Below are 46,934 nucleotides of genomic sequence, written 5' to 3' on the forward strand. Positions count from 1 at the left end.
TCCGGTCACGGACGAGAGCGCGAACACTTGGTACGCCGTCATGGCATCGCCAACGGTGCTGCTGCGTCAGGTTGCTGCCGAGTCGGCACAGCGGGCCGACGCTCCAGAAGCCGGCTGATCACGATCTGAGCCGAAGACGGATCGACGCGACGGTGACCGCGCCGTGGAAGACGTAGGCGCGCTTGTCATAGCGCGTGGCCAGGCTCGGACGCCTGGCACGCGCACGCAGACCAGTACGCCACCCGGCGCCCGGCCCAGCCCTTCCTGCGCTGGTGCATGGACAACGACCATGCCCCGAGTCTTCACGGCGGCCGTCCCCTTGACCACCGCTCAGCTGATCGAGACCGCGGAGGAAGCGGATCGACTGAGCGCGCGTGAGGACCACGGCGTGTGGCAGCCCGTTTCGCAGGGCTTTGCCGAGGAGTGCCCGGACTTCCCCTGACAGCGAGGGCTTCCTTGGTGCCTTCTGACATGGTTGGGCGCCTTCGCACGTTGTCCGCGCCAGACAGCGATAGCCATGGCGATCGACGTCCGCCGAGCTCGCGTTGATCACTCAGCGCGAGCTCCATTCGGACTCGGCTGCGAACAGACGACGCCTGAACAAGCGAGCTCACCAGTCTCAACCCCCGGTTCCGTGGACCACCGCGGACGACGGCCACCGGGCCCGGAGCACGGGCACCCGGGTCACCCCGCCCGGCCCACGCCCGTCACCCGCGCGATGGCCCCGGACGCCGCTGTGCCGCGCGCGGGCGGGCGGGCCCGTGCGGTGGGGATCGGAAATTCGTTCGGACTTTCTGTTATCGGCGCGCCGCCGGGAGGTCTCCCAGGTGTCGGCACCCGTACCCGCCGACCCGAACAGGAAGCGTGCTCAGGTGAACAGCGAAGACAGGACGACGATTCTCCCGGCGGCCGGGCGCCCCGGTGGCCGGGCCGAGCGGCGCGCCGCCGCCGTGCGGCGGGGGCGTGGGCGGCGGGCCCGTCGGCGGAGCGGGGTCGGTCCGGTGGTGGCCGTGATCGCCGCCGTGGCCGGTACCGGGGTGATCGCCGCGCTCGCCGGCGCCGGGTACGCGGCGTACGACGGGGCGGACGGCGACCGGGACGGCCGGCGGGCGGTGGCGCTCGACCCGCAGATCGCGGCGGAGGCGGGGAACCACGACGGCGTCCAGGTGCCCGGCGCGGGCGGCGTCGACTCCGCTCTCCTCGCCGGCCCGGCCGGCTCCCCGTCCGCCGCCGACCCGGCGCAGGCCGCGTCCGCGTCCCCTGCGACCACCGGCCCCGCGACCACCGGCCCCGCGGCCCCTACTGGCGTGACTCCGCCGTCCACCCCTGCCGCACCGGCCGTGCCGACCCCGTCCGCGCCCGTCAAGTCCGGCCCGGGCGCCACCGCCAGGCCGACCGCGGACACCGCGGCCACCGGGGCCGCCTCCGCCGCGGCGACGTCCGCGGCCCCGAAGAACGCCGGGGCGCCCGCGAGCGGTACCTCGGCGCAGTTCGCCCAGCAGGTGGTGGACCTGGTCAACGCCCAGCGCGCCCAGCAGGGTTGCGGTCCGCTCACCGCCGAACCCCGGCTGGCCGCGGCCGCGCAGGGGCACAGCGAGGACATGGCGGCGCGTAACTTCTTCGACCACGCCAGCCCCGAGGGCTACCACGCGGACCACCGGATAGACGCGACCGGCTACCGCTGGAGCACCTGGGGCGAGAACATAGCGCGCGGTCAGAAGGACCCGGCCGCCGTGATGGAGTCCTGGATGAACAGCCCGGGCCACCGCGCCAACATCCTCAACTGCGCGTTCAAGCAGATCGGCGTCGGCGTGCGGACCGGCTCCGGCGGCCCCTGGTGGACGCAGGTCTTCGCGGCTCCGTCCTGACCGGCCGGCCTCACGCGAGCGCCCGCTCCAGTGCACCGTGCAGGGTCCCCGTTTTCCGAATCCGCGTAAATTGTTGTTATCTGATCACTCCCCAGAGGTCTCCGAGGAGGCAGCGGCGGACGGAAGAACGGCAAGACGGAGTGCGGACCCATGAACGTTGACGTGCAGAACAGGACCGGGACGACCCTGGTGCTCGCGGCCCAGGCGGGCGACCCGCAGGCCCGGGAGGCGCTGGTTGCCACCTGGCTGCCGTTGGTCTACAACGTCGCCGGGCGCGCGCTGAACGGCCACGCCGACGTCGACGACATCGCGCAGGAGACCATGATCCGCGCGCTGGACGGCCTGGACGGGCTGCGCGACCCGGAGTCCTTCCGTTCCTGGCTGGTCGCGATCACCATGAACCAGGTCCGCCGCCGGTCCGCGAGCCAGCAGCAGACGGCCGTCGGCGGCCTTGACGAGACCTGGGAACTGCCCGACCCCGAAGGCGACTTCACCGACCTCACCATCCTGCGCCTGGGCCTGTCCGGCCAGCGCAGGGAGGTCGCCGAGGCCACCCGATGGCTGGACCCGGACGACCGCGAACTGCTCGCCCTGTGGTGGCTGGAGGCCTGCGGCGAACTCACCCGCGCCGAACTCACCGAGGCGCTCGACCTGACGCCGCAGCACACGGCCGTCCGGATCCAGCGGATGAAGAAGCAGCTGGAGGCGGGGCGCCTGGTGGTCCGGGCGCTCACCGCCTACCCGCGCTGCCCGGAGCTGGCCGACCTCACCGCGGGCTGGGACGGCGCCCCGGGTTCGGTGTGGCGCAAGCGCATCGTCCGGCACATCCGGGCCTGCCCCGCCTGCGACCGGCTGGGGCGCGACCTCTTCCCGGCCGAGGGGCTGCTGGCCGGCCTGGTCCTGGTGCCCTTCCCGTCGGGTTCGCCGACCGCCCTTCCGGTGCAGCCCACCGCGGCCGCGGGCCTGGCCGACCCGAGCGGGGGGCCCGGTGGCCGGGGCGGTCCCACCCGGCGGAGGGCGGCTGTCGCGGGCGGCGCGGCCGCGGTGCTGGCGGTGACGACCCTCGCGCTGGTCTGGCCGCACCACGCCGCCCCCGAGTCGCCCGCGACCGAACCGACCACCCCGGCGGGCGCACCGGACACACTGGTGGCGGCGATACCGACCCCGCCCACGACGACGCCCCCGACCCCGCCGACGACGGCCGAGCCGGTGACGGCCCCGGCCGCTCCGCTGCCCACCCGGGCGCCCGAGCCCGCGCCGACGACGCCAACGCCCGTCAGTGCCAGGCCGACCGCCCCGCCGAGCCCGGAGCGCCAGCTCGTCGACCTGGTCAACGCCGAGCGCGCCAGGGCCGGTTGCGGCCCGCTGCGGATCGACCCCAAGCTGCACGCGGCCGCCCAGAAGCACGCCGAGGACATGGTGACCCGCGCCTTCTTCGACCACGTCAACCCGGACGGCGCGCGGGCGGACGCGCGGCTCGCCGCCGCCGGTTACCGCTGGTCCCAGTGGGGCGAGAACCTCGACCGGGGACCGGGATCGGCCGCCGCCGTCTTCTCCCGCTGGATGGACGGCGGAATTCACCAGTCCAACATGCTGGACTGCGGCTTCAAGGACGTCGGCGTCGGCGTCGCGACCGGCCCCGGTGGCCCCTACTGGACCCAGGACCTCGGTACCGCGCTCGGCTGAGGGTGCGGCCGGACCTGCCGCGCGGGGGCCGGCGTCAGGCGGGAATCAGCCGGATCAGACCGGGCGCCTGCCCGGTCACATAGCCCGTCCCCTCGCCGACCACACCGCCGGCGTCCCCGACCGGGCCCTGGAGGCCGTCCGGTACCGCGTCGAGCGCTCCGCCGTGCTGGAGCGGGCCGGTCAGATTCCCCTGGCCGCCGATCGCGCTGGCGTGTGCGCTGGGAGCGGTCAGGGAGGCCACGACGCCCACGGCGAGCGAGGCGACGGCGAGCATGCTGCGCTTCTTCATGCCCCGCCCAACGATGCTCCGCCACCCGGGTTACGGGTGCCGGCGGGAGTCCACTCGTTCTTGTCCGGCCACCCCGGCGCGAGCGGCCCGCGGGCACCTTTCCGGTGGCGCGGAGCACAGGACGGCGGTGGGATGGGGAAGGGTCGGAGATTAAACCCGACAAAACAGCACATTGACTGACCAAGTCGAGGCAACCGCGACAAGAAGGGCACCTGATGTACGCAGCCGAGCTCACGCCAGCCGTCCTCGCCGAGCTGCGCCGCCCCCGGCGCTACCCGGCCGTCTCCGTTCTGCTGCCCACCCACCGCAGCGAGCCGGACAACGCCCAGGACCCGGTGCGCCTGCGCAATCTGATCGCCGAGGCGAAGAACCGGCTGCACGCCGACGAGGCGGTCTCCCGGGCCGACCGGATCGACGTGGTCGAGCAGTTGGACCGGGCCCTGACCGAGGTCGACCTGGTGCACGCCGAGGACGGCCTGGTGATCTTCGCAGCGCCCGGTGAGCACCAGGTGTGGTCGCTGCCGCGCACCGTGCCCGCCCGCGTGGTGCTCTCCGAGACCTTCCTGACCCGCAACCTGGTCTCCGCCTACACGGCCGGCGCCCCGTACTGGGTGCTGACCGTCGCCGCCGACCGGGTCGCCCTGTTCAGCGGGGCCGGGCCGCGGCTGGTCGAGCACGCCGCGGACGGCTTCCCGCTGGACCAGGTCCCGCCGGACTGGGACGTGGAGCGGAAGGAGCGGATCGGCGACGTGCCCAGCACCTTCCGCGACGAGGAGACCCGCCGGTTCCTGCGTGAGGCCGACACGGCGCTCGCCACCCTGCTGGAGGCCGACCCGCGCCCGCTGTACGTGCTCGGCGAGGCCGCCGCGCTCGCCCTGCTGGACGAGGTGGGCGCCGCCGCCAAGCGCGCCGCCGCCCAGGTGCCCAGGGGCGGCCTCGGCCACGCCCAGCCCGCCGCCGTCGCCGAGGCCGTCCGGGCCACCGTCGCCCAGCAGGAGCAGAAGGCCGTCGCCGAACTGCACAAGCGCCTCGACCAGGCCCAGAGCGACAAGGGACTGGCCGCCGGGATCGACGAGGTCTGGCAGAGCGTCGCCGAGGGCCGGGCCGCCGTGGTGGCGGTCGAGGAGGACTACTGGGAGCCGGTCAGGGTGACCGACAACCACCTGGTGCCCGCCCCCGCCGGCGAGCCCGACGTCCGCGAGGACATGGTCGACGAGATCGTCGAACGGGCGCTGGACACGGGGGCCAAGGTCCTCTTCGTCCCCGCCGACGAACTCGCCGGCCGAGGCCGGATCGCCGCCGCCCTGCGGTACTGACCGACGCCCCGCCCGCCCCGCCCTTCGGCCCCGGCCTTGCCAGACCGGGGCCGACGGCATGTCCGCCGTCGTGGGGCCGGGGTCGGTGTGGCCGGCGCCGGTGCCGCTGACCGTCGGTGATTGCGGTGGACCGGCTGCCGGGCGTGCGCGGCGACGCTAGGGTGCTGCACGGATCGGGGCGCGGAGAGGGTGGGGGCGGCATGCGATTCCTGTTCGTGCACGGCACCGGGGTACGGCGCGAGGGGTACGACCCGCTGTTCGAGCTGGTCGCCCGCGAGCTGGGTGCCCGGTTCCCGGACGCCGGGGTGGAGCCCTGCTACTGGGGGGACGAGTACGGCGCGACGCTGAGCGCGGGCGGCGCCTCGATCCCGGGCTTCGCCGGCCTGTCCGGCGGCGGCCGGCCGGAGCCCGTCGAGCCCGCGGGGCTGGTCGGCCGGGCGGACGGCGGCTGGACGCTGCTGTTCGTCGATCCGCTCTGCGAGCTGCGTGTCCTGGCCGAACCGCCCGGCGAGGACGACGGGTTCGGCGCGCCCGGCACTCGGACGCCCGGGCAGGCCGTCGGCGAGCACCTGGCCGCGCTCGCCGCCGACACCGTCGATGCCGACGCCGTTTCCGCCGCCGCCGACCAGCTGACCGCCGTCCTGGCCGCCACCGGTCTGGCCCGGCACCTCCCCGGCGCCCTCCAACGGCTCGCCGCCGCCGAGGAGTTCACCGGGGCCTGCGAACAGGCCGCCGACCCGGCGGCGGCCGCCGAACTCACCGCCGTCACCGCCCGCGCGCTCACGGCCGAACTGCTCACCGCCGCCGGCTCCGAGGCGCTCTGCACCGCCGAGGAGCGCGACCGGCTGGTCGAACTCCTCGCCGACCGCCTCGGCGGCGCCGCCCGCGGACCGCTCGGCCGGACGGCGGGCGTCCTCGGCAAGCTCGGGATGCGCCTCGGCGGCCAGCGGCTGCTGGACCGTCATCGCGGCGCCCTGACCGTCGGCGCCACCCCCGCGCTCGGCGACATCCTGCGCTACCAGGCGCGCGGCGGCCCGCTGCGCGCCTACCTGGCGGAGCGGATCGCCGCCGCCCCGGGCCCGACCGTCGTCATCGGGCACAGCCTCGGCGGCATCGCCCTGGTGGACTCGCTGGCCCTCGCCGCCGCCCGCCGGGAGGCACCGGAGGGGCTGCGCCTGCTGGTCACCGTCGGCTCGCAGGCCCCCTTCCTGCACGAACTCGGCGCGCTCAACGGCCTTGAGCCCGGCGCCGCCCTGCCGCCCGGCTTCCCCGCCTGGCTGAACGTCTACGACCCCGCGGACCTCCTCGGCTACCGGGCCGCCCCGGTCTTCCCCGGCGATGCCAGGGTCACCGACCACGAGGTGACCAGTCGGCAGCCGTTCCCGTACTGCCACAGCGCCTACTTCAAGCTCCCCGCCCTGTACGACCGGATCGCCGCCGCCGTGGCCGGCGCCGCTTCCTGAGCCGGGGTCGCTCCGTCGGCCGGCACGTCGCCTGACACGTCGTCCGCCGGAGTCGCCGGGTGCCCCTCGCCGCCGACGTCCCCCGTCCGCTGCCCGACCGGGTGTTCGCCGTCGGCACCGAGGCGTGCCGGGCGGGCTCCGAGCCCCCTTACCGACCCGCTCACGAGCGGCAGCACCGGCCCCGGCGAGGGCATGACGGGGTGGGGCATGGCGGTACCGCCTCGGTGAAGAGCGTGGCGGGGGAGCGGGTCAGCCGCGGCGGCTGCCCGGGGCGGCGGGGGCGTTCCCGGTGACGCGGACCGAGCTGAGGATCTGCTGCACCGACTGCAGGGTCCGCTCGGACGGCTTGTTCAGACAGGCCTTCAGTTCGACCACCGTCACCTGGTCGGCCTCGGCGACCGTCCGGTGGCCGAGGAGGGCGAGGGTGCCGCCGAGGCCGAAGCAGTCCTTGTCGAGCCCGGCTTCGGCCGCCGGCTCGCTGGTTCCGGACAGCTTGGCGGCGAGGGTCTGGTCGTCGATCAGTCCGATGGCGATCAGCGCGCCGTCTTCGCCCAGTTCGTCGGCCGGTGCCGTGGCGCACGCGCTCTGCTTCGCCGTGCAGGACGGCCTCACCGTGAGCGGCTGGGAGGCCAGGTAGCCGGTGCTCCGGCGCGGGTCGGCGGACGGGATGAGCAGGGTGGACCAGCCGATCGGCATGTAGACGACCAGTCCGCCGAGCTCCGGGAAGCCGACGGGCCGCACGGGGTATCCGAAGGCGCCGCCGGGCCCGGCGGAGGTCGGGGCCGGCGAAGCGGTGACGGTCGGGGAAGCGGCGGCGGTCGGCGCCGGCGGCGTGGCCGCCGGACGGATGACCCCGGCCGGCGGCGCGGGCGCGATGGCCGGGGCGGCGGCCAGTGCGGCGGCGACCAGACCGGTGGTCAGCCCGGCCGCGAGCCCGGCGGTCCGCCTGCGGCGACGGGTCCGGGCGGCGCGTTCGAGGACCCGGTCCAGCAGGTCGGCCGGAGGCGGGAGGTGGGGAGCGGCCTGCCGCAGCAGGTACCGCAGCTCCTGCTCCTCCTCCGTGTCGGCGGCCGAAGACCCGCCGGAGCGGCCGGAGCCGGGCCGCTCGAAGCCCGAGCGGTCGAACTCCGAGCGGTCGAACTCCAGGGGGCCGGACTCCGGATGGGTGCCATCAGATCCCGTCACGGAGTCCCCCGTCCAGCATCAGTTCCCGGGAGGGCAGCTTGCCGCGCAGCGCCTGCAAGGCGCGATGGGTCTGGCTCTTGACCGTCCCCGGATTGCAGCCCAGCGCCTCGGCCGTGTCCTCGACGCTGAGGTCCTCGAAGTACCGCAGCACCACCACGGCCCGCTGGCGCGGTGGCAGCGCCCGCACGGCCGCGGCCACCACCTGGCCGACCACCACGTCCTCGAACGGGTCCGTGTGCACCGGGGACTCCGGCAGTTCGCCGTGCGGCAGCTCCCCGTGCCAGCGCCGCCGCCACCAGGAGACGTGCGAGTTCACCAGCACCCGGCGCACGTACGCCTCCGGCCGGTCGATGGAGATCTTCTCCCAGCGGGGCCAGACCTTGGCCAGCGCCGTCTGCAGCAGATCCTCGGCCAGATGCGGATCGCCGGTCAGCAGCCAGGCCATGCGCAGCAGGCGTGGGCTGCGGGCGGCGACGAACTCCTCGAAGTCCGGTGTCGCGTCCCTCATCGTGCCGCCCCCGCCATGGTGTTCCCGTCGTTCCTGTCAGCAGTGCCGGCCGTGCCGGCGGTCGTGGTGTTCGTCTCACGGCTGCATGAACGCGATGGGAGTCCGTACGGGTTGCCTGCCGAAGGCGGCCATTTTTCCGGACGTGTTGGACGGCCCGCGAGCCGGCCGGAACTCGGCCGGGCGGCGGGCGGGCCGTGGGCACCACGATGCGCCCGCCGGTCCCCACCGCACAGGGGCGCGTGGACGGCGCCCTGGCGCACCGCCCCGGCGCGCCGGGGCAGCACGGCGTACCCGCCCACGACGGACGGGCTCGCCAGGGTCAGAGCGTCCCGGTGCCGCGCGGCGTGCCCGCCGGCCCGCGGACGGCGGGTCCGGCCGGATCGACCGGCGTCACCGTCCAGTCCGGGTGGCCCGGCATCGGCGGGGTGCGCCGCCCGTAGAGCCAGTCGGTGAGGAAGCCCGTCAGGTCCTCGCCGGAGACCTCGGAGGCCGTCCGCAGGTAGTCGGCGGTGGTGGCGGTGGCGTACCGGTGCCGTCGGAGGAAGGCCCGCTCGATCCGGTCGAAGGCGGTCGCCCCGACCCGCTCGCGCAGCGCGAACAGCACCAGCGCGCCGCCGGTGTAGCGCTGGCTGTCGAAGAGGTTCACGGCGTTCGGCGCGGCGACCGGCCCGGAGTCGTGGCGCCACTGGTCGCCCCTGGCGTAGAGGTCGCGCATCCGGTCCGTCAGAGCGGTGAAACCGCCCGGGTCCGGCCAGCCGCGCTCGTAGCGGTACATCAGGCCGTAGAAGTCGGCGTGGCCCTCGTTCAGCCAGAGGTCCGCCCAGCTGCGCGGCGAGACGCTGTCACCGAACCACGAGTGGATCAGCTCGTGCATCATGTGCGAGCCGATCGCGGGCTCGGGCCGGCGCAGGAAGTCCGGTTTGTAGAGGGTGAGGGTCTGCGTCTCCAGACCGGTGAAGCCGAAGGCGGCCGGGTCGTCGCTGTTGACGGGCAGCAGCCCGTACGTCTCGAACGGGAAGCGTCCGAGACGCTGTTCGGCCCACTCCAGCTGGGCGGGGGTGAGCGCGAGGGCCGGCTCCAGACCGGCGGCGCGGGCGGTCGGGACGACGTCCCGCAGCGGGAGCCCGTGCGGGCCGGAACGCTCGCGCACGGTGTAGTCGCCGACCGCCACCTGCAGCAGCTCCGTCGCCATCGGCTCACGCGACACGTACCGCCGGGTGGTCCGCCCGTCGCCGGCCGGTTCGGTGGCGGCGAGCCGCCCGTTGGCGACGCCGAGCACGTCGTCCGGCGCGGTGACACTGATCGTGAAGCGGGCCTTGTCGCTCGGGTGGTCGTTGCAGGGGAAGACGGTGTGGGCGCTGTCGGGCTGTCCGGCGACGGCGAAGCCGTCGGGCGTGGGCACCCAGCCGGTGTGCGGCAGCCGGGCCCTCGGGTCGGCCGTGTAGTCGACGGACACCCGCAGCAGGGCGCCCCGCGGCACCGCCCTGGCCGGAACGACGGTCAGCTTCTCGTCGTGCGTGCGGAACGCCGCGGGGTGGCCGTCGACCCGGACGCTTCGGACGTCCAGCCCGAGCGCGTCCAGCTCCAGGCCCGGCAGCGCGGTGAGCGCGCGGGCGGTGAGCACGGTGCGGCCGTCCACGGTGCGGGTGTCGGGCCGGTAGTCGAACGAGAGGTCGTAGGCGAGCGCGTCGTAGCCCGGGTTGCCGAGCGCGGGGAAGACCGGGTCGCCGAGGCCGTCCGCCGCCGCGGCGGACGGCACGGTGGCGCAGAGCACCGCCGAGGCGAGCGCGAGGGCGACGGCGAGGCTGGAACGGGTCCTGGGGATGGTGACCACCGCTTTCGTGTCCTGCTGTTCGGGCCTTGGGCCGGGTCCTGGGCGACCGGCGCCGTTGAGTGACCTTCCGGACACGGATCGTAGTGGAGGGGCTGGGCGGTCCGGGACGCCTCCGAGGCCTGCGGCGTCCCCCGAACGGGTCAGTCCGGTAGCCGGTCGGCAGCGGACTGTCATAACGTTCGAAGTGCTCCGCCCCCTGACGGACGGGGCCACGGCCGTCGGAGAACCTGGCCAGGTCCGGCGGCCGTCCTTCATGTCCGGGCCCGCCTGCCCGTAGGCTGGGCGGCTGCAACCCACGCTGACGTTCCGGACCGGCAGGAGCAGCCTTGACCAGCCCCGCCCCGAGCTTCCTGGTGATCGGTGAGTGCGTCGCCGACATCGTCCGTACGGACGGCGCGCCCGACCGGGTCCACCCCGGCGGCAGCCCCGCCAACGTCGCGTACGGGCTGGCGCGGCTCGGGCTGCCGACCGCGCTGCTCACCCAGCTCGGCGCCGACCCCAACGGCCGGCTGATCCGGGCACACCTGGAGTCCGCGGGTGTCACCGTCCTCGCGGACGCCGAGGAGGGTGCCCGGACGCCGTCCGCGGTGGTCGAGCTGGACGAGCAGGGCCGGGCGCGCTACACCTTCGACATCGGCTGGACGCTGACGCCGCGCGATCTCCCGTACACGCCGGGCCACTTGCACATCGGGTCCATCGCGGCCGTCGGAGAACCCGGGGCGTCGGCCGTGCTCGCCCTGGTGGAACGCTTCCGCTCCCGGGCCACCGTCAGCTACGACCCGAATGTGCGGCCCGCGCTGATGGGCGAACGGGAGCAGGCCGTCCGGCGGGTCGAACGCTGCGTGGCGCTCAGTGACCTGGTCAAGGCCAGCGACGAGGACCTGGCCTGGCTCTACCCGGGGCAGGACCCGGAGCAGGTGGCCCGGCGCTGGCTCGGCCTCGGCCCGGCCGTGGTCGCCGTCACCCGGGGCGGTGACGGCGCCTTCGCCCTCACCGCGGACGGGCGGCGGGTGGAGGCGGCCGCGGTACCCGTGACGGTCGCCGACACGGTGGGCGCCGGTGACGCCTTCATGGCCGCCCTGTTGCGCGCCCGCCACTCCGGTGCCGCCCTCGCCGAGGCGCTCGTCGAGGCGGTCACGGCCGCCGCCCTCACCGTCGCCCGGACCGGCGCCAACCCGCCCGACGCCGGCGAACTGCGCGCCGCTCTGCGCGCCGGTACGCCGGGCGTCGGCTGAGCCGGGCGCCTACTGGTCCGCCGGTGCCGCCGGTGCCGTTCGCGGCTCCGGTGCGCCCAGCCAACGGGACTGCTGCGCCTCGGAGTCGAAACTGCGGGCGGCGGTGAGGACGCCGGTGAGGTCGGGGTGGCGGCCGAGGAGGGCGTGGGCCCGGGTCAGGGCGTCCGGCGTGAGCCGGCGGGTGAGACCGAGGTGCGGGGACCAGCGGCCGGGGACGTAGTGCGGGTCGGGTTCCTCGGCGTCGGCGAGGATCTGCCAGACCCGGTGGTGGAGCAGGATCAGGTCCACGGTGGGCACGACCGACCAGGAGAGCACCCGGCGCCTGCTGCGTGCGGCGAAGGAGAGCAGGCCGGTCAGCCGGACGGTCAACGGCAGTGCGTCGGCGAGGAGTTCGTCGAGGCGCGCCGGGGCGTCGGCCGGCATCCGGGCGCAGGAGGCCAGGGTGAGGTGCGGGCGGTGGTCGGGGTGGGTGTTGTGGGCGAGGCTGTCCACGCCGCCGTCGGCGAGCGTCTGCCAGACCGCGCGTACGGCGCGGTCGAAGGAGGCGTCGCAGACCAGCTCAACGGTCTGCATGGGCGGGCGCCGTGATGTCCTTGCCGTACCAGACCTGGGCGTACGGCCCGCTGCTGTACGCCGGGATCTCGCGGTATCCGTGTCGCGAGTAGAGCGCGCGGGCCTCGACCAGGTCGAGCCGGGTGTCCAGCACGATCCGCTCGGCGCCGAGCGCGCGGGCGGCCTCGTCCACGGCGGCCAGCAGCCGGGCGCCGCCGCCGGTGCCGCGCAGACCGGGCCGGACGAAGACCCTGGTCAGCTCGACCGTGCGGGCGTCCCGCACCCGCAGACCGGCACAGGACTGGGCCTCGCCGCGGTAGCGGCCGAGCAGGAAGAGCCCGGTGGGCCCGGCGAGGTCGTCACTCGGCGAGCCGGCCAGGCCGGCCTCGATCTCCTCGGGCGTGCCCTCGCGGCCGAGGTGCAACCGGTAGTACCGGTTGGCGACATCGGTGTAGTACTCGCGCAGCAGCGCCAGCGCCTCCTCGGAGCCGACATCGGCCCGGGCGACGGCCCAGGGATCGGTGGTACGCGGCGCACTGTTCGTCATGCGCGCATTATCGGTGGCGGCCCACCCCGCCCGCGAACCGTTTTCCCAGGCCGACGGGGGTGCGCCCGACGCCCGGGCTAGGCTGCCGAGCGTGAACCCGAGCCCGGATCCCGGGCGCACCACGCGGGGCCCGCGCTGCTGCACCGGGTGCACCCCGGACGGGGGCTGGTGGACGCGGACTTCGCCGTGCTGGCCGCGTGGGCGGAGGGTCTGCGGGGCGGCTCCCGTGCTTAGCCCGCGGGGGTGACGAGGGGGTTGGCCGAGGGGTGGCACGGGGGAGCAGTGCTGCATGGACAAAATGGCAGATAATCAGATTAATGGGGGATCGAAGGGCCGTCACCGAGCAGGCCGCCGGGCCGGGGCCGGTCTGGTGGCGGCCGTCTGCCTGACGGCCGTGATGGCGGGCTGCGCCGCACCGTCCGGGCAGGGCGGGAGGCCCTCCCGCACCGCCGCGAGCACCGCCGCCGCAGCGGACGAGAGCGAGGCGGCCGACCGCGGCGGGCCCCGGCCCCCGGCCGCGCCGCTGGGGATGCCGGGCCTGGCCCGGCAGGAGGAGGAGCGCGGCGGTGAGGCGCTCGCCCGCCGGGAGGCCGCCGTCCGGGCCAGGCTGGAGGCCGTCCACCGCTGGGGTCTGGAGCGGGTGCCGCTGCCCGCGCCGCAGCGTCCGGCGAGCAGGCCGGAGCTGCGGCCGGCCCAGGGCGTGAAGCTCAGCGACGGGCGGCCACCGGTGGTCTACCGCGTCCCGACCGACGAGAAGATCGTCTTCCTGACCGTCGACGACGGCGCCGAGAAGGATCCCGCCTTCTCCCGGATGGCGAAGGAACTGGGGATCCCGCTCAGCACCTTCGTCGCCGACTACCTGGCCCGCTCCGACTACGGCTACTTCCGCAACCTCGCCGCCCAGGGCGCCGCCGTCAACAACCACACCATCAACCACCGCAACCTCAAGGTGCTCGGCTACGACGTGCAGCACGACGAGATCTGCCGCCAGCAGGACCAGCTGGAGCAGCAGATCGGCGCCCGCCCCCGGCTGTTCCGGCCGCCGTACGGCGAGTACAACGACGACACGCTGCGCGCCGCCGCCTCCTGCGGCATCGAGGCGGTGCCGCTCTGGAACGAGGAGGCCTTCCCCGACCGCATGGAGTACCGCTACGCCGACCAGCGCCTGCACCCGGGCGACATCATCCTCACCCATTTCCGGGGCACCGACCTCTGGCGCGGCACCATGCCCGACCTGCTCCGCAAGGTCGTGAACGACGTCACCGCGCAGGGCTTCGCGCTCGCCCGCCTGGACGACTACCTGTAGGCCCGTCGGCGGGGCGTCACTGGAGCGAGAGGGCGTCGAGGTAGACCCAGGCGCCCTCGTGGCGGACGAAGCGGCTGTGCTCGGTGAGGACGCCCTCCTCGCGGCCCTCGGTGTAGTGGGCGCGGAATGCGACCGTGCCCTCGCTGTGGAAGGGGCCGCCGTCGGTGCTGGAGAGCACCTCCAGCCGGACCCAGCGCAGCGCGGGGTCGAAGTCGACGGTGGCGGGCCGGGTGTCGGGGTGCCAGCTGCGCAGCAGGTACGCCTCGTCCTGGGCGGCGAAGGCGCTGAACCGGGAGCGCATCAGGGCCTCGGCGGTGGCGGCCGCGGCCTGGCCCCGGTGCAGCCGGCCGCAGCACTCGGCGTAGGCGGCGGGCAGCCCGCACGGGCAGGGCGAGGAGGGCAGCAGCCGGGGGGCGGTGGCTCGGGGCGTGGCGCGGGCGGCGGAGCGGCGTCGGGACATGGCGTCCATTCTCGCCCCTCGCCGGAGTGCCCCGCGCCCTGGCCCGCTCACGCCCCGCTCCCCGCCCCGTTCCGGCGGTCAGCGGGCCCGGTCGAGGAAGCGCCGCAGGCGGTCCGCGAGGCCGCCGGACGGGACGGTCGCCGCGAACCAGGCGGCCTCGACGGCCAGGCCCTCGTCGATCGGCAGGCTGATGCCGCGGGTGACGGCGGCCGTGGACCGGCTGACGGTGGGCTGGGAGGAGCACTCCCGCAGGCTCGCGGCCGGCCCGGCCTGAGGCCTGTCCGAAGGAGGCCGACCCGCCGGTCCCGCGCGCCGACACCTGAACCCGGACAGCCCGGGCAGGCCCGCGCGAGGACATGGCAGAGGGAAAAGAGCAGGTCAAGGCGGAGACGCCAAAGACGCCGCGCGACCGAGAGCTGACGCCTCGTCCGTTGCTGCGACGACCGTAGCGTCAGAAGACCCGGATGTCACGGGCACTGACAATCTGTACGAAATCGTCAACGAACCGTCACACCTCGGCACCGTTGAGTGGTGAAGAGAAAGTGATCTTTCCGGCATATCGAACGAGTGACGGAAATGTGCTGGTCATCCGGAGATCTTTACCCCACCATCTCCGAGGGCACACCGCCCATTTCTCGCCGACCACAAGTCGGCGCAGGGCCATCCCTCAGGAGAGTTGATGAGTTCGACGGGACTTCCTCCACTGGACCCGGCAGCCTCGCTGGCCGATCTGGTCGACGCGCAGGTCAGACGGACCCCCGATGCCATCGCCGTGATCGACGGCGAGCGGCGTCTGACCTACCGCGAACTGGCCGCGGCCGTGGACACGGTGGCGGGCCGGCTGGCCGGCGCCGGGGTGGGCGCCGAGACCCTGGTGGGGGTCTGCCTACCGCGAACGGCGGACCTGGTGGTCACGCTGCTGGCGGTGCTGCGCGCGGGCGGCGCCTACGTACCGCTGGACCCGGCGTACCCGCGCGACCGGCTGGAACTGGTGATCGGCGACGCCCAGGCACCCGTCGTGGTCACCGACCGGACGCACGAACACCTGCTGTCCGCCGCCGGTGCCGCGCTGCTCCACGTCGACGGGGACGGCCCCGCCGCGCCCCTCGCGCCGGCGGGCGGCGCCGACGCGCTGGCGTACGTCCTGTACACCTCCGGCTCCACCGGCCGGCCGAAGGGCGTCTCGGTCACCCAGCGCGGCGTCAACGCCATGCTGCGCTGGGCCGCGCGCACCTACACGCCGTCCGACCTGGCCGGGGTGCTGTTCGGCACCTCGGTCTGCTTCGACATCTCGGTGTACGAGTTGTTCCTCCCGCTCGCGGTCGGCGGCACCGTCGTGGTGGCCGAGAACGTCCTTGCGCTGCCGGAGCTGCCCGCCCGCGACGAGGTCACCCTGGTCAACACCGTGCCCAGCGCCATGGCGGCGCTGCTGCGCGGCGGCGGCCTTCCCGGCGGCGGGGGTCTGCCGGGCGGCGTACGGGTCGTCAACCTGGCGGGCGAGGCGCTACCACGCCATCTGGCCGACCAGGTCTACGCCCAGCCCCAGGTCGAACGCCTGTACAACCTCTACGGGCCGACCGAGGACACCGTCTACTCCACCTGGTCGCTGGTCGGCCGGGACGAGCCCGGCGAGCCCCTGATCGGCCGCCCGCTCGACGGCACCACCGGCCATGTGCTCGACGAGCGGCGGACCGCCGTCCCGGACGGCGGGATCGGCGAGCTCTACCTCTCCGGCGAGGGCCTGGCCCGTGGCTACCACGGCCGCCCGGACCTCACCGAGGAGCGCTTCGTCACCGTCGGCGGCGAACGCTGCTACCGCACCGGCGACCTGGTGCGCCGCCTGCCGAACGGCGAGCTGGAGTACCACGGCCGGGTCGACCACCAGGTCAAGGTGCGCGGCTTCCGGGTCGAACTCGGCGAGATCGAGGCCGTGCTCGCCGCCCACCCCGCGGTCGAGGCCGCCGCCGCCGTCGTCCAGCAGGACGAGGCCGGCGACTACCTGGCCGCCTTCGTCCAGCCCGCCCCGGGCACGGCCGAGCCGACCCCCGCCGAGCTGCGGGCCCACTGCGCCGCCGCGCTGCCCGGCTACATGGTGCCGCTGGCCGTCGGCGTGCTGGCGCGGCTGCCCCTCACCCCCAACGGCAAGACCGACCGCAAGGCGCTGCCGCCCGCCGCCCGCAGCCGCGCCGGGCAGGAGCTGTTCGTCGCCCCCCGCACGCCCGTCGAGGAGCGCATCGCCGAACTCTGGCGCGGCGTCCTCGGCGTCCCCCAGGTCGGTGTGCACGACGTCTTCCTCGACCTCGGCGGCCACTCGCTGCTCGCCGCCGGGGTGCTCGCCCGGATCGAGCGCGAGTACGGCACCCGGGTGCCGCTCGGTGAGTTCTTCGCCGCGCCGACCGTCGCCGCGCTCGCCGTCCGGGTCGCGAACGGCGGCGGCGGACGTCCGTCCGTCGCACCCCCCAAGCGTGAGGCCGAACTGCCCGCCCGCGCCACCGGTTTTCAGCGCGAGCTCTGGCTGCACGAGTCCGTCCAGCCCGGCAGCTCGCTCTACAACGTCCCGCTGCGGATCCACGCCGCCGGCGCCCTCGACCGGACCGCCCTCGGCCGCGCGCTGACCGAGGTGGTCCGCCGGCACGAGGTGCTGCGCACCGCGCTGACCGGTCGCGACGGCGACCCGGTCGCCGAGATCCGCCCGCCGTACGCCGTCGAGGTGCCGCTGCTCGACCTCACCGGCGCCGACGAGGAGAAGCTCGACGCCGCGCTGCGCGCCGAGGCCGCCCGGCCGCTGGACCTCACCGGGGGCCGGCTGCTGCGCGCCCTCGCCCTGCGCACCGGTGCGGACGCGCACGAACTGCTGATCACCGTCCACCACGCCGCGATGGACGGCTGGGCCGCCGGCCTGCTGCTCGCCGAGCTCGGCCGCGCCTACCAGGACGGCGAACTCGCCGAGCCCGACCTGCAGTTCTCCGACGTCGCCCGCTGGGAGGAGCGCGCCGACGAGGCCGCCCGCGAGGACGCGCTGCGCTGGGGCGAGCACCTGCTCGGCGTCGAGGTCGAACAGCACCTGCCCGGCGACCGGCCGCACCCCAACCCGCACGACACCGCGGGGCGCCGGATCGCCCGCCGGCTCGACACCGGCCTGGTCCGCTCGGCCGAGCGCTGGGCCGCCCAGGAGGGCGCCAGCCTCTACATGGCGGTGCTGGCCGCCCTCGGCGGGGTGCTGCACCGCTACACCGGCCGCACCGATGTCGCCGTGCTCAGCCCGTTCGCGGTCCGCCCGGTCCCCGAGCTGGAGCAGGTGCTCGGGTCGCTGATCAACACGGTGGCGCTCCGCTTCGGCGTGGCCGGCACCGACACCTTCCGCGACCTGGTCGCCCGGGTCCGCCCGGTGGTGCTGGACGCCGCCGAGCACAGCGGATTCCCGTTCCTGGAGCACGCCCGCCGGGTGGGCACCCCGGCCGGGCTGACCGCCTCGCCGATCGCCCAGGTCATGCTCGCGGTCCAGAACCACCCCGTGGCCGGGGTCGAACTGCCGGGGCTCAGCCTGCGGTTCGTCGCCGAGGTGTGCAACGGCACGGCCAAGACCGACCTCTCGCTGTTCCTGGAGTTCCCGGCCGAGGGCCCGCTGCTCTCGGCCGAGTACCGCACCTCGCGCTACGACGAGCGGTCCGTCCTGGCCGCGCTCGACCACCTGACCGCGCTGCTCGGTGCGGCCGTCGCCGAACCCGACCGCCCGCTCGGCGAGCTGGCGATGCTCACGCCCGCCGAACTGGCCGCCGCCACCGAGCAGGTCAACCGCACCGAGGCGGCGGTGCCCGACGCCGGGCTGCACGAGCTGGTCGCCGCCCAGGCCGCCCGCACCCCGCAGGCCGTCGCCGTCTCCGCCGCCGACGGCACCCTCGACTACGCCGGACTCGACGCCGCCGCGGGCCGGCTGGCCCATCTGCTCGGCGAGCACGGCGCCGGCCCCGGGGCCCTGGTCGCGGTCGCCGTCCGGCGTGGCCGGCTGCTCCCCGCAGCCCTCCTCGGCGTCCTGCGCAGCGGTGCCGCGTACCTGCCGCTCGACATCGACCAGCCGCTCGCCCGCAACCGCGCGGTGCTCGACGACGCCGGGGTCACCCTGCTGGTCGCCGAACAGGCCACCGCAGGCGACGAGCTGTTCGCCGGACGCACCGTCGTCCTGGCCGACGGCCCGGAGGCCGCCGCGGCCCCCGAGGCGCGGTCGGCCGCGGTCGGCCCGGAGGACCCGGCCTACCTGCTCTACACCTCCGGCTCCACCGGCCGCCCCAAGGGCGTCTCCGTGCCGCACCGCGCCATCGTCAACTTCCTCGCCTCGATGGGCCGCGAACCCGGCCTCACCGAGCGGGACGTGATGGCCGCCGTCACCACCGTCACCTTCGACATCGCCGGCCTGGAACTCTGGCTGCCCCTGGTCACCGGCGCCCGGGTCGAGATCGCCGACCGCGCCACCGCCACCGACGGGCACGCGCTCGCCGACTGGCTGGACCGGTGCGGCATCACCCACCTCCAGGCCACCCCCGCCACCTGGCGGATGCTGCTGGAGGCCGGCTGGGCCGGCCGCCCCGCCCTGACCGCCCTGTGCGGCGGCGAGGCGCTCACCGCCGACCTCGCCGAGGCCCTGCTCGGCCGCACCGAAACGCTGTGGAACCTGTACGGGCCGACCGAGACCACCGTCTGGTCCACCGCTCAGCGGGTCACCGCCGAACTCGCCTCCCACGGCGGCGTGGTGGCGCTCGGCAAGCCCATCGCCAACACCCGGCTGCACCTCCTGGACGTCAACGGGCAGCCCGTCCCGGCCAACGGCATCGGCGAACTCTGCATCGCCGGCGCCGGCGTCGCCCTCGGCTACCACGGCCGGCCCGACCTCACCGCCGAACGCTTCGTCCCGGAGCCCGGCGGCCCCGAGGACGCGCTGATGTACCGCACCGGCGACCTCGCCTGCCGCCGCCACGACGGACGGCTGGAGTACCACGGCCGCACCGACGCCCAGGTCAAGCTGCGCGGCTTCCGGATCGAACTCGGCGAGATCGAGGCCGCGCTCACCGCCGTCCCCGGCGTCACCGCGGGTGCGGCCCGGCTGGTCGAGACCCCCGCCGGACCGGCCCTCGCCGGCTACGCCGTCACCGACGGCACCCTCACCGAGGACACGCTGCGCACCGTCCTCACCGACCGGCTGCCCGACTACATGGTGCCCGCCGCGCTCGTCCTGCTCGACGCGCTGCCGGTGACCCCCAGCGGCAAGGTGGACCGGGCGGCCCTGCCCGTCCCGCGGCTCGGCGGCGCCGGCGCACCGCCCGAGGGCGACTGCGAGGAACTGCTCGCCGACATCTGGCAGGAGGTCCTCGGCATCGAACGGGTCTCCCGGCACGACGACTTCTTCTCGGTCGGCGGCCACTCGCTGCTCGCCACCCGGCTGGCCGCCCGGGTCCGTGACACCTTCGACCTCGACCTGCCGCTGCGCACCGTCTTCGAGGCCCGCACCCTGGCCGCGATGGCCCGCCGAATAGAGGACCTCCTGCTCGACCAGATCGACGGCCTGGACGACTTCGACGACGTCGACGATCTCGACGGACTCGACGCACTCGCCAGAGCCCACGGCACCGACGCACCTGAAGACCCGGGCACCGAGCCGAACCCGGCCGTCGGCGCCCTGACGGGGGAGAACGCATGACCGACCAGACCACCAGCGGCGCCCGTCCGGACCCGGACGCCAGACGCCAGGAACTCCTGCGCCGCCGCCTCGCCCAGGCCAAGGCCGCCAAGGCCGCCGCCAGACCCGCCCAGCAGGGCATCGCGCCCCGCCCCGACGGCACCCCGGCACCGCTCTCGTCCGCCCAGCGCCGGATGTGGTTCCTCGCGCAGTACGAACCGGACAGCGCCGCCTACCACATCCCCCTCGCCCTGCACCTCGACGGCGAGCCCGACCCCGCCGCCCTCGGCGCCGCCCTCACGGACGTGCTCGCCCGGCACGAGGTGCTGCGCACCGTCTACCCGACGGTCGACGGCGACGTCCGGCCCGAACTGCTGGACGCCACCCGCTTCACCCTCGCCACCGCCGACGTCCCCGCCGGCCAGGTGGCGGCGCGGCTGGACGAGGAGGCCCGGCGCCCGTTCGACCTCGCCGCCGACCTGCCGCTGCGCGCCGCCCTGCTGCGCACCGGCGACGGCGCTGTGCTCAGCCTGGTGCTGCACCACATCGCCGCCGACGGCTGGTCCATCGGCGTGCTCTTCGACGACCTCGGCACCGCCTACACGGCCCGCCGCGAGGGCCGGGCGCCCGCCTTCGAACCGCTGCCCGTCCAGTACGCCGACGTCGCGCACTGGCAGCAGACCGAACTGGCCGGCGAACTGGCCCGCCAGGAGGCCTGGTGGCAGGAGCGCCTGCGCGGCGCCACCGCCACCGTCACCGTGCCCACCGACCGCCCCCGGCCCGCCGTGGCCGGCACCCGCGGCGAGCGGATCACCGTCGAACTCGGCGCCGACCGCACCCGCCGCATCCGGGCGCTCGCCGAAGGGACCGGCGGCACCGCCTACATGGTGCTGCTCGCCGCGCTGCAGACCGTCCTCGCCCGCTACACCGGCGCGGAGGACGTGGTCGTCGGCACGCCCGTCGCCGGACGCACCCGCAGCGAGACCGAGCCGCTGGTCGGCTGCTTCGTCAACACCCTGGCGATGCGCACCGACCTCTCCGGCGACCCGACCGTCCGGCAGCTGCTGGAGCGCGTCCGGGAGGGCACCCTCGGCGCCTTCGGCCACCAGGACCTGCCGTTCGAGCGCCTGATCGACGCGCTCGGCCTGGACCGCGAACTCGCCCACACCCCGCTGTTCCAGGTCATGCTCAACGTCCACAACCAGGCCGAGGCCAAGCCCACGCTGCCCGGCCTGGAGGTGGACTGGCAGCCCGTCGGCACCGACACCGCCAAGTTCGACCTCTCCGTCGCGGTCGTCGACAACGGCGGCGAACTGGTCGCCGACCTGGTCTGGCGGACCGAGCTGTACGACGAGCCGACCATCCGGCGGGTCTTCGGCCACCTCACCACCGTGCTCGACGCGATGGCCGCCGGCCCGGACCGCCCGGTCGCCGAACTGCCCCTGCTCACCCCCGCCGAAGAGCGCCGGCTCGCCGAGTGGGACGACACCCGGCGCGACTGGGACCTCGGCGGCACCCTGCACGGCCTGGTCGAGGAACAGGTGCGCCGCACCCCCGACGCGCCCGCCGTCCGCGGCGCCGACGGCGTGCTCGGTTACGCCGAACTCGACCACCGGGCCAACGCCCTGGCCCACCGGCTGCGCGAACTCGGGGTCGGCCCGGACCGTCCGGTCGGCCTGCTGGTGGAGCGCTCGGCCGCGCTGGTCGTCGGCATGCTCGGCATCCTCAAGGCCGGCGGCGCCTACCTGCCGCTCGACCCGGTCTACCCGGACGAGCGGATCCGCGCGCTGCTCACCGCCGCGGGGGCCGCCGCCGTCGTCACCACCGACGACCTGCTCGCCCGGCTCGACGGCACGCCCGTACCGGCCGCCGTGCTGGACCCGCTCTCCACCCCCGCCGCCCCCTGCGCGGCACCCGAGGTGGACGTCCGCCCGGACCACCTCTGCTACGTCGTCTTCACCTCCGGCTCCACCGGCGCACCCAAGGGCGTCGCCGTCGAGCACCGCAACTACCGCAACTACCTGCACGGTCTGCGCGAACGCGTCGGCGCCGGCACCGAGGGCTGGAACTGGGCGCTGGTCTCCACCTTCGCCGCCGACCTCGGCACCACCAACGTGTTCGGCGCGCTCACCGGCGGCGGCTGCCTCCACCTGCTCACCCGTGACCAGGCCACCGACCCGGACGCCTTCGCCGCCTACACGGCCGCCCACCGGATCGACGCCATGAAGCTGGTCCCGAGCCACCTGGAGGGCCTGGCCGCGCACGGCGGAGCCCTCGGCGGCATCCTGCCCGCCCGGCTGCTGATCTGCGCGGGCGAGGCGCTGCGGCCCGACCTGGTCGCCCGGATCCGCGCGGCCCGGCCCGACCTGCTGCTGCACAACCACTACGGCCCGACCGAGACCACGGTGTCGATGCTCGGCACCCCCGTCCCGGCGGACCTCGGGGACGCCGTCACCGCACCGCTCGGACTGTCCTTCGGCAATGTCGGCGCCCATCTGCTCGACGCCCGGCAGCGGCCGGTGCCGGTCGGCGTCCCCGGTGAGCTGTACGTCTCCGGCGGCGGCGTCGCCCGCGGCTACCTCGGCCGGGACGACCTCACCGCCGAGCGCTTCGCCGTCGTCGGAGGCCGGCGCACCTACCGCACCGGCGACCTGGTCCGGCGGCGCGCCGACGGCGCCATCGAGTTCCTCGGCCGGGTCGACCACCAGGTCAAGATCCGCGGCTACCGGGTCGAGATCGGCGAGGTCGAGGCCGAACTGACGCTCCGTCCCGAGGTCCGCGAGACCGTGGTGGTCGCCCGCGGCGAGGGCGCCGCCCGGAACCTCGTCGGGTACGTCGTGCCCGCGGACCCGGCCGCCGCCCCCGACCCCGGCGAGCTGCGCGCCGCGCTGCGCACCCGGCTGCCCGACTACATGGTGCCCGCCGCCCTGGTCGTGCTGGACGCCCTGCCGCTGAACGCCAACGGCAAGGTGGACCGGGCCGCCCTGCCGGAGCCGGTCGCGGTCCAGCCGGTCTCCGGTGGAGGCGAGTTGGTGACGGAGAGCGAGCACGAGGTGGCCGCCGCCTACCGTCAGGTGCTGGCCGTCGAGGAGATCGGCGCGGCGGACGACTTCTTCGCGCTCGGCGGTGACTCCTTCTCCGCCGTGCACACCGTCCGCCTGATCGGCCGCGGCCTCTCCGTCATCGACCTGTTCCAGCAGCCCACCGTGCGTGAACTCGCGGCCCTGCTCGACGCCCGGGCCGGCGGCGCGGTGGACCAGGGCCCGCGCAGCCTGCTGCACAAGCTCACCCGGGGCAACGCGCCGGCCGAGGTCAGCGTGGTCTGCGTCCCCTACGGCGGCGGCAGCCCGATCACCTTCCAGCCGCTCGCCGACGCCCTGCCGGCCGGCCACCGGCTGTACGCCGTCGAGCTGCCCGGCCACGATCCGAGCCGCCCCGACGACGAGCTCACCGAACTCGAACTCCTCGCCGACCGGCTGACCGAGCAGATCACCGAGCGGATCGACGGCCCGGTGGTGCTGTACGGCCACTGCCTCGGCGGCGCGCTCGCCACCGCCCTGGGCTCCCGGCTGGAGGCGGCCGGGATGGACCTGCGCGGGGTCGCCCTCGGCGGGACGTTCCCGGCGGCCCGGCTGCCCGGCCGGTTCGCCGAGTGGATGGCCAAGCGGCTGCCGGGCGACCGGATGCTCTCCAACCGTTCCTACCTCGACTACCTGCGCGCCATGGGCGGCTTCACCGACGTCTACGACCAGGCCGAACAGGACTTCCTGGTCCGGGCGTTGCGCCACGACGTCCGGCAGGCCGAGGACTTCTACACCCGGGCGTACGGGGACGGGCGGCCGCCGAAGGTCACGGCGCCGATCCTGTGCGTGGTCGGCGAGAAGGACCGCGCCACCCAGCTGTACCAGGAGCGGTACGCCGAGTGGGAGCACTTCGGCGACACCGTCGACCTGGCCGTCATCCCGCGCGCCGGGCACTACTTCCTCAAGCACCAGGCCGACGACCTCGCCCGGGTGATCTCCGAGTTCACCGCCACCGGCGGGGTGGCCGCGGAGGTCGACGCCAAGCGGCCGCCGGCCAAGGTCGAGCTGGGCACCTTCGCCAAGGTCGCGATCGGGCAGTTCGTCTCGATGGTCGGCACCAGTCTCTCGACCTTCGCCCTCGGTGTCTGGGTCTACCAGCAGACCGGTTCCGCCTTCGACTTCGCGATGATCTCGGTGGTCGCGGTGCTGCCCGCGGTGCTGCTGCTGCCGATCGCGGGCGCGCTCGCCGACCGGGTGGACCGCCGGAAGATCATGATCGTCACGGACACCGTGGCGGCGGCCGGCATGCTCTCCCTCGGGGGGCTGCTCTGGGCCGATCTGCTGGAGGTCTGGCACATCTATCTGGTGGCCTGCACCGGGGCGGTCTGCTCGGCCTTCCAGCGCCCGGCCTATCTGGCCGCGATCACCCAACTGGTGCCCAAGCGCTACCTCGGGCAGGCCAACGGCCTCGCCCAGCTCGGCACCGGTGCGGGCGACATGATGGCCGTTCTGGCCGGTGGTGTGCTGGTCTCGCTGATCGGCCTGCACGGCGTGGTGCTGTTCGACATGGTGACCTTCCTGACCGGTGTCACCTGCCTGCTCATGGTCCGCTTCCCGGACGCGATGTTCGACAAGCAGGAGGAGCCGCTGCTGCGCGAGGTGGTCACCGGCTGGCGCTACATCGTGCGGCGGCACAGCCTGGTCGCCCTGGTGGTCTTCTTCGTGGTGTTCAACTACCTGTTCGCCGTCGCCACCGTGCTGATCACCCCGATGGTCCTGGCCAGCGGCACGGCCGTCCAGCTCGGCGTCATCACGGCCATCGGCGGTGTGGGCGCGCTGACCGGCGGGCTGGTGATGGCCCTGTGGGGCGGTACCCGGCGCCGGGCGATCGGCATGATCGGCTTCACCTCGGTGGTCGGCCTGGCGGCGATCGTGGCCGGCAGCCGCCCGCAGGCCGCGCTGACCGCGTGCGGACTCTTCGTCCTCTGGGCGTCGATGATGATCCTCAACTCGCACTGGATGGCGCTGATCCAGACCAAGGTCGGCATGGAGCTCCAGGGCCGCGTCCTGGCCACCAACCAGATGCTGGCGATGTCGATGATGCCGCTCGGCTTCCTCACCGCCGGGCCGCTCTCCGACCACGTCTTCGAGCCGCTGATGCGGCCCGGCGGCGCGCTCGCCGACTCGGTCGGCATGGTGCTCGGCACCGGTCCCGGCCGCGGCGCCGGACTGCTGCTCGTCCTGGTCGGCGCGGCCCTCGGGCTCTGGGGCCTGGTGGGCCTCGCCTACCGCCCGTTGCGGCTGATCGAGGACCTGCTGCCCGACGCCCTGCCGGACGCCGAGATCGGCGACAAGGACGCCATCCAGGCCGAGGCCGACCGCCAGCTCGCGCTGGCGAAGGCAGGCCGCGCCGGCCGGGCCGGTCGCGCGGGCCGGGCGACGCCGCCCCGTCCGGCCGGTGGTGCCCCCGAGCCGGTGGAGGACGAGTCGGGCGAGGACGAGCCCGGGGACCGCGTCCCCGCCGGAGCCGGCCGCCCCGGCCCCCGGTAGTCCGCGTCCGAAAGCGGAGCCCTGAACGCGGCGCCCCCGCACCCGGCCCGGGTGCGGGGGCGCCGCGTCTCGCGTTCGTCCTGCGCGTTCGTCGTCATCGCGGCACGCTCGGGACGGCGCGTGCCGCGATGACGACGGATCAGCGCGGGCGCCCCGCCCGGGAGGCGGTCACGCGCCCGGGTTGATGCTGAAGACGGCGCCGAGGACGACCAGCAGCGCCGCCGCCGGCGCCAGCGAGACCAGCGCGCGCCCCTGGCGCAGCAGATAGGCGGCCGGCCACTGGAGCAGGATCAGCACCGGGGCGGCGAGCAGGGCGTAGTCGGCCACGGCCAGATGGGTCATCGTCGACGGGCAGGCGCCGGGCCCGTAGCACGGGTCCGTGGACATCTCCGCGAGACCTCGCAGAGCGGTGACGAGCGGCAGGCAGAGCCCGGTCGCCAGAGTGGAGATCAGCGGGCCCTTCCACCAGTTGCCCCGGGCGGGCGCGCTGGAAGGGGCCGACCGGATCGCGGATTCGTTCATGGCCCGATCCTTCCCGCCCCGGCCACCTCGCGGACAGTGGACGGATACTCAACCGTGAGTGTCCGGCGTACTCAGCCCCGGCCGGTGACGTGCGCCGACCGCCGGGAAGCCGTCAGAGCCGGGCGGTCACCGTCTTGGGGCGCTGGTACTCCTGGAGGGCGAGGGCACTGAGGTCGGTGCCGTGGCCGGAGGCGCCGCGACCGCCGTGCGGGAGTTCGGCGGTCTGGGCGAGATGGCAGTTGATCCAGGTCTCACCGGCGTCGAGGCGGGCGGTGAGGTCGAGGGCGGTGCCGAGGTCCCGGGTCCAGACGCTGGCGCCGAGGGCCTGCGGGACGCCGTTGGCGAGGGCGAGCGCCTCGTCGGGGGTGGCGGCGCGCTGGACGGTCAGGAGCGGTCCGAAGACCTCCGCCAGTACGGCGGGGTCGTCCTGCGGCAGGTCGGCGAGCAGGCGGGCGGGGCGCCAGAGGCCGTCGGTGCGGCCGGGGGCGGCGATCGAGCGCCCGGCGGCGGTGGCGGCCAGCAGCCGGTCGTAACGGGCGGCCTGGTCGGGGTTGTTGAGCGGGCCGAAGTCCCGGCCGGACCGGCGCCCGGCCAGGGCGGCGGTGAGCGCGGCGATCACCTGCTCGTGGTTCTCGTCCAGGGTGATCACCCGGGCCGGGGCGGCGCAGCTCTGGCCGGCGTTGTAGGTGCAGGCCTCGGCGAGGGCGGACCAGGTGTGCGCGGGGGCGTCGGGCAGGACGAGGACGGGGCTGTTGCCGCCGAGCTCCAGGCTGATCCGGCGGTGGCCGGCCCGGGCGGCGATGTCGGCGCCGGCGGCCGCGCTGCCGGTGAAGGCGATCATGTCGATGTCGCTGGTGACCAGCAGCCGCCCGGTCTCCCGGTCGCCCGCGAGCGCGGTCAGGACGCCGTCGCCGAGGGCCTGCGCGGCGTGCTCGGCGAGCAGGGCGACGGAGTCGGGGGTGGTCTCGGCGGGCTTGACGACCACGGTGTTCCCGGCGGCCAGGGCCGGGGCGCAGCGCCAGGCGGCCATCAGCAGCGGGTAGTTCCAGGGGACGATCGCGCCCACCACGCCGATCGGCTCCCACCGCACCCAGCTCTCGTGACCGGGCAGGTAGCGGCCGGCGGCGGGTGCGGTGCCCGTCCTGGCGGCGCCGGCGGAGAACCGCAGAAGGTCCGCGACCTGCCGGATCTCCCCGCTGGCCTCGGCGGCCGGCTTGCCGGTGCCGGCCTGTTCCAGCGCGGTGTACTCGGCGAGGTGGTGTTCGACGAGGTCGGCGAGCGCGTCGAGCCGGCGCTCGCGCTCGCGCGGGGTGAGCGCGCGCCAGCGCGTCGCGGCGGCCCGCGCGGTGGCGGCGGCCCCGGCGACGCGTTCGGCGCGGGCGGGGCTCAGCGTGCCGCGGGTGCGGCCGGTCCGGGGGTCGATCAGGTCGAGGCCGGCCGGGGCCGGGTCGAGCGGGTCCATGGGGGGCCTTTCACGAGGGGCTCAGAGGTCGTAGGAGCGCAGCCAGAGTTCGAGGGTGAGGACGAGCCAGAGCTTGCCGCCCTGGCGCGGCAGCAGGGTGCCCTCGCGGCGCATCCAGGTACGGACGGTGTCGGGTCGGACGAGGCCGCGCTCGCGGGCCTGGCGGCCGAGCAGCAGCTCGCCGGAGAGGTCGCGCAGCGGGCCGCGCAGCCACTGCTGGACGGGCACCCGCATCCCGCTCTTGGGGCGGTCGGTGACGGTGTCCGGCAGCAGGTCGCGGACGGCCTCCTTGAGTACCCACTTCTCCACCGTGCCGTGCAGTTTGAGCGTCGGCGGGGTGGCGAAGGCATGGTCGATCACCTGCCGGTCGAAGAGCGGGGAGCGGCCCTGGACGCCCTGGGAGGCGGTGAGCCGCTCGACCTTGGTGAGGATGTGGTGGGCGCCCTTGGTCCGCAGGTTGCAGTGGAGCAGCTGGTTGAGCAGCGCGTGCATCGGACCGGGCGTCAGATAGGGCGCGACGAAGCGGCGGGGCGCGGGCTCGGCCTCCAGTGCCCGCAGCGCGGCCGGGGTGAGCAGCCGGGGCAGGTCCTCGTAGCACTTGCGGTAGGAGCGCAGGTACGCCTCGGCCCGTGCCTCGGGCGCGGGGTCGTCGCGGTGCATCTCGTGGACCAGCATCGGCAGGTTCTTCGGCCCGCCGAAGACGGGGTCGCCGCCCTCGCCGTTGAGCGAGACCCGGATGCCGTCGCCGGCGACCGCCTCGGCGAGCATCAGGTTGGGGACGGTCAGCGGGTCCCCGACCGGGCTGTCCAGCAGGGCGACGGTGTCGGCGAGCCGGGCGGCGACCTCGGCGCCGGAGACGGTGAGCACCCGGTGGTCCGTCCCGCAGTGCCGGGCGACCAGGCCGGAGTAGCCCAGCTCGTCGGGGAGTTCGTCGCCGAAGCTGATCGAGTAGGTGCGTACGGGGTGGCTGTGCAGCCGGGCGGCCAGGGCGGTGACGAGCGAGCTGTCGACGCCGCCGGAGAGCAGCACCGCCACGTCCTCGCCGCCCGGCAGCCGGCGCGCGGTGGCCTGTTCCAGGAGAAGGCGCAGCTGCCGGGCGTACTCGGCGGGCGGCGGGGTGTCGCCCGGCGCGGGGAGGAGTTCGGCGGGTTCCCAGTATTCCTCCTGGTGGACCGAGCCGTCCGCGGTGAGCCGCAGGATCCGCCCGGGCAGCGCCTCGTGGACGCCGCGCAGCAGGGTCTCCTCGCCGGGCAGGTAGGCGAAGGTGAGGAAGGAGCGGACGGCGGCCAGGTTGACGCCGGTCCCGAGCGCCGGCCAGTGCCGCAGCGAGCGCAGCGAGGTGGACGCGGCCCAGCAGCCGTCGGCGCGGGCGTAGAAGACCGTCCGGGCGCCGACGTGGTCGCGGATCAGAACCAGGTCGGCGCCGTCCACCACGGCCAGGACGAACAGGCCGTCGGCCTGCCGGACACCGTCCGCGCCGAGCCGCCGCCAGAGCCGGAGCAGCAGTTCGCCGTCCGGGCAGCCGTCGGGTGCGGGGGCGCCGGCGTCGGCGAGGGCGGTGAGCAGCCCGGTCCGGTTGTGCAGGGTGACCTCGCCGACGGCGGTGACGCCGTCGAGGGTGAACGGGCCGGTGGCGAAGCCGGGTTCGCCCGGGATCAGGGCGGTCAGGGCCGACGGGTCCGGTGCGGTGCCGGCGAGTGCGGCGAGCTGGGCGCGGGCCCGGTCGGCGTCCGGTCCGGCGCAGGCGCAGCAGCGAGCCATGGTGGGGTGCCTTTCGATGGAGGGGTTCGGCGGGGCGCGGCCGGTTCAGCCGAAGCCGGTTCAGCCGAAGTCGTCGCCGTCCCAGGCGTCGTCGCCGGAGCCGTCCCAGTCGCCCCCGAAATCACCGTCGGGGCCGTCGCCGTTCCCACCGTCCCCGCCGTCGCCGGAGCCGTCGGCACCGTGGTCCGAACCGTACGACGCGCTGCCGCCGCTGCCTCCACCGGAGTCGGCGGACTGGGCGCGGGCCTGCTGCCGCAACTGCTCCTCCTCGTCCTCGCCCAGCTCCAGCGGCGGGAACTGCGAGACGGCGACGGCGGCGGCACCGGCCACACCGAGCGCGCCGAGCACCACGCCGAGCCGGCCGCGGAACGCGGTGCGGTTGACGGTGACCAGTTCGCCGCGGGCCCAGACGGTGCGGCCGTAGCCGATGTCCCGGCCGTAGGAGACGGTGTCGTCGACGTGGGTGCGCTTGACCAGGTCCGTGCCGAGGCGTTCGTCGGTGCCGGCGTCGCCCCGGTTGTCGTGCCAGTGCACGAGGCCGCCGGCGCCGCGCCGACGCCACTCGTTGCGGCCGTCCTCGTAGCGGCGGTGCACCGTGCCGTCGGCCAGCAGTTCGTCGCGGTAGCCGATGTGGCGTGGCTGCGTCATCGTCGGGAGTCCTCAAGCATCGGGGGCCTTCGGGCGGAGGGTCAGGCGGTCGGCCAGGTCAGGAAGCCGGTGTCGCGCACGGTGCGCACGCGCCGGTGGAGCGGGGCCCGGTGGGGGCGGCCGTGGTTGCCCCGGACCTGGCGGATCACGGTGTGCAGCAGCCGGGCGGGGCCGACGGCGGCCAGCTCGACGGTCCGGCCGCTGCCGAGCCAGGCGCGTTCCTCCGGCCGCAGCCCGGCGGGCAGCGGGCCCCGGTACGGGTGCGGGCCGCGTCCGGAGGTGAGGTGGAGGGTGGTGGCGTGCCGGGGGACCAGACCCATCGACCGCACCCGCGGACCGGAGCGGGTGCCGCCGTAGGCCTGGCTGATCCGCTCGAAGCAGGCGAGCCCGGCCGGGCTGGCGTCGTGCAGGACGTGCAGCACGGCGCCGCCGGCCCGTTCCAGGCCGGCCACCAGCCGTGGGTCGAGCGGGAGTTCGGCGGCGGCGACGATCGGGCAGGCGGCCTCCAGATGCAGGTCGTTGGCGATCAGCATCGCGGTGATCTCCCGGCTCTGGCAGACCAGCAGCCGTGGCAGCCCGTAGTCGTAGAGGTCGCTCTCCGCGGCCGGGCGCGCGCCCGGGGCCGCCGGGGCCGCCGGTGGCAGGGGCGGCAGCAGGCCAGGGAGTTCGTCGCGCCGCCCCGCCAGCGCCTCGGCGAAGCGCGCGTAGCGGACCGGGGGCGCGAGGGTGTACGGGATCCGGCGCGGCCCGGCGTGCAGCGGCTGGAGCACCCGGCACACCTCGTAGTACAGCTGACGCTCGGTGTACCGCAGCCCGCCGGGCGCCTCGGCCCGGGCGGCGGCGACGGTGAGCGCGCCGTCGAGCAGCGGCCGTCGGCGCGGTGACCGGGGAGGCCCGGACGGTGCCGGAACGGACGGTGCCGGGACGGACGACGGCGGGACGGACGACGGCGGGGTGGACGACGGCGGGGTGGTCACGCGGTGGTCTCCTGGTGGGGTTCGGGCCAGGTGAGGAAGCCGACGGCGAGGGCACGGCGCCGGGTCTCGGCCGGCTCCTCCGGGCGCTCCGGCACCGCCGGCCGCTTCACCAGCGCGACGGGGACGGGCGGTTCGAGCACCCGCTCGGCGGCCCGGACGGCGAGGGACATCAGCCGCTTGGGCGGGACGGCCACCAGCGGGCTCCACCAGCCCTCGGCGAACCAGGCCAGCTCCGCCGGGGTCAGACCGGGCACCTGCGCGGCCGGCCCGGCCTGGAGTTCGGCGGACCGGTCCGGGTCGCGCAGGTGCAGGAACCGGCTCTCGGCGGCCAGGACCGCCCGGACCGGGATGCCCGCGTCCAGGACCCGGCGGCCGGGCCGGGCGGCGCGGACACCGGCGACCAGCAGGCAGCCCTGGGGCGAGGCGTCGTGCAGGACGACGACGGGCAGGCCGTCGGGTATCGCGCGCGGGTCGGCGACCAGCAGCGCGCGGTGGCGGCGCGGGTAGTCGTTGGCGTGCAGGAAGGTGGTGACGGTGCGGTCCGGGCAGAGCAGGGCGAACGCCGGGTCGGCCACCTGTGGGCCGGGCCGGACGGCGTTGTCCTCGACCAGCCCGGCGGGCAGCACCCCGTAGACCGTCTTCCACCGCAGGACCACGGTGGCGGCGAAGCCCCCGGGGCGCCAGCGCGGGGTGATCGGGCGCGGCGGTGCGGGGACGTCGGAGAGCACCACCTGGCGCAGCGCGAGCCCCAGCAGGCCGACCCCCACCAGGGCGGCCGGCGCGATCAGCGCGTCGTTCAGCGCGAGGGCGGCGACCAGCGCCCCGACCCCGAGCACGCCGAGGCAGCCCGCGCCGCCCTTCGAGCCCCGGTGCTCCTGCTCCGGTCGGCCGCGGCGTTCGATCGCGTATCCCAGCTGCTCGACGGTGCAGAACAGCCTGCCCCCGTCGGTCAGTCTGTCGGCCACGCGGCGGATCCGGACGTCGTGCAGGCCCGGGCCCTCCTCCTTGGGGTCCAGCGCGAAGTCCTTGTTGCAGTACGAGCAGCGGTGCCGGGAGCGTTGCCGCTGCAGCAGGTTCCGGTCGCAGTGCGGGCAGATCATCTCGGGGTCTCCAGCATGGCGGCGAAACGGCGCAGCCGGGCGGCCAGCCGCTCTCTCGCGCTGACCGTACCCACGCTCTGGTTCCGCTCCACTTCCCTGAGCGCGCCGGCCAGTTGGGCGTCCTCGCGGCGTTCGGCCTCGGCCGCGGTGATCGCGTAGTCCTCGTGGTCGATGCCGAACCCGGTGTTGGCGGCCAGGATGTTGAGCGGCCCGGCGCCCCGGTTGGCGAAGGAGTGCGGCATCAGTTCGGGGATCCGGATGAGCAGCCCGGGCGTCAGCGGGACGTCCACCACCCGGCGGCGCTCGGCGTCGTACAGCCCGCAGGAGGCGTGGCCGAGGCTGAGCACCAGGTGCTCGCCGCCGTGGGCGTGCGGGGTGAACGCGCTGTGCGGGGCGACGATACCGAGCTTGTAGGTGGCGTTGGACGGCCGCTCGGGCGAGGTCTTGGCGTCACCGACCAGGTAGTGGGCGAACTGGCCGTCGTCGATGAACCGCAACAGCTCCTCGCCCGCCGGGCCGTGCCGTCCGTCCGGGCCCAGCTCCCGGGCGCCGTCCCGGTCGGCGATCAGCACCCGGCCGTCCGGCCGCAGCTGGTAGAGGTCCACTCCGGCCGGCAGCGGCCGGGCGAGCCGTTCCAGCCCGCGCAGCCCGGATCGTATGGACATCGGCCACCCCGTCCCGCCTCGTGTTCACGTGGCATCATCCCCGGTGACGCCCACCGCCAGGTACGCGGTTCCCTTGCCCGCAGGCGGTGTTGTGGATCTTAGGCGGGTGAGATGAACGGCAGGGGGCGGGCGGGTTCGGCCCAGGTGGCCGGCTCGGCGGGCCCCTCTTCCGACCGCATGCGGACGGCCCCGTTCACCACGGGCGGCGTCAGGCACTTGGCCGCGGCCGAGTGCGGGGGGCGGCGGCCCGTTCTAGGTTGACGGCCATGGGCAGAAGCAGGAGGTCGTGGCCGCTGGTCCTGGGGGTGTGCGCGGCGCTCCTGCCGCCCGCCTCCGGGCCGGCCTCCACCGGTGCGGGAGGGCCGCCGGACCGTGAGGGCGCTTCGCGGGTGGCGGGGCCACCGGCCGCGGAGCCGGCTCCCACCGGAGCGGAGGGGCCGCTGGAGCGCGAGACCGTGCCGCCGGTGCCGCCCGCGCCGGAGATGGAGCCGGACTGCGCACGGCTGGCCTGTGTGGCGCTGACCTTCGACGACGGTCCGTCACCGGCCAGCGAGGCCCTGCTCGACGACCTCGACGCCGCCCAGGTGAAAGCGACCTTCTTCGTGGTGGGTGAGCAGGTGGGCTCGTGGCCCGGGTCGTTGCGGCGCGCGGCGGCCGAAGGCCATGCCATCGGCAACCACAGCTTCACCCATCCCGCCCTCGGCACGGCGACGCCCGCGCAGGTGCGGGACGAGCTCACCGGCGGTGAGGACGCGATCGAGGAGGTCACCGGCGTACGTCCGGCCCTGGTGCGGCCTCCGTTCGGCTCCTACAACGCCGCGGTCCGGTCCTTCGGCCGGGCGCTCGTGCTCTGGGACGTCGACACGGGGGACTGGGACCATCACGACCCCGCGCAGGTCCTCGACCGTGTCGAGGACGGCGTGCGGCCGGGATCGATCGTCCTGATGCACGACGCCGAGGAGCAGCGGCAGACGCTCGCGGTGGTTCCACAGCTCATCCGGAACCTGCGCGACGCCGGCTACACCCTCGTCACCGTCCCCGAACTCCTCGCCCCGGCCGTGCCCACCCCCGGCACCGCCTACCGCAACCGGGACTCCGCCATCCGCCCCGTCGACCACCCCCGGCCCTGGGACACCGAGCCGCCGAGCGCCGACGAGGACACCGACACCGCCGTTGCCGGCACCGTCCTGTGGCGCTACCCCACGGGCACTCCCACCGGGCCGGCCGAGGCCGAGAACGTGGAGGAGGGACTGCGTCCCGGCGAGTGCCGCAACACCTTGCCGCCACTCGCCGAGGACACACCCGCCTTCGCCCTGCGCAACGTCACCGGCCACGCCGTCGAGATCCACGACCGGCCCGACTGCGGTCACCTGACAGTCGTCCTCACCCCGGGCGGCGAAGGCCACGACGTGCTGCGCAGCTTCAGGGTCCGCTGAGAACCGTGCGGGCGACGGCCCGGGAGTCCCGCGGGCCCCGGTCAGTGCTCGCCGGGAGTCCGCTCCAGGACGAAGAGCGGGATCACCCGGTCGGTCTTCTCCTGGTAGGCGGCGTAGTCGGGAAACGCCTGTACGGCACGGTCCCACCAGAGCGACTTCTCGTCTCCGGTGACCTCCCGTGCCGTCATGTCGAGCCGCACCCGCCCGTCCTGGAGTTCCACCCGGGGGTCGGCCACGACGTTGTGGTACCAGAGCGGGTGCCTGGGCGCACCGCCCAGCGAGGCGACCACCGCGTAGGCGCCCTGGTGCTCGACCCTCATGAGCGGGGTCTTGCGGAGCTTTCCGGACTTCGCACCCCGGGTCGTGAGGATGATGACGGGCATGCCCCGCATCGTCGCTCCGTCCACACCCCCGGAGGACTCGTACTGCTCGACCTGCTCACGTACCCACGATTCGGGGCTCGGCTCGTACTCACCCTGAAGAGGCATGTCATTCCATCCCGTCGTCAACTCGCGGCGTGCTGAACGCAGCCGGCACCGTCAGGCACCATGATTGACCACCGACAGCCCGGTCGACGGTATCTACGGGAATCCCGGCGGAGTCGGCCGCCTCGGGGGACGGCCGACGGCCGCCGTTCGCCGGGGATCAGAACGCGGAGGTGTACGCCGTGAGGAACGGAGCCGCGACGGGGGCGCCGCCGGGGTCGAAGCAGATGGGGTTGAGCCGTACGGTGCTGCCGCTGCGCGCCCAGGGCAGGGCCAGTCCGCACCAGCCGGGGCCGGGTCCGTAGGCCGTGGTCTGCGCGGTGTCCGGGGGAACGGCCACCGACGGCATGGTGACGGTGAACGGGACCGAGCCGGTGAGCGTGTTGGTGGCGCCGCTGGAGTTGAAGTCGGTCAGCGGCGGCACCGACCCGTTGAACCAGAGGTGGCCGAACGACTTCGGCGGGAACACCGGCCCGTGCAGCGCCCGCTGGACGGAGTAGCTCAGCGTCCACTGGGTGTCGTAGGGGGCGTTGGCCGCGTCGAAGCAGGTGACCACGAAGGTCTGGCCCGTCGCGGCCGGTGCCCAGTCGGCCACCTTGCAGCGCGCCCCCTGGACCGCGTCCACCACCGTGACCTGGACGTTCCCGGCGTTGGTGGACAGCCCCAGACCGGGCAGCCAGGCCTTCCACACACCGGTCGAGCCGTGGCCCACCGCGTTCGCGGCCCCGGTGGAGTTGTACTGGCTGATCAGGGCGCCGCTGACGGCCGAGTAGAGGTAGCCGTAGCCGCCACCGGACGGCGAGGGCGTCCCGCTGCTGGTGGTGTAGAGCACCGTGAACGGGGAGTTGTCCGGTGTGCCGGTGGGCTTGTAGCAGGCCACCGAGACGTCCTGCCGGCTGCCCACGGTGGCCCAGCCGGTGATCTGGCACCAGGTGCCCGTCCGGTTGACGGCGGTGGCGTGGGCGATCCCGTCGGGCCCGCCGATCAGCGGGAAGTGCACGGTGTACGCGCCGAGACCGACCTGGTCGACCTTGACCGGGTTGGTGGACGGCGAGGTCCAGCTGCCCCACTGGCGGGTGGGATCGGGGACGTACCCGGGCGGCGGGGTCGGGTTGTCGAGGAACGCGAAGCCCCAGCGGTCGGGCACGGCGGCCTGGGCCGGTGCCGCCGTCGGCACGGCGGCGGCCAGCAGAGCCGCCAGCATGGCCAGGACGGCGAGGACGGTACGGACGGGTCTGATCCGCGGTGCGGCGGTGCGAGCGTGCATGGGCGTACCCCCTGGTGGTGAGGACGGGTGCCTGCGCGGTTCGGAGTGCGCTGCGAGGCCCGTTCCGAGGCCTCGGGGCGGACCGGTGGCCGGTCGGACGGTCCGGTGCGGTGAGGCCCCGGTGGTGTCCGACGGCGGTCGGCCGCTGCGGCGGGGGTCAGGCCCGACGGTGCCTCACATGGTAGGAGCGCGCCGCCCGACGGCACAGACCTCCGGCATGAACCGGCGGGTGCGTTGTCGGCCGATCGTGGCACCGCCCCACCGGTCTCCGGAGGCACGGCACCACGCCCGTCCCCGTCCGCGGTCGAGCCGGATCCGCTCCCGCGCCGACGGACGGTGCCCCGCCGCCACACCTCTCCTCCGCCGTCCCAGCCGTGCCCGGGCGACGGTCGGCGGCCGATGGCCGGAAGAGCCCTTGCCGCCGCGACAGCCCCGACGCCCGCCACGTCCACCCGGCTCAGCCCGGCCCGGCGGAGGTCGCGGTCGAGGACCGGTGCGTGCGGTCCGGGCCGGTGGATCGTTGGTCAGGGCATGGTGAGCGGAGCGGGCGGTGGCGCGGAACGGGCGCCGATGGTGTGGGCGTTGGCGGTGCACCCGGCGGAGGTGGGGCCGCCGTTCGCGGAGGCGATCGTGGAGGTCGGTCCGCAGCTGTACGGAGACCTGGTGGAGGACGTGGTGAACAGCGGGTTCGTGCTCGCGGCGGGGGATCCACCGGCGACCACCGGGACGGTGGAGGTCGGCGGCGACCGCCTGGTGCGGCTGGTGCTGGTGGGAGGCCGTCAGGTGTGGGAGCCGGCCTCGCCGGTCCTGGTCTCGTCCGGCTGGCTGTCGGCCGCGCGGGGCCGGGCCGGGGTGGTCGTGATCGTGGTGCCGCCCGGCACCTGGCCGGCCGGCCTGATGGATCTGCCCCTACAGGACCGGATCGACGCCTTCACCCGGAGCCTGGAGGAGGCCCGCGCGGCGGGCCGGTTGCTGCACGGACTGGTCGGCCTCGAAGTCTGACCAGCTGCGGAGCGTTCCGGGCGGCCCGCGCGGACGCCGGGTCAGCAGCCGGAGCCGGCCGCCCTACGGCTCCGCCCGTGGGGCGGCCGCCGCCGCGTGCCCGGGCCATGCACGGAAACCGGCTTGCAGACAAGGCCCACGACACGATTTGCTGTACCTCTGACCTGACCTGGTCCTCTTGCCGCTCCGGTCCGACCCGGACGCGCTGTTCTCGGGAGAGTCGCATCAACACCGTCATACGCCGTCGTACCCGCCGCGCCGTACTCGCTGCCTCGGTCACCGCCACGGTCCTGGCCGGGGGCCTCACCGCCTGTGGCACCGTCAAGGAGCTCAACGCCGCGGACAAGGTCTCCAAGGCGTTCCAGAAGATCGGGGACCGCAAGGCCTTCAAGGCCGAGCTGTCCGTCCAGGCCAGCGCCGATCAGCTGATCGCCTTCGGCAAGGCGGTCGAGGACCCGATCGAGCCGGACACCGCCCGCGCGGTGTCCGACCTGACTCTCTCCGTGTCGATGAGCGCCGACAAGCCGCTCAAGGATGTCGGAGCGCTCAAGAAGGGTTCCGCGGAGACCAACTCGACGGCCGACTTCCAGGGCCTCGACCTCGCCTACGTGCTGGCTTCGAAGAAGGGCCAGACGTACGCCGACGTCCGCGTCGTCGACTCCAAGTTCTACCTCAAGGTCGACATCAAGGGCATCGCGGAGCTGGCCGGTGAGGACGCGACGGCGGTCACCCGGTTCGCCGCCGAACTGCCGCCCGAGGCCAAGGTCATCAAGGACGTGGTCGACGGCAAGTGGGTGTCCCTCGACACCAAGCAGCTGGAGCAGTTCGGCAAGGACGCCCAGAAGGGCGCCGGTTCGGCGGCCCGGCCCTCGGCCGCGCCGACGCTGGACGAGCAGACCTCCCGCAACCTGATCAACTCCGTGAAGGACGTGCTGACCAAGAACGTCTCCTTCGAGGACAAGGGCAAGCAGGACGGCGCCGACCTGATCCGCGTCTCCGCCCCGACCCGCGGCCTGCTCGACGGCCTGCTCCAGGCCGTGCGACCGCTCGCCAAGGACCTGCCGCAGCTCTCGCCGCTGCCCTCCACGCTCCCCTCCGACGTGCCCGACCGGCAGATCGGCGTCGACCTCGCGATCAAGAACGGCGCGATCTCCTCGGCCACCTTCGACCTGGCCCAGCTGACGGAGAAGGCCGGCCCCGACGTCCACCTCCCGGTGCGGCTCTCGCTGAGTGACGACGTCGAAGCTCTCAAGGCGCCTTCCGGGGCCACCGAGATCACCGACGCGGACTTCAAGTCCTTCGGTGAGCTGCTGACCGCCCAGGTCCTCGGAGCGGGTGCCGGGGCGGGTGCCGGAACTGGCGCCGGTGCCGGTGCCGGGGCCGGGGCCGGCTCCACGCCGGCCGCCCCGCTCACCGACGCTCAGCTGGGCGAGCTCGCCGCGGCGGGCATGGACGCCGAGCAGGCCAAGGCGATGAACAAGCTCGGCTTCAGCTTCGAGGAGCTCAAGGAGCTGGCCGCCGTCTGACGGCCCACCACTCGACCGGCGCGGCCCCGTGCTTCTCCTTCCGGAGGGCGCGGGGCCGCGCCGCTTGGTGTGAGCACCCGGGAGGCGCGTTCCGGCTCGGGCCGGGGACCGCTCCCGGACGCCCGGTCACCTGGCTGCCACGGGCGGGTCGCCCCGTCCGCGCGGGCCTGCCTACCGTGGGCGGATGAGCGAGCGTCAGGCGGGCAGGCCGGTTCTCCGGCGGGCGGGCTGTCTCGGGGCCGCCGGCGCCTTCGCCGTCTGCATGGCCGGTACCACGCTGCCGACCCCTCTCTACGGCCTCTACCAGCAGCAGCTGGGCTTCTCCGAGCTGATCGTCACGGTCGTGTTCGCGATCTACGCCCTCGGTGTGATCGGTGTGCTGCTGTCGCTGGGCAGCGTCTCCGACAGCGTCGGGCGCCGGCCGGTGCTGCTGTGCGGCCTCGGCCTGGCGGCACTCAGCGCGCTCTGCTTCCTGTTCGAGGGCGGGCTGCCGCTGCTCTGTCTGGGCCGGCTGCTGTCCGGCCTGTCGGCCGGGCTGTTCACCGGCACCGCCACCGCGTACGTGCTGGAACTCGCCCCGCCGGGCCACGAGGGCCGGGCCGCGTTCGCCTCGACCGCGGCGAACATGGGCGGGCTCGGCTGCGGCCCGCTGCTGGCGGGGCTGCTCGCCCAGTACGCGCCGGAGCCGCTGCGGCTTCCCTTCGTGGTGCACCTGGTGCTCGTCGCCGTGTCGTTCGCGGTGACCTGGTGCCTGCCGGAGACGGTGCGCCCGGCGCGGCCGCTCGCCGCCGCGCGGCCCCGGCTGCTCCGTCTGCCCCCGGAGACGCGCGGGGTGTTCGTCCCGGCCGGGATCGCCGGGTTCGTCGGCTTCTCCCTGCTGGGCGTCTTCACCTCCGTCACACCGGCCTTTCTGGCGGAGTACCTCGGTGTGCACAACCACGCGGTGGTCGGGCTGGTGGTCTTCCTGACGTTCTTCGGTTCCACGATCGGTCAGTTGCTGGGCGCCCGGCTGGATCCGGTCCGGGCGCTCCCGCTGGGCTGTCTGGTCCTGGTCGTCGGGCTGGCGCTGATGGCCGGTTCGCTGGCCTGGACGTCGCTGCCGGCGCTGGTACTGAGCGCGCTGATCGGCGGCGCCGGTCAGGGTCTGGCACTGCGTGGCGCGGTGGCCGTGGTCGCCCGCGCGGCTCCTGTGGCGCACCGCGGTGCCGTGCTGTCCTCGCTCTTCGTGGTCGCCTATCTCGGCATCTCCATCCCGGTCATCGGCATCGGTGTGCTGACCGGCCCGCTCGGCCTGGCGGAGGCCGGGCTGGTCTTCATCGCCTGCGCGGTGCCGCTGGCCGGAGCCGCCGGCGTCCATCTGTCCCGCCACCCGGCCCGGTGACCGGGAGGCCGCGGCCCGGCCGCCCGCTGCGCCGCTCCGCCATGCCGTTGCCGCCGTACGATCCGTAGGCGTACGGTGGCCACACGGTGGCGTTCAGGCCGACGGCGCGCCCGCCAACGCGCGACATGACGGCGGTGCCACCGCCTCGCGTTGGCACGCACTGCCGGAGAGCGCGATGGCAGATCCGATGGCTTTTTTCACCACCCCCCGCCGGCCCCGTGAGCGGAGGGCTCCGCAGGAGCGGCTGGGAGACTGGCGCGAGGTCCACCAGGTGGGAGCGAAGCTCCCGGTGGTGGGCGAGCAGGCCGCCCGTTGCATGGACTGCGGCCTGCCCTTCTGCCACGCCGCCTGCCCGTTGGGCAACCTCATCCCGGACTGGAACACGCTGGTCTCCCACGACGACTGGCAGGCCGCCGCCGAGCGCCTGCTGGCGACCAACAACTTCCCCGAGTTCACCGGCCGGCTCTGCCCCGCCCCCTGCGAGAGCGCCTGCGTCCTGGCCATCGACACCGAGGCCGTGACGATCAAGAACGTGGAGCTGGAGATCGCCGACCGGGCCTGGGCGCTGGGGTACGACCAGCCGTGCCCGCCGGATCGGCCGACCGGCCGGCGGGTGGCCGTCATCGGCTCGGGCCCGGCCGGCCTGGCCGCCGCCCAGCAGCTGACCCGCGCGGGGCACGCCACCACGGTGTACGAACGCGCCGACCGGATCGGCGGGCTGTTGCGCTACGGCATCCCCCCGTTCCGGCTGGAGAAGCACCGGCTGGACCGGCGGATCGACCAGATGCGGGCGGAGGGCACCAGCTTCCGCGCCGGGGTCGAGGTGGGCCGCGACCTGGCCGCGGACGAACTGCGCGCCCAGTACGACGCGCTGGTGGTCGCGGTCGGTGCCACGGCCTTCCGGGATCTCCCGGTGCCCGGCTGCCGACTGGTCGGCGTGCACCAGGCGATGACCTATCTGACCCTCGCCAACCGGGTCGACGAGGGCGACTTCCCGGCGTCCCCGGTGTCCGCCGAGGGCCGCAGCGTGGTGATCGTCGGGGGCGGCGACACCGCCGCCGACTGCCTGGGGACGGCCCTGCGGCAGCGTGCGGCGGCCGTCACCCAATTCGACATCAACCCCCGGCCGCCCGACCGACGGTCCGCCGACCAGCCCTGGCCGGTGCACCCCAAGGTGTACCGGGTGACCAGCTCGCACGAGGAGGCCGGCGGAGCGGCCACCGAACCCAGGGTGTTCGCGGCGACCGCGGTCGGGTTCGAGGCGGGCGCGGGCGGGAGCCTGGCGGCCGTCCGGTTCGCGGAGGCGCGGCCGGGTGACCGCAGCCCCCGGCCGGGGACCGAGCGGATCGTCCCGGCCGAGCTGGCACTGCTGGCCCTGGGTTTCTCGGGCCCGGAGCGGGACGCGGCGCTGACCGGACAGCTCGGCCTCGCGGTCGATCCACGGGGAAACCTCGCCCGGGACGACGGTTTCGCGACCGCGGTGGACGGGGTGTTCGTCGCGGGGGACGCGGGGCGCGGGCAGTCCCTGATCGTCTGGGCGATCGCCGAGGGCCGGGCCGTGGCCGCCGCGGTGGACCGCTACCTGCGCGGCGGCACCGAGCTGCCCGCACCGGTCGCGCCGTCCGACCGCAGCTGGTAGAGCTCGCGCCCCGGGCGAACACCGTGCCCGCTCGGCCGGAGGCACCCCCCGCTGGTCTGCCACGCCCTCACCGTCATCCCGCCCTCACCTCTCGGGCCGGCCGTCCCGGCCCGCCGCCGGCGTGCGCTGCGGGCCGACGGCGCTCTGCCCCTCCCGGTCGGCGAAGGCCGGGGCGAGCGTGCTCAGGTCGAGCAGCAGGCCGAGGACGTCGTGCGCGTTGGCGGCGAGCCGCCGGGACTGGTCGGCCGCTTCGCCGGTGGTCCTGCCGAGCACCCGGGCGCTGACGGCGTCGATCAGCTGGTGGGTGCTCTCCGCCACCCGGCGTACCAGCCGGTCGAACTCCTCGTGATCGGCCGGCCGCTCGACCGGCGGCCCGCACACCGACACCGCGGCCGCCGCCTCTGCGACCGCGGGCGGGCGCTGCTCGCCCGCCTCACTGAACCGACCGGTGTCGGACATGACTGACCTCCTGCTTCGCACCCGGACGAACCGGCCCGGCGACCGGGTGGAGCGCCGCCGCGGTTGCCGATGGTACACGGCCGTGCGCGGAGCGTGTCCAGCGGTTTTCGCCGAACCGCTCCGCCCCAAAGGGGTGGTCCCGCGGTGCCGCCCCCGGTCGGTCAGTCGCCGTCCGCCCGGTCCGCCCGCCCGGCGAGTCGGCCACCCTCCCCACTCGGTCACTGGTAGTAGTTGCGTGGTTGCGGTGTGAACTCCCGTCGGGGTGTCCGGCGGGAGCGTCGGCCGCCCCGACTCGACAGATGCGCACCGCCGCGCAGTGCTCGCCGCGGTGCCCGGGTGTTGGACAAGGAGCGGTCATGGGTGGCAGACAGCGTCCGCCGAGAGCGCGGAGCCCTCGGCCGGGCAAGGAGGCCGGGGCCGGTGCCCGGGTCGACTCGCGGGTGGAGATCGCGCGACTCGAGGGCTACCTGGCCTGGGAGGCGGAGGTGGCGGCGGCCGAACGGGACGCGCAGGCCTTCGCGGCCCGGTTCCCCTGGCTGTCGCCCGGCGAACGGGAGAGCCTCGAACAGGCCTACGCGGCCGACCGGCTGCGCTATGCCGAGGAGGTGGTCGACCGGGCGGTCGAACGGTGCCGTCAGCTCGCGGCCCGTTACCGCAGTGAGTGCCGGCGGATCTGTTCGCGCTGGGCGGCCGTCTGCCTCTCGGTGGCGCTCGCGGCGGCCCTGCTCGCCGTCGTCCCCGCCGCCCTGCGCGGCTGATCCGCGCCGACGCGGCAGCGAAGGGGGCCCCGCCCCCCCCCCCCCGGGGGGGGGGGGGGGGGGGGCCCCCGGGGGGCCGGCGTCGGCCCCGGGGGCCGACGGCGATCAGTGGTGGCCGTGGCCGCTGCTGATCTCCTGGTGCTCCTCGGCGGTGGGCTTGGGGATCTGGCTGCCCTTGCCGTAGAAGCCGCGCGAGAGCTTCGCCCGGGTGCGCGCGAGCAGGCCGACCTTGCGGACCACCCCGTTCTCGTCCACCTCGGCCGGCAGGTCGACGGGCTCCGGCTGGTCGTGCGCGGTGAGGGTGTACAGCCGGCCCGGCGGGAGCGGGGTGTGCACCTCGACGTACTCGCCGTGCGGCAGTCGCTTGATGACGCCGCTCTCCCGGCCGTGCAGCACCTTCTCCTTGTCCCGGCGCTGGAGGCCGAGGCACCAGCGCTTGGTGATCACGAACACCACCACCGGTGCCACGAAGAAGCCGATCCGCACGGCGTTGGTGATCGCGTTGATCGACAGGTGGAAGTGGGTGGCGAGCAGGTCGTTGCCACCACCGGCCAGGAGGACCAGGTAGAGGCTGATCCAGGCCGCGCCGAAGCCCGTTCGGACGGGCGCGTTGCGCGGCCGGTCGGCGATGTGGTGCTCACGCTTGTCGCCGGTGACCCAGGCCTCCAGGAACGGGTAGCTCCAGATGACGAGCAGGACGGTCGGGAAGACCAGCAGCGGGACGAGCACCCCCATGTTCAGGGTGTGGCCGCCCCAGACGCCGATCTCCCAGCCCGGCATGATCCGGACCAGGCCCTCGGAGAAGCCCATGTACCAGTCCGGCTGGGCGTCGGTGGAGACCTGGTCGGGCCGGTACGGGCCGTACGCCCAGATCGGGTTGACGGTGGCGATCGCCGCCATCGCGGAGACGACGCCGAAGACCAGGAAGAAGAAGCCGCCGGCCTTGGCCATGTAGACCGGCATCAGCGGCATGCCGACCACGTTCTCCTGGGTGCGGCCGGGCCCGGCGAACTGGGTGTGTTTGTGATAGAAGACGAGCATCAGATGGGCTGCCAGCAGGCCCAGCATGATCCCGGGGATCAGCAGGATGTGCACGGTGAACAGTCGCGGCACGATGTCCGTACCCGGGAACTGCCCGCCGAACATGAACATCTGAAGGTAGGTGCCGACCAGCGGCACCGCCAGCACCGCGCCCTCCATGAACCGGATGCCGGTGCCGGAGAGCAGGTCGTCGGGCAGCGAGTAGCCCATGAAGCCGTCGAACATGCCGAGGATGAGCAGCAGCGCGCCGAAGATCCAGTTGATCTCGCGGGGCTTGCGGAACGCGCCGGTGAAGAAGACGCGCATCATGTGCACGAACATGCCGGCGACGAACACGATCGCGGCCCAGTGGTGGATCTGCCGCATCAGCAGACCGCCGCGGACCTCGAAGCTGATGTCGATCGTCGAGGCGTACGCCTCGGACATCTGGATGCCCCTGAGCGGGATGTACGACCCGTCGTAGATGGTCTCGGCCATGCTGGGCTTGAAGAAGAAGGTCAGCCAGACGCCCGTCAGGATGATGATGACGAAGGTGTACAGGCAGATCTCGCCCAGCATGAAGGACCAGTGGTCCGGGAAGATCTTGCGCAGGTTGGACCTGGACAGGGTGTAGATGCCCAGCCGTCCGTCGGTCCAGTCGGCGAGGGCCTCGGCCTTGTTCGCGGGTGCCGCGCGTGTGCTGGTGACCGGTCCCGGGCGCGACTGCTGGTCGGTTCTCACGACGGGCTCCCCGGCGTCCGCTGCGTGTCGCCCGGCAAGCCCACCTGCGGAGCTGCCGGCCGGCCAAGTGATGTGATCATGGGACCTCTCGATACGGGTTCGCCGGGTTCGCCGGCACGCGGGTCCGCCGACCCGCTGGCCCCGTTGCTCAAAGTGATGGATCGCTTACCCTGCCATGCTGTCGGCAGGGGGCCGACTGTGCACGTCCATCGGCGCGTCCGGCCGGTCGTGTCGGGGCGGAACGGGCGCGCCGACGGGGAGGGAACGGCCGGTGAACGCCCGCCCGCAGGGCCGGAAGTGGTGCGCCCGAGTGCTGTTGGCGGGGTGGTGAACCGTTTCGGCGCGCGCCGTGCGCCGGGCCGCCGACGTCCCCGGCCTACGCTGCGCCAATGGTGGATCACCGTGAACTCTTCGAGGACGTGACCGCGACCCTGGCCGGAGCCGGGTTCGACACCGCGCGGGGGCCTTCCGGCCTGAGGGTCGGCCACTGGCCGCAGGGCGTGGTCGTCGGCTGGCCCTCCCGGGAGGAGCCCGCCGCCGGGGAGGACCCTCCGGCGAGGCTGCCCGCCGAGGGCATCCGAGCGGCCGTCAGCGGGGCCGTCGCCGCGGTGCTGCGGGAGTCCGGCTACCGGGTGGCGGACGCCGGCGGCGACGCGGTGCTGGTGACGGCCGGCCCGGAACGGGCCGCCGCCGAGCCGGCGGACCCGCAGGGGGAGACCGCCTCCGGGCCCGAGCAGTGGTGGGGCTGAGGCCCGGCCGGCTGCCGGGGTGTCAGTGGCGGCGCCTAGATTGAGGGACTGTCGGCGGGCACCGCCCGCCGCGATCACCGCCACCGCTTCGCCGCCGCCCGGAAGGGGCCTTCGCCATGCCAGCTGCCTTCGTCGAAGAGCAGGTCACCTACCTGGAACTGTCCGAGGACTCGGGTGGCGCGCACAAGTTCTACGAGGTGCGGACGGCCGGTGCGGCCGTGACCGTCACCTACGGGCGGATAGGGGAGTCCGGGCAGACGAAGACGACCTCCTACCCGACGGCGGAGAAGGCGGCCGCCGCGGCCGCGAAGAAGCTCGGGGAAAAGGTCCGCAAGGGCTACGCCCCGGCCGTGCGCGGCGTGCGCCAGCGGCGGGCGGTCACCCGGCGGGCGATCGTCAGCAGTGGTTCCACGGCCCGTCAGGCGCCGGTGCTCTGGCGGTTCCGCTCGGGCGCGGCGGCGTTCGGGATCTTCGTCGGCGAGGAGCACGCCTGGGTCGGCAACGAGCGCGGCGACGTCTTCACGCTGACCCACGACGGCCAGGTCACCGGCCGTTACGGGCTTCCGGACGGCGTGAAGTGCATCGTCGCCGACGACTGGTGGATCTACGCGGGCTGCGACGACGGCAAGGTCTACGACCTGGGCGGAAAGGTGCCCCGGGTGGCCTACGAGATCGCCGAGGACGTCGACATCTACTGGCTGGACATCCACGACGGCGTGCTCGGTGTGGCCGACGCGCGCGGCGGGATCACCACGGTCGACCACGAGGACGAGTTCCAGTGGCGCCGCAAGGCCGACGGCCAGGCCGGCTGGATGGTGCGCTGCGACGCCGACGGCGTCTACCACGGGCACTCGCGGGGGGTCGCGCGCTACGCCGCGCGCGGCGGCGAGCCGCTCTGGCACACCGCGACGGAGGGCGGGGTGCTGTTCGGCTGGCAGGAGCGCGACGAGGTCTTCGCCGGCACCTCGCGCGGCTGGGTGCACCGGCTGAACAAGGCGGACGGCTCCGAGTCGGCCCGCTACCGCTGCGACGCCGCCGTGTTCTCCTGCGCCGCCTCGCCCGACGGCCGGTTCGTGTTCGCCGGGGACAACCACTCCTCGGTGTACTGCTTCGCGGCGGACGGCACCCGCCTCTGGAAGCTGGGAACGGGCTGCGGCTCGGCCTACAGCATGCAGTACCGCGACGAGCGGCTGTACATCGTCACCACCGATGGCTCGCTGGCCTGCCTGGACGCCTCCGAGCAGGCGGTCCGGGCGGCGGAGGACGGCCGGGTACCGCTGGCGGCGGAGGTCAACGGCTCGTCCTGGGCGGCCGTGACACCCGGCGCCGAGGTGGAGGTCGTCACGGCCGGCTCCGCGACCGGGATCGAGGTGGAGTGCGTGCAGGAGGGCGGCCGGCTGCGCGTCCGGGTGGTGTCGCCGGGGTTCGACGCGAGCCGGCGGGTGCAGTTCCCGAAGGACATCCGGGTGGCGGGGGCCCGCTACCTGGTCGCGGAGGTGCTGGCGTCGGGCGGCGGCGGCTTCTACCGCGTCCGCGGCGACATCAAGCGGCTTCTGTAGCCGCCGGGACCGCGTGGAGTCACGGTCGCCGCGGCGAACCGATCAGCGGGGTGCGCACCGGCGCGGCGGGCACCACGGGCACCACGGGATCGCAGCCCGTGCCGTACGGGCCGCCGCCCGGGTGGAGGGAGCCGGGCGGCGGCCCCGCCGTCGGTTTTCCACCGAACGGACGCTGTCGCCCGGCCGGGGTGCGGCCCCGCCGGGGGCCCGCGGGCCGTGGGCGGGGGGCGGGGGGGTGGGGCGGGGGGGGGCCCGGCGGTGGGGCCCCTAGGCGGCCCCCGGCT

General features: G+C 74.7%; 36 protein-coding genes (1 of these 36 cut by a window edge). 18 read left to right on the forward strand and 18 right to left on the reverse strand.

What is annotated here, in order from left to right:
- The 4 genes from ACIO5D_RS18845 to ACIO5D_RS18860 form a co-directional block, all read left to right on the forward strand.
- Window positions 1–118, forward strand: the 3' portion of a protein-coding gene (locus ACIO5D_RS18845) for a hypothetical protein (RefSeq protein WP_400796449.1). Its footprint begins 617 nt before the window's first position; 118 of the gene's 735 nt are visible here — the last part of the coding sequence; its start codon lies beyond the left edge, outside the window; it ends in the stop codon at window positions 116–118.
- 171 nt (window positions 119–289) lie between these two features.
- A complete protein-coding gene (locus ACIO5D_RS18850) occupies window positions 290–442 on the forward strand; it encodes a hypothetical protein (protein WP_400796676.1) in 153 nt (50 codons plus the stop codon).
- Between the two features lie 430 nt (window positions 443–872).
- On the forward strand, window positions 873–1,868 hold the full coding sequence (locus tag ACIO5D_RS18855; protein WP_400652820.1) for a CAP domain-containing protein: 996 nt from the start codon (window positions 873–875) through the stop codon (window positions 1,866–1,868).
- 150 nt (window positions 1,869–2,018) lie between these two features.
- Window positions 2,019–3,554 carry a sigma-70 family RNA polymerase sigma factor gene (locus ACIO5D_RS18860; protein WP_400796452.1) on the forward strand — a complete coding sequence of 512 codons (1,536 nt, stop codon included), beginning with the start codon at window positions 2,019–2,021 and terminating at the stop codon, window positions 3,552–3,554.
- 34 nt (window positions 3,555–3,588) lie between these two features.
- Here ACIO5D_RS18860 and ACIO5D_RS18865 read toward each other — a convergent pair whose 3' ends face one another.
- Window positions 3,589–3,843: a hypothetical protein gene (locus tag ACIO5D_RS18865; RefSeq protein WP_363614401.1), complete on the reverse strand. Its 255-nt coding sequence runs from the start codon at window positions 3,841–3,843 to the stop codon at window positions 3,589–3,591.
- Between the two features lie 215 nt (window positions 3,844–4,058).
- Here ACIO5D_RS18865 and ACIO5D_RS18870 point away from each other — a divergent pair, with 215 nt between their 5' ends.
- Window positions 4,059–5,159, forward strand: a complete 1,101-nt coding sequence (locus ACIO5D_RS18870) for a chemotaxis protein (RefSeq protein WP_363614399.1) — start codon at window positions 4,059–4,061, stop codon at window positions 5,157–5,159.
- Between the two features lie 200 nt (window positions 5,160–5,359).
- The gene (locus tag ACIO5D_RS18875; protein ID WP_400652825.1) at window positions 5,360–6,622 is read left to right on the forward strand and encodes a hypothetical protein; all 1,263 of its coding nucleotides are present in this window, start codon (window positions 5,360–5,362) and stop codon (window positions 6,620–6,622) included.
- A gap of 249 nt (window positions 6,623–6,871) precedes the next feature.
- Here ACIO5D_RS18875 and ACIO5D_RS18880 read toward each other — a convergent pair whose 3' ends face one another.
- From ACIO5D_RS18880 to ACIO5D_RS18890, 3 genes are all read right to left on the reverse strand, one after another.
- Window positions 6,872–7,807 (reverse strand): hypothetical protein, encoded by a 936-nt coding sequence (locus tag ACIO5D_RS18880; RefSeq protein WP_400759375.1) that lies wholly within the window; start codon window positions 7,805–7,807, stop codon window positions 6,872–6,874.
- Window positions 7,794–8,315 carry a SigE family RNA polymerase sigma factor gene (locus tag ACIO5D_RS18885; RefSeq protein ID WP_400796455.1) on the reverse strand — a complete coding sequence of 174 codons (522 nt, stop codon included), beginning with the start codon at window positions 8,313–8,315 and terminating at the stop codon, window positions 7,794–7,796. Before ACIO5D_RS18885 ends, ACIO5D_RS18880 begins: the two co-directional genes overlap by 14 nt.
- Window positions 8,316–8,634: 319 nt before the next feature.
- Complete coding sequence (locus ACIO5D_RS18890) at window positions 8,635–10,149, reverse strand: M1 family metallopeptidase (RefSeq protein WP_400796458.1); 1,515 nt, start codon at window positions 10,147–10,149, stop codon at window positions 8,635–8,637.
- A 326-nt stretch (window positions 10,150–10,475) separates the two neighbouring features.
- Between ACIO5D_RS18890 and ACIO5D_RS18895 the strand changes: the two genes are divergently transcribed.
- Complete coding sequence (locus ACIO5D_RS18895; RefSeq protein ID WP_400796461.1) at window positions 10,476–11,384, forward strand: carbohydrate kinase; 909 nt, start codon at window positions 10,476–10,478, stop codon at window positions 11,382–11,384.
- Between the two features lie 9 nt (window positions 11,385–11,393).
- Here ACIO5D_RS18895 and ACIO5D_RS18900 read toward each other — a convergent pair whose 3' ends face one another.
- Complete coding sequence (locus ACIO5D_RS18900; protein ID WP_400652831.1) at window positions 11,394–11,957, reverse strand: 2'-5' RNA ligase family protein; 564 nt, start codon at window positions 11,955–11,957, stop codon at window positions 11,394–11,396.
- Window positions 11,944–12,483, reverse strand: coding sequence for a GNAT family N-acetyltransferase (locus tag ACIO5D_RS18905; protein ID WP_400652833.1), 540 nt, complete (start codon window positions 12,481–12,483; stop codon window positions 11,944–11,946). The genes ACIO5D_RS18900 and ACIO5D_RS18905 overlap by 14 nt, the downstream gene beginning before the upstream one ends.
- A gap of 289 nt (window positions 12,484–12,772) precedes the next feature.
- Between ACIO5D_RS18905 and ACIO5D_RS18910 the strand changes: the two genes are divergently transcribed.
- Window positions 12,773–13,789 (forward strand): polysaccharide deacetylase family protein, encoded by a 1,017-nt coding sequence (locus tag ACIO5D_RS18910; RefSeq protein WP_400759387.1) that lies wholly within the window; start codon window positions 12,773–12,775, stop codon window positions 13,787–13,789.
- Window positions 13,790–13,805: 16 nt separating this feature from the next.
- Here the strand turns inward: ACIO5D_RS18910 and ACIO5D_RS18915 are convergent, their stop codons facing one another.
- Window positions 13,806–14,249: a YchJ family metal-binding protein gene (locus ACIO5D_RS18915; protein WP_363614384.1), complete on the reverse strand. Its 444-nt coding sequence runs from the start codon at window positions 14,247–14,249 to the stop codon at window positions 13,806–13,808.
- A 679-nt stretch (window positions 14,250–14,928) separates the two neighbouring features.
- Between ACIO5D_RS18915 and ACIO5D_RS18920 the strand changes: the two genes are divergently transcribed.
- Both ACIO5D_RS18920 and ACIO5D_RS18925 read left to right on the forward strand, forming a co-directional pair.
- Window positions 14,929–19,941: an amino acid adenylation domain-containing protein gene (locus ACIO5D_RS18920; protein WP_400796464.1), complete on the forward strand. Its 5,013-nt coding sequence runs from the start codon at window positions 14,929–14,931 to the stop codon at window positions 19,939–19,941.
- Complete coding sequence (locus ACIO5D_RS18925; RefSeq protein WP_400796467.1) at window positions 19,938–25,493, forward strand: amino acid adenylation domain-containing protein; 5,556 nt, start codon at window positions 19,938–19,940, stop codon at window positions 25,491–25,493. The genes ACIO5D_RS18920 and ACIO5D_RS18925 overlap by 4 nt, the downstream gene beginning before the upstream one ends.
- A gap of 168 nt (window positions 25,494–25,661) precedes the next feature.
- Here ACIO5D_RS18925 and ACIO5D_RS18930 read toward each other — a convergent pair whose 3' ends face one another.
- The 7 genes from ACIO5D_RS18930 to ACIO5D_RS18960 all read right to left on the reverse strand — a co-directional run bounded on the left by ACIO5D_RS18930 (window position 25,662) and on the right by ACIO5D_RS18960 (window position 32,628).
- A complete protein-coding gene (locus ACIO5D_RS18930) occupies window positions 25,662–26,015 on the reverse strand; it encodes a hypothetical protein (protein WP_400796470.1) in 354 nt (117 codons plus the stop codon).
- Window positions 26,016–26,127: 112 nt separating this feature from the next.
- Window positions 26,128–27,477 carry an aldehyde dehydrogenase family protein gene (locus ACIO5D_RS18935; protein ID WP_400796473.1) on the reverse strand — a complete coding sequence of 450 codons (1,350 nt, stop codon included), beginning with the start codon at window positions 27,475–27,477 and terminating at the stop codon, window positions 26,128–26,130.
- 21 nt (window positions 27,478–27,498) lie between these two features.
- On the reverse strand, window positions 27,499–29,238 hold the full coding sequence (locus tag ACIO5D_RS18940; protein WP_363613635.1) for an asparagine synthase C-terminal domain-containing protein: 1,740 nt from the start codon (window positions 29,236–29,238) through the stop codon (window positions 27,499–27,501).
- Window positions 29,239–29,298: 60 nt separating this feature from the next.
- On the reverse strand, window positions 29,299–29,886 hold the full coding sequence (locus tag ACIO5D_RS18945) for a hypothetical protein (RefSeq protein ID WP_363613637.1): 588 nt from the start codon (window positions 29,884–29,886) through the stop codon (window positions 29,299–29,301).
- A 41-nt stretch (window positions 29,887–29,927) separates the two neighbouring features.
- Entirely contained in the window at window positions 29,928–30,863 is a 936-nt protein-coding gene (locus tag ACIO5D_RS18950) for a hypothetical protein (protein ID WP_400652848.1), read from the reverse strand.
- Complete coding sequence (locus tag ACIO5D_RS18955; RefSeq protein ID WP_400796475.1) at window positions 30,860–31,963, reverse strand: hypothetical protein; 1,104 nt, start codon at window positions 31,961–31,963, stop codon at window positions 30,860–30,862. Before ACIO5D_RS18955 ends, ACIO5D_RS18950 begins: the two co-directional genes overlap by 4 nt.
- Complete coding sequence (locus ACIO5D_RS18960; RefSeq protein WP_400796478.1) at window positions 31,960–32,628, reverse strand: cupin domain-containing protein; 669 nt, start codon at window positions 32,626–32,628, stop codon at window positions 31,960–31,962. The genes ACIO5D_RS18955 and ACIO5D_RS18960 overlap by 4 nt, the downstream gene beginning before the upstream one ends.
- Before the next feature lie 266 nt (window positions 32,629–32,894).
- Here ACIO5D_RS18960 and ACIO5D_RS18965 point away from each other — a divergent pair, with 266 nt between their 5' ends.
- Window positions 32,895–34,064 carry a polysaccharide deacetylase family protein gene (locus tag ACIO5D_RS18965; RefSeq protein WP_400796481.1) on the forward strand — a complete coding sequence of 390 codons (1,170 nt, stop codon included), beginning with the start codon at window positions 32,895–32,897 and terminating at the stop codon, window positions 34,062–34,064.
- A gap of 41 nt (window positions 34,065–34,105) precedes the next feature.
- On the opposite strand, the gene ACIO5D_RS18970 is transcribed toward ACIO5D_RS18965, so the two are convergent.
- The gene (locus ACIO5D_RS18970) at window positions 34,106–34,552 is read right to left on the reverse strand and encodes a nitroreductase family deazaflavin-dependent oxidoreductase (protein WP_363613647.1); all 447 of its coding nucleotides are present in this window, start codon (window positions 34,550–34,552) and stop codon (window positions 34,106–34,108) included.
- Window positions 34,553–34,709: 157 nt separating this feature from the next.
- Window positions 34,710–35,816 (reverse strand): hypothetical protein, encoded by a 1,107-nt coding sequence (locus tag ACIO5D_RS18975; RefSeq protein WP_400796484.1) that lies wholly within the window; start codon window positions 35,814–35,816, stop codon window positions 34,710–34,712.
- Between the two features lie 531 nt (window positions 35,817–36,347).
- Between ACIO5D_RS18975 and ACIO5D_RS18980 the strand changes: the two genes are divergently transcribed.
- The 4 genes from ACIO5D_RS18980 (at window position 36,348) to ACIO5D_RS18995 (ending at window position 41,364) form a co-directional block, all read left to right on the forward strand.
- Window positions 36,348–36,818: a hypothetical protein gene (locus ACIO5D_RS18980; RefSeq protein WP_400652859.1), complete on the forward strand. Its 471-nt coding sequence runs from the start codon at window positions 36,348–36,350 to the stop codon at window positions 36,816–36,818.
- 107 nt (window positions 36,819–36,925) lie between these two features.
- Window positions 36,926–38,344, forward strand: coding sequence for a hypothetical protein (locus ACIO5D_RS18985; RefSeq protein WP_400652861.1), 1,419 nt, complete (start codon window positions 36,926–36,928; stop codon window positions 38,342–38,344).
- A 184-nt stretch (window positions 38,345–38,528) separates the two neighbouring features.
- A complete protein-coding gene (locus ACIO5D_RS18990) occupies window positions 38,529–39,725 on the forward strand; it encodes an MFS transporter (RefSeq protein ID WP_400796487.1) in 1,197 nt (398 codons plus the stop codon).
- Between the two features lie 175 nt (window positions 39,726–39,900).
- Entirely contained in the window at window positions 39,901–41,364 is a 1,464-nt protein-coding gene (locus ACIO5D_RS18995; protein ID WP_400796490.1) for a glutamate synthase subunit beta, read from the forward strand.
- A gap of 84 nt (window positions 41,365–41,448) precedes the next feature.
- On the opposite strand, the gene ACIO5D_RS19000 is transcribed toward ACIO5D_RS18995, so the two are convergent.
- Window positions 41,449–41,823, reverse strand: coding sequence for a hypothetical protein (locus tag ACIO5D_RS19000; RefSeq protein WP_363613657.1), 375 nt, complete (start codon window positions 41,821–41,823; stop codon window positions 41,449–41,451).
- Window positions 41,824–42,179: 356 nt separating this feature from the next.
- On the opposite strand from ACIO5D_RS19000, the gene ACIO5D_RS19005 reads away from it, so the two are divergent.
- Complete coding sequence (locus ACIO5D_RS19005) at window positions 42,180–42,581, forward strand: hypothetical protein (protein ID WP_363613659.1); 402 nt, start codon at window positions 42,180–42,182, stop codon at window positions 42,579–42,581.
- Between the two features lie 105 nt (window positions 42,582–42,686).
- Here ACIO5D_RS19005 and ACIO5D_RS19010 read toward each other — a convergent pair whose 3' ends face one another.
- Window positions 42,687–44,342: a cytochrome bc complex cytochrome b subunit gene (locus tag ACIO5D_RS19010; RefSeq protein ID WP_400652868.1), complete on the reverse strand. Its 1,656-nt coding sequence runs from the start codon at window positions 44,340–44,342 to the stop codon at window positions 42,687–42,689.
- Window positions 44,343–44,731: 389 nt separating this feature from the next.
- Between ACIO5D_RS19010 and ACIO5D_RS19015 the strand changes: the two genes are divergently transcribed.
- Entirely contained in the window at window positions 44,732–45,091 is a 360-nt protein-coding gene (locus tag ACIO5D_RS19015; RefSeq protein ID WP_363613663.1) for a hypothetical protein, read from the forward strand.
- 116 nt (window positions 45,092–45,207) lie between these two features.
- Complete coding sequence (locus ACIO5D_RS19020) at window positions 45,208–46,650, forward strand: WGR domain-containing protein (protein WP_400652870.1); 1,443 nt, start codon at window positions 45,208–45,210, stop codon at window positions 46,648–46,650.
- Window positions 46,651–46,934: the final 284 nt, after the last annotated feature.

Source organism: Kitasatospora sp. NPDC087315, assembly GCF_044744345.1.
In the GTDB taxonomy this organism is placed as follows: domain Bacteria; phylum Actinomycetota; class Actinomycetes; order Streptomycetales; family Streptomycetaceae; genus Kitasatospora.

What these genes read in the sequence shown, in the direction of transcription:
- ACIO5D_RS18850 (WP_400796676.1), top strand. Translation starts at nt 290, where the DNA reads ATGCCCCGAGTCTTCACGGCGGCCGTCCCCTTGACCACCGCTCAGCTG.
- ACIO5D_RS18860 (WP_400796452.1), top strand. Translation starts at nt 2,019, where the DNA reads ATGAACGTTGACGTGCAGAACAGGACCGGGACGACCCTGGTGCTCGCG.
- ACIO5D_RS18865 (WP_363614401.1), bottom strand. Translation starts at nt 3,843, where the DNA reads ATGAAGAAGCGCAGCATGCTCGCCGTCGCCTCGCTCGCCGTGGGCGTC.
- ACIO5D_RS18870 (WP_363614399.1), top strand. Translation starts at nt 4,059, where the DNA reads ATGTACGCAGCCGAGCTCACGCCAGCCGTCCTCGCCGAGCTGCGCCGC.
- ACIO5D_RS18875 (WP_400652825.1), top strand. Translation starts at nt 5,360, where the DNA reads ATGCGATTCCTGTTCGTGCACGGCACCGGGGTACGGCGCGAGGGGTAC.
- ACIO5D_RS18885 (WP_400796455.1), bottom strand. Translation starts at nt 8,315, where the DNA reads ATGAGGGACGCGACACCGGACTTCGAGGAGTTCGTCGCCGCCCGCAGC.
- ACIO5D_RS18900 (WP_400652831.1), bottom strand. Translation starts at nt 11,957, where the DNA reads ATGCAGACCGTTGAGCTGGTCTGCGACGCCTCCTTCGACCGCGCCGTA.
- ACIO5D_RS18905 (WP_400652833.1), bottom strand. Translation starts at nt 12,483, where the DNA reads ATGACGAACAGTGCGCCGCGTACCACCGATCCCTGGGCCGTCGCCCGG.
- ACIO5D_RS18910 (WP_400759387.1), top strand. Translation starts at nt 12,773, where the DNA reads ATGGACAAAATGGCAGATAATCAGATTAATGGGGGATCGAAGGGCCGT.
- ACIO5D_RS18915 (WP_363614384.1), bottom strand. Translation starts at nt 14,249, where the DNA reads ATGTCCCGACGCCGCTCCGCCGCCCGCGCCACGCCCCGAGCCACCGCC.
- ACIO5D_RS18920 (WP_400796464.1), top strand. Translation starts at nt 14,929, where the DNA reads ATGAGTTCGACGGGACTTCCTCCACTGGACCCGGCAGCCTCGCTGGCC.
- ACIO5D_RS18925 (WP_400796467.1), top strand. Translation starts at nt 19,938, where the DNA reads ATGACCGACCAGACCACCAGCGGCGCCCGTCCGGACCCGGACGCCAGA.
- ACIO5D_RS18930 (WP_400796470.1), bottom strand. Translation starts at nt 26,015, where the DNA reads ATGAACGAATCCGCGATCCGGTCGGCCCCTTCCAGCGCGCCCGCCCGG.
- ACIO5D_RS18935 (WP_400796473.1), bottom strand. Translation starts at nt 27,477, where the DNA reads ATGGACCCGCTCGACCCGGCCCCGGCCGGCCTCGACCTGATCGACCCC.
- ACIO5D_RS18940 (WP_363613635.1), bottom strand. Translation starts at nt 29,238, where the DNA reads ATGGCTCGCTGCTGCGCCTGCGCCGGACCGGACGCCGACCGGGCCCGC.
- ACIO5D_RS18945 (WP_363613637.1), bottom strand. Translation starts at nt 29,886, where the DNA reads ATGACGCAGCCACGCCACATCGGCTACCGCGACGAACTGCTGGCCGAC.
- ACIO5D_RS18955 (WP_400796475.1), bottom strand. Translation starts at nt 31,963, where the DNA reads ATGATCTGCCCGCACTGCGACCGGAACCTGCTGCAGCGGCAACGCTCC.
- ACIO5D_RS18960 (WP_400796478.1), bottom strand. Translation starts at nt 32,628, where the DNA reads ATGTCCATACGATCCGGGCTGCGCGGGCTGGAACGGCTCGCCCGGCCG.
- ACIO5D_RS18965 (WP_400796481.1), top strand. Translation starts at nt 32,895, where the DNA reads ATGGGCAGAAGCAGGAGGTCGTGGCCGCTGGTCCTGGGGGTGTGCGCG.
- ACIO5D_RS18970 (WP_363613647.1), bottom strand. Translation starts at nt 34,552, where the DNA reads ATGCCTCTTCAGGGTGAGTACGAGCCGAGCCCCGAATCGTGGGTACGT.
- ACIO5D_RS18975 (WP_400796484.1), bottom strand. Translation starts at nt 35,816, where the DNA reads ATGCACGCTCGCACCGCCGCACCGCGGATCAGACCCGTCCGTACCGTC.
- ACIO5D_RS18980 (WP_400652859.1), top strand. Translation starts at nt 36,348, where the DNA reads ATGGTGAGCGGAGCGGGCGGTGGCGCGGAACGGGCGCCGATGGTGTGG.
- ACIO5D_RS18985 (WP_400652861.1), top strand. Translation starts at nt 36,926, where the DNA reads ATGCACGGAAACCGGCTTGCAGACAAGGCCCACGACACGATTTGCTGT.
- ACIO5D_RS18990 (WP_400796487.1), top strand. Translation starts at nt 38,529, where the DNA reads ATGAGCGAGCGTCAGGCGGGCAGGCCGGTTCTCCGGCGGGCGGGCTGT.
- ACIO5D_RS18995 (WP_400796490.1), top strand. Translation starts at nt 39,901, where the DNA reads ATGGCAGATCCGATGGCTTTTTTCACCACCCCCCGCCGGCCCCGTGAG.
- ACIO5D_RS19000 (WP_363613657.1), bottom strand. Translation starts at nt 41,823, where the DNA reads ATGTCCGACACCGGTCGGTTCAGTGAGGCGGGCGAGCAGCGCCCGCCC.
- ACIO5D_RS19005 (WP_363613659.1), top strand. Translation starts at nt 42,180, where the DNA reads ATGGGTGGCAGACAGCGTCCGCCGAGAGCGCGGAGCCCTCGGCCGGGC.
- ACIO5D_RS19015 (WP_363613663.1), top strand. Translation starts at nt 44,732, where the DNA reads ATGGTGGATCACCGTGAACTCTTCGAGGACGTGACCGCGACCCTGGCC.
- ACIO5D_RS19020 (WP_400652870.1), top strand. Translation starts at nt 45,208, where the DNA reads ATGCCAGCTGCCTTCGTCGAAGAGCAGGTCACCTACCTGGAACTGTCC.